The following is a 57,671-nucleotide window of genomic DNA, read 5'->3' on the forward strand; positions in this document are numbered from 1 at the left end:
GCCGGGTTGGTGATGGAGTCATCGTTGTTCAGTGTCCCGTTGCTATTGCTGAAGAACGTTGAGGCCATACTCAGGTGCGCTTTGGTGTTTTCGTTGGTTGTGCCACAGTCTACGGTAATATAGAACGGTTCTGGCTGAATACCGACGGCACTGCTCTGTACGCCAGGATCAGCTGCGATGGCTGACGTCTGGGCGGTGTTCAGTTGAACCTGCCCATCCTGGCTGCCGCCGTTAACATGTGGCGTACAGGTGTTGTCGCTCACCAGACCGGCAAAATCTACTTGCCCGCCATCAAGGGCGAATGCGGATGTTGAGAGTAGTACGGCAGAAAAAACGGTCGACAAGGCGATGATTTTTTTCTTCATGAGAATATCCTTATATCAAGTTACGGCAGTTAAATATGGGGTGAACCATATATTAATTCCGGGTTATTAGACCTTAAATATTCAGCTTTTGTAAAATTCATAGCGGATATGATTATTCGTTCATTTATTTTTATTATATATATTATATGATGGTTTTATTTGTGATGTTGAGGGCTTATTGATATATTATTTTATGAGGTTATTAATTTTTATCGCATCATGCTGTAAGTTGATGATTTGAAGGGGTGATAAATTGATGGTGTAAATTAAATAAAAAACAAAATAGAATGTTTGTATAATTGAGTCTTAGTAGAGAGCGAAATATAGAGGAAGTCTTTATCTTGATAATACATAATATTTATGAGTTGACTTAATTTAGATTTTTTAAATTTTGATTTTAAAAAATATAAGTCGGTAATAATTAAATGATAGCGCAAAATGTAAATTAAAAGCATCTAATATTATATAATATAGTTTTAAATTAAATCATTGTACTTCCAACATGTGCCTTAAGTGAGCGGGTATAAATCAATCTGTCCTGTTTATATTCCTGTAGATCTACCAGCGGTCAGGGCGGGGTGACATATAGCTCAGGCATTCTGCCAACGATTGATTGTCATCAGGAAAATGTAAATCAGGAGCGATCTCAAACAGCGGCCACAGCATAAAGCCCCGATTTTTCATGTCGTAGTGCGGTACGGTCAGACGCTCGGTGTTAATCACTTCATCGCCAAACAGCATAATGTCGAGATCCAGCGTTCGCGGACCCCAGCGTTCGGCCTTGCGCACACGCCCCTGTTGCAGCTCAATGCGCTGAGTATGGTTAAGCAATTCTTCTGGGGTGAGAGCGGTATCCAGCGCCACGGCGGCGTTCAGGTAATCGGGCTGATCCTGTGGGCCTAATGGCGGTGTGCGGTAAAATGAAGAGACGGCCATAATGCGGCTGTCGGGAATTTCACCGATCGCCTGTATGGCAGCATTCACCTGCTCCAGCGGGGAGGCGAGGTTGCTGCCAATAGCGATATAAACGACAGTCACGCACTTCCCTCGCGGCGTGGCGCGCGTTTACGTGGGCGACGATGACGACGACGTTCAGGCTCTTCATCCAGCTCGTTCAGCATGCCTTTTTGCTCCGGCGGCGCTGAAACCTGGAATTCACCCCACCATTGAGCCAGACGCTGCAGCTCGGCGTTGTTTTCCACTTCTGCACGCAGGGCCAGCAGGTCGTAGGCGGCGCGGAACTTCGGATGTTCCATCAGCTTCCAGGCGCGTTTGCCCTGACGACGGGACATGCGTAACTGCAACTGCCAGATATCACGGGTCAGCGAGGTTAATCGTTTCGGGATTGCCAGCGAGCGACAGGCTTCGTCGAGTACGTCATTCATTGCCAGTGCGAAAGCGTCGTAATAGGCCAGACCGCTTTCTTGCGCAATTTTCTGCGCGGCTTCCAGTAACGGATACCAGAACATGGCGGCGAACAAGAACGCCGGGTTAACGCGCATATCATTGTTAATGCGGTTATCGGTATTCTTCAGCACCTGGGCGATAATGCGCTCCATCGGGCTATCACCGTCTTCGGTGAAGTAGCGCGTAATGGTTGGGAACAGCGGCTGGAACAGGCTGTACTCACGCAGTTTTTTATAGGTTTCATATCCATAGCCCGCCTGTAATAGCTTAAGCGCTTCTTCAAACAGGCGTGCGGGAGGAATGTCGTTCAACAGCGTTGCCAGACGCGGGATCGGCTCCGCGGTTTCCGGGCTGATACGCATGTCGAGCTTGGCGGCAAAGCGCACGGCGCGGAGCATACGTACGGGATCTTCGCGATAGCGCGTTTCCGGATTACCAATCAGGCGAATGATGCCTTCTTCGAGATCCTGCATGCCACCGACGTAATCTCGCACGGTGAAATCAGCCACGCTGTAATACAGGCTGTTGATCGTGAAATCGCGACGCTGGGCATCTTCTTCAATGGAGCCAAAGATATTATCGCGCAGCAGCATACCGTTTTGCCCGCGCTGTGAGGTTGTGCGATCGGACTCGCTGCCTTCATGATGACCGCGGAACGTTGCCACTTCGATAATTTCCGGGCCAAACATGACATGGGCCAGACGGAAACGGCGACCGACCAGGCGGCAGTTACGAAACAGTTTTCGCACCTGATCCGGCGTTGCGTTAGTGGTGACATCAAAATCTTTTGGCTTTTTGCCCAGCAAAAGATCGCGCACGCCCCCGCCAACCAGCCATGCCTCGTATCCGGCCTTATTGAGCCTGTACATTACCTTCAGGGCATTTTCACTGATATCTTTGCGGGAGATAGAGTGCTGCTCACGCGGGATTACCGTCATATGTGGACGGGCGACGGCAAGCTCGGCCTCGCGCTCCTCGCGGCTTAGCACCTTGCGGCAAAAATTAGCGACTCGGGTAAAAATAGTGCACCTCGGTAGTGTCAAACTTCAATCAGAACAAGTGTTGCTGTGTAAAAATAGCGGCTAATCATAGCTCAGCATGGCGCATTTGAGAATGGCGTATTTACGATCGCTGATTCTGGCACCGTTGTCAGACTCCAGTTTTCCACTGCAAACTGAAGGATCTGATCGACCTGCATCTCCTGCCACGCGATATCCACACGCTGGCCGAGAAAGCGCAGCGCGGCAATAATCACCGGACGTGGATCGCCTTGCGGCAGGGCAGGTGCATGATTTTGTTTGGAAAGTTTAGCGCCTTGTTCGTTAAGCGCCAGCGGCAGATGAATATAGTCTGGCGCCTGCCAGCCAAACTGCTGATACAACGAAATTTGCCGCACCGTCGGTTCTATGAGATCGGCGCCGCGCACAATTTCCGTCACGCCCTGGAAGTGGTCATCTACCACTACCGCGAGGTTATAGGCAAACAGCCCGTCGCGGCGGTGAATAATAAAATCTTCACCAGCAAGTTGCGGGTCAGCCTGAATCACACCGCGTAGCCGGTCAGTAAACTGCATCACGGGGTGGCGTTGTTTAATGCGGACTGCCGCCTGCTCTGGCCCGAGGCGCAGCTCACGGCAGCGACCATCGTAAATGCCGCCGACGCTTTGAATACGCGCCCGCGTACAGGTGCAGTAATAGCTCAGATCCTGCTGATGCAGCCAGGCGAGCGCCTCGCGGTAGGCGTCATGGCGCTGGGATTGCCACAAAATGTCGCCATCCCAGTGCAGGCCGTAATGTTCCAGCTGACGCAGAATCGTATCTGCAGCACCGGGAACTTCACGAGGGGGGTCAATATCTTCAATGCGTACTCGCCAGATTCCACGCCGGGCACGAGCCTGCAGGTAACTGCCGAGGGCGGCAATCAGTGAACCGAAGTGCAGTTCGCCGGAAGGGGAGGGGGCGAAGCGGCCAATATAGTGTGAATCGCTCATTTTGCGGACTAACAAATAATAAGGCGGGAGAAACTCCCGCCTGTAGTAAACGTGGTAAAAATGACCGGAATTAACCTGCCATTTGTTTTTCGCGGATTTCTGCCAGCGTTTTGCAGTCGATACACAGATCGGCTGTCGGACGTGCTTCCAGACGGCGAATACCAATTTCTACGCCGCATGATTCGCAGTAGCCGAAATCTTCGTCTTCTACCTTCTTCAGCGTCTTCTCGATCTTTTTGATCAGTTTGCGCTCACGGTCACGGTTACGCAGCTCAAGGCTGAATTCTTCTTCCTGCGCGGCGCGGTCCACCGGATCAGGGAAGTTAGCCGCTTCGTCTTGCATATGAGATACGGTGCGATCGACTTCATCCCTAAGTTGATTACGCCATGCCTCAAGAATACGCCTGAAGTGCGACAGCTGGGCTTCGTTCATATACTCTTCGCCCGGTTTCTCCTGGTACGGCTCCACCCCAGCGATGGCGAGAATACTCAGGGACGATGTTTTACGGTTTTGCCCTTCTTGCATGTTGCTTCTCCTTAACACGCACTATCGATCCCCATGTTCGGGGGAAAAATCAGGTCGCTATAAATAGCAGATGCTTTTCCGGATAGCAATTATCTAAACGTAACACTTGACAACCCTGTGAGGAAAAGCGTATTTGCACACGCGCCCAGAATATTAATTAACCAGATGTTTACACCATTACAAGGTAATGGGCAACGGCTCTTTAAGAGTCATACCATGGGCAGAAAGTTCCGCTTTATAAACCAGAATTTCGACCCCCTTTTGCCGAGCTTCGACCAATAATTGCGCATATTTCGTATCAATATGGCGCGCGGGTGAAAACTGTGTAATGGCTGAATGTAGCACAGCGAAAAATATCACCGCCCGCTTACCTTCAGCCGCTACGCTCATCAATTCCCGAAGATGTTTCTGACCTCGTTCAGTGATGGCATCGGGAAAATAACCCTGATCTTTTTCCGCCAACGTGACTGATTTCACTTCAATATAGCAGTCAGGTCGGGAATCCGCCTGTAACAAAAAGTCTATACGACTCCCTTCGGCGCCGTATTTTACTTCACTTTTCAATATGCTATAGCCTGAAACTTCTGAAATTAGCGACTGCTGAATCGCCTCTTTCGCTAATCTGTTCGCCCACAGCGTGTTAACACAAATAAATGCCCCGGATTGCGTTTGCGTTAATTCCCAGGTATGCGGATATTTCCGTTTGGTATTTTCTGATGTCGAATACCAGACGGTATCACCTGGTGTTGCGCATCCGGTCATCGCGCCGGTATTTGGGCAGTGTAACGTTAACGTTGTGCCATCCGGTGTGATCACATCCGCTAAAAAGCGCTTGTAGCGCTGGATGAGCGTAGCCGGTTGTAAAGGTGGAGAAAATTGCATCAGCAGTCCCTTTGATTATTCAGTCAGCGTCCAGCGTTGCATCTGTGCGTAACGCGTGCGTCCTCGTGCAAATGAGGAGGAGTAAAGCGCAAATTCCGTGACCGGAAACGACCAGCCAAAGCCCGGTGGGGGGATGGGAACCGCGTGGCCGGCATCGCGCAGCAGCGTGATATGCGGGTGAAACGGCTGTGGGCTTTGGTAGCATCCGCTGCGCGCGGCCTGTGCCCGCAGCATATTCGCCAGTTGTAACAGTCCGCGCGGCGGCTGACGCATCCCCAGCCATACCACTCGCGAACGCAGCCATTGCCCGGCATCATCCAGTTTGAGCGTAAAACCTGGCTGGCGAATGCGTCCGGCTAGCTGCGACAACGCCTGTTGCTTCTCTGCGCTGACATCACCTAAAAAGGCCAACGTCAGATGCAGATTCTCGGCGGCGACGGGACGGCCTGCTTCAGGAGGGAACTGCGCGGCTCGCCAGTGGATTAACTGCTCCCGAACCCCGCCTGGCAATTCAATCGCAAAGAACAGCCTTTTTGGCTCAGACATGATGGATACTCGGTTATGAATTAACGCGATGCTACAATGCAGCGCGAAGAATGTTAACCCTCTGGAGCCATTTGTGACGTCGTTGCCCGTTGCCGCCGTAGTGCCTGAACTGCTTACCGCCCTTGATAACTCGTCGCAGGTGCTGCTGACCGCGCCGACCGGTGCCGGGAAATCGACCTGGCTGCCGTTGCGACTGCTTGAGCATGGTGGCATCAAGGGGCGGATTATTTTGCTGGAGCCGCGTCGTCTGGCGGCACGCAATGTGGCGCAGCGGTTGGCGGAGTTGCTGAACGAAAAGCCCGGTGAGACCGTGGGTTATCGCATGCGCGCACAGAGCTGCGTGGGGCCGCAGACCCGGCTTGACGTGGTGACGGAAGGCGTCCTGACGCGCATGATCCAGCGCGATCCCGAACTGGCGGGCGTCGGGTTAGTGATCCTCGACGAATTTCACGAGCGGAGCCTGCAGGCCGACCTGGCGCTGGCGCTGTTGCTGGATGTACAGCAGGGACTGCGTGACGATCTGAAACTGTTGATCATGTCCGCAACGCTCGATAACGGGCGCTTGCAGCAGTTATTGCCCGATGCGCCCATGATTATCTCTGAAGGCCGCACATTTCCAGTCGAGCGACGGTATCAACCGCTGGCGGCACATCTGCGTTTTGACGAAGCGGTGGCGATAGCCACGGCGGAGCTACTGCGCTATGAAAGCGGGTCGCTGCTGCTGTTTTTACCGGGCGTTGGGGAAATCCAGCGCGTGCAGGAGCAACTGGCAACGCGTGTGGGCAGCGATGTTGTGCTGTGCCCGCTGTATGGCGCGCTGACGCTTGCCGAGCAGCGTCAGGCGATTTTGCCCGCGCCGCAAGGTAAGCGCAAAGTGGTGCTGGCCACCAATATTGCCGAAACCAGCTTAACGATTGAAGGTATTCGGCTGGTGGTAGACTGCGCCCAAGAGCGCGTGGCGCGCTATGACGCGCGCACGGGACTGACGCGACTGATTACCCAGCGCATCAGCCAGGCCTCGATGACGCAGCGAGCGGGACGCGCAGGGCGTCTGGAACCCGGAATTTGTCTGCATCTGCTTGCCAAAGAGCAGGCGGAAAGAGCGGCTTCGCAAGGGGAGCCGGAGATATTACAGAGCGATCTGTCCGGGCTGCTAATGGAGTTGCTGCAATGGGGATGCACCAACCCTGAGCAACTAAACTGGCTGGATACGCCGCCCGCCATCAACCTGCAGGCGGCAAAACGACTGTTGCAGATGCTGGGCGCGCTTGAGGACGACAGGCTCAGCGCCACAGGGCAGAAAATGGCGGCGTTGGGTAACGACCCGCGATTAGCAGCTATGCTGGTTAGCGCCAACAATGACGATGAAGCGGCAACGGCGGCGAAACTGGCTGCGATTCTGGAAGAGCCGCCGCGCGGCGGCAGTACCGATCTGGCTGTGGCGTTTTCACGAAATCAGCCTGCCTGGCAGCAGCGCAGTCAACAGTTGCTGAAACGGCTTAACGTTCGCAGCGGACAGCCCGACAGCACACAACTCCCCCCGTTGCTGGCGCGGGCGTTTGCTGACCGGATCGCGCGTCGACGCGGGCAGGAAGGGCGTTATCAGTTGGCTAATGGTATGGGGGCAATGCTGGATGCCGATGATGCCTCAGGACGCCATGAATGGCTGATAGCCCCCCTGTTGCTACAGGGCAGCGCTTCGCCGGATGCACGTATTTTGCTGGCTCTGCCACTGGATATTGAGGCGCTAATGCAGGCATGTCCTGAGCTGCTGCAACAGTCCGACACCATCGAATGGGATGAGGCTCAGGGAACGTTAAAGGCATTGCGTCGCTCGCGCATTGGCCAGCTCACGGTAAAAGTCCAGCCGCTGGCTAAACCCTCGGAAGAGGAGTTGCACCAGGCGATGTTGAATGGCATTCGCGATAAAGGGCTAAGTGTGCTCAACTGGACGCCGGAAGCCGAGCAGTTTCGACTGCGTCTGCAATGTGCGGCAAACTGGTTGCCAGAGTATGACTGGCCCGCGGTAGATGAGGATTCTCTGCTGGCGTCGCTGGAGACCTGGCTGCTGCCGCACATGAGCGGTGTGCACTCGTTACGCGCATTAAAAGCACTCAATGTGGGACAGGCGTTGCGCGGTTTACTGGACTGGTCAATGTTGCAACGTCTGGATAGTGAGCTGCCTGCGCATTACACTGTGCCGACGGGAAGCCGGATTGCCATTCGCTATCATGAGGATAATCCTCCAGTATTGGCGGTTCGGATGCAGGAAATGTTTGGCGAAGCGAATACCCCAACCATCGCTCAGGGCCGCGTTCCACTGGTGCTGGAGCTGCTGTCTCCGGCCCAACGACCGCTACAGGTGACCAGCGATCTGAGCGCGTTCTGGCAGGGATCGTACCGCGAGGTGCAAAAAGAGATGAAAGGGCGTTATCCGAAACACGTCTGGCCGGACGATCCGGCGAATACCGCGCCAACGCGGCGTACAAAGAAGTATTCGTAATGCAACTGTAGGCCGGATAAGGCGTTTATGCCGCATCCGGCGAAAGAGCGGTAATAATTGAGAGATTTCTTCTTCTGTCGCAGGACGGAAGAACAGAGAATCGGGCCCTTGCGCCTGAATGTTGCGGAGAAAAAGCATGGCGGGGAATGACCGCGAGCCAATTGGACGTAAAGGGAAACCATCGCGTCCGGTAAAACAAAAGGTGAGCCGTCGTCAACTCAGAGATGAAGAGTATGACGACGATTATGATGATGATGACTATGAGGATGAAGAACCGATGCCGCGTAAGGGTAAGGGCAAAGGGCGTAAGCCTCGTGGTAAGCGCGGCTGGTTCTGGCTGCTGGTAAAACTGTCGATTGTCTTTTTGGTGCTGATCGCCATTTACGGCGTGTATCTGGACCAAAAAATTCGTAGCCGTATTGATGGCAAAGTCTGGCAACTTCCGGCGGCGGTGTATGGCCGCATGGTTAACCTTGAGCCAGAAATGCCCATCGGCAAGAACGAGATGGTGAAGCTGCTGGAGGCCACCCAGTATCGTCAGGTGACGAAGATGACGCGTCCGGGCGAATTCACCGTACAGGCGAAGAGCATTGAGATGATTCGTCGCCCGTTTGACTTCCCGGACAGCAAAGAAGGGCAGGTGCGCGCGCGTCTGACCTTTGACGGCGATCATCTGGACACCATCGAGAATATGGATAACAACCGCCAGTTCGGTTTCTTCCGTCTCGATCCGCGTCTGATTACCATGCTCTCTTCACCTAACGGCGAGCAGCGTCTGTTTGTCCCGCGTAGCGGCTTCCCGGATCTGCTGGTGGACACGCTTCTGGCGACCGAAGACCGTCACTTCTATGAACATGACGGGATCAGTCTCTATTCCATTGGTCGTGCAGTGCTGGCGAACCTGACGGCAGGTCGTACGGTACAAGGGGCCAGTACGCTGACCCAGCAGTTGGTGAAGAACCTGTTCCTCTCCAGCGAGCGCTCCTACTGGCGTAAAGCCAACGAAGCCTATATGGCGCTGATCATGGACGCGCGTTACAGTAAAGACCGTATTCTTGAGCTGTACATGAACGAAGTCTATCTCGGTCAAAGCGGTGACAATGAGATCCGTGGCTTCCCGCTGGCGAGCCTGTATTACTTCGGACGTCCGGTTGAAGAGTTAAGCCTTGACCAACAGGCCCTGCTGGTTGGGATGGTGAAAGGGGCGTCGATTTATAACCCGTGGCGTAACCCGAAGCTGGCGCTGGAGCGTCGTAACCTGGTGCTGCGTCTGCTGCAACAGCAGCAGATTATCGACCAGGATCTGTATGACATGCTGAGCGCGCGTCCGTTAGGCGTGCAACCGCGCGGCGGGGTGATTTCACCACAGCCAGCGTTTATGCAGATGGTGCGTCAGGAGCTACAGGCGAAGCTGGGCGATAAAGTTAAAGATCTCTCCGGTGTGAAAATTTTCACCACCTTTGATTCCGTGGCGCAGGACGCCGCAGAAAAAGCGGCGGTGGAAGGCATTCCGGTGCTGAAGAAACAACGTAAGCTGAGCGATCTGGAAACGGCGATTGTGGTGGTTGACCGCTTTAGCGGCGAAGTTCGCGCCATGGTCGGCGGGGCAGAGCCGCAGTTTGCGGGCTATAACCGTGCGATGCAGGCGCGTCGTTCAATTGGTTCTCTGGCGAAGCCGGCGACCTATCTGACGGCACTTAGCCAGCCGAAGCTGTACCGCCTGAATACCTGGATTGCCGATGCGCCAATTGCGCTGCGTCAGCCGAACGGCCAGGTGTGGTCACCGCAGAACGATGACCGTCGCTATAGCGAAAGCGGTAAAGTGATGCTGGTGGACGCGTTAACGCGCTCAATGAACGTTCCTACGGTAAATCTGGGGATGGCGCTGGGCCTGCCCGCTGTAACCGATACCTGGCTGAAGCTGGGTGCGCCGAAAGATCAGCTTAACCCGGTTCCGGCTATGCTGCTGGGGGCGCTGAACCTGACGCCAATCGAAGTGGCGCAGGCGTTCCAGACTATCGCCAGCGGCGGGAACCGCGCGCCGCTGTCGGCGCTGCGTTCGGTGATTGCCGAAGATGGCACGGTGTTGTACCAGAGCTTCCCGCAGGCTGAGCGTGCCGTTCCGGCGCAGGCGGCGTATATGACGCTGTGGACCATGCAGCAGGTGGTTCAGCGTGGTACGGGCCGCCAGCTTGGCGCGAAGTATCCTGGGCTGCATCTGGCAGGTAAAACCGGGACCACCAACAACAACGTCGATACCTGGTTCGCCGGGATCGACGGCAGCCAGGTGACCATCACCTGGGTGGGCCGCGATAACAACCAGCCAACCAAGCTGTACGGTGCCAGCGGCGCGATGTCGATTTACCAGCGTTACCTGGCCAACCAGACCCCGACACCGCTGGTGCTGACGCCGCCGGAGGATGTGGTGGATATGGGCGTAGACTACGACGGTAACTTCGTTTGCAGCGGCGGGATGCGTACGCTTCCGGTATGGACCACCGATCCGGATTCACTGTGTCAACAAGGTGAGATGTTGCAGCAGTCGGGTAATCCGTTCGATCAATCTTCTCAGCAGCCGCAGCAACAGCAGCCTCAACAGCAGCAACCGCCGCAGCAAGAGAAGAAGGACGGCGATGGCGTGGCCGGTTGGATTAAAGAGATGTTTGGCGGTAACTAACGCCTGCTTAAAAACCCGCTTCGGCGGGTTTTTCTTTATTCGCGCAAGATACTCACACTGCTATTCAACAATCCGCCATTGTTTTGCCTGATGGGGCTACGCTTATCAGGTATACAGTGCAAGGGCGTAACGCCACCTTTCAGCCTAATTTATTAACCCTTTCTTTTCATCTGGTTATTTCTTAACCCCTCAGTTTTAGTAGGGACGTGTATTGCTTGCTATCTCGCCAGAGTTTCGAATATTATGCTGCCGTTATAATAATAATTCTCGTTTACGTTATCATTTACTTTCATCAGAGAAATACCAATGGCGCGTCTTAAAACTGCTCAGCCAAGTTCATCACTGCGTAAAATCGCAGTAGTGGTAGCCACAGCGGTTAGCGGCATGTCTGTCTATGCACAGGCGGCGGTTGACCCGAAAGAAGAAACCATCACCGTAACTGCAGCGCCTGCTCCGCAGGAAAGTGCATGGGGGCCTGCGGCAACCATCGCCGCGAAACGCTCTGCCACTGCCACCAAGACTGATACGCCTATCGAAAAGACCCCGCAGTCTGTTTCGGTTGTGACGCGTGAAGAGATGGATATGCATCAGCCAGGGTCGGTAAAAGAGGCTTTAGCCTATACCCCTGGTGCTGCCGTTTCTACGCGTGGCGCTTCCAGCACTTATGATTTCGTTATTATTCGTGGCTTCTATACGCCTGGCCCAACACCAAACAATTACCTTGATGGCGTCAAGCTACAGGGGGATTACTACAGCTCTGCCGTTGTTGATCCTTACATGCTTGAACGCGTCGAGCTTATGCGCGGGCCAACGTCTGTACTTTACGGGAAAAGTAATCCGGGTGGCTTGATCTCCATGGTTAGCAAAAGCCCGACATCAGAGCCGCTAAAAGAAATTCAATTCAAAATGGGTTCGGATAATCTGTTCCAAACCGGTTTTGATTTCAGCGATTCCCTGGATGACGACGGCGTGTACTCATACCGCTTGACAGGGTTGGCACGTTCTAATGACGAACAACAAGATTTTGCGAAACAGAAACGTTATGCCATTGCTCCAGTATTTAGCTGGAAGCCTGATGACCGAACCAACCTGACTCTGCGAGCAAACATTCAGAATGAACCGTCAACTGGCTATTACGGCTGGTTGCCGAAACAAGGTACGGTCGATCCGTTACCCGATGGTTCCCGTTTGCCAGTGAGCTTTACGGATTATGCGCCGAACAATACCTATTCGCGTTATGAGCGAATGGTTGGCTACAGCTTTGAACACAGTTTTGATGATACCTTCACTGTGCGCCAAAATTTACGTTATAGCCAAATCAAAACCTCTCAACAGAGTGTGTACGGTTTCGGCGCAGTGGGTAATCAGCTGACCCGTCAGATTATCGTCGCCGATGAACGCTATAATGATTTTGGCGTAGATACTCAATTGGAAAGCAAGTTCGCGACGGGAGATGTTGGACACACTCTGCTCACCGGCGTCGACTATTCGCGTCTGCGAAACGATATTGATAACGCCTACGGAAGTGCACCGCCTTTAGATATGAATAATCCGGTGTATGAAGATGTTGATTTCCCTGACGCGAAACCGTTCCAGCTTAACACGCAGCACCAAACTGGCGTGTATGTACAGGACCAACTGGAATGGAATAAATGGGTTGCAACGCTTGGCGGGCGCTATGACTGGTCTCAGCAGGCAACCACTATTCGTTCCAGCAATCAAAAAGTTGAACGTAACGATGAGCAGTTCACCTGGCGCGGTGGGATTAACTATCTCTTCGACAATGGTATTACGCCATACTTTAGCTACAGCGAATCATTCGAGCCGAACCCTTCAAAAGCATGGGCGGCAACACCTGCTGATAACGTTGCGTATGCACCGTCAAAAGGTAAGCAATATGAAGCTGGCGTGAAATATGTTCCAAAAGATCTGCCCGTTGTTGTTACTGCCGCGGTATATGAGCTAACGAAAACGAATAACCTGACCACCGACCCGCTTAATCCGTTTGCGCAGGTTCCGGCGGGTGAAATACGTTCTCGTGGCGTTGAATTAGAAGCAAAAGCCGCAGTGAATGCGAACATTAACCTGACAGCGTCTTATACATATACCGATGCGGAATATACAGAAGACACGACGCTTAAAGGTAAAACACCTGTTCAGGTACCAAAAAACATGGCCTCTCTGTGGGGGGATTACACCTTCTACGAAGGCCCGCTATCTGGGTTAACGTTGGGTACAGGTGGTCGTTATGTTGGCTCTAGCTACGGCGATCCGAAGAATACCTTCAAAGTGGGTAGCTCAACCGTGATGGATGCCGTCGTTAAATACGATCTCGCTCGTCTCGGTATGGCAGGTTCCAGCGTTGCGGTTAACGTTACTAATCTGTTTGACCGTGAATACGTTGCCAGCTGCTTTGATACCTATGGCTGCTTCTGGGGCGCAGAACGTCAGGTCGTTGCAACCGCAACCTTCCGTTTCTAATTTCTCTTTGGGCACGCTTTGCGTGCCCGTTTTACAAGTTGGCTGCTATGCAGGAAAACAGATCCCATCCCGACACCACTTTTGCGTTGCGTAATGTCTCCTTTCGTGTGCCAGGGCGCACGCTTTTGCATCCCCTCTCGTTAACGTTTCCTGTGGGAAAAGTGACAGGACTTATCGGTCACAACGGTTCCGGAAAATCGACGTTACTGAAAATGCTGGGACGTCATCAGCCGCCGTCAGAAGGCGAAATCCTGCTAGACGACCAGCCGCTGGAGAGCTGGAGCAGTAAAGCGTTTGCCCGCAAGGTTGCTTACCTGCCGCAGCAACTGCCGCAGGCTGAAGGGATGACCGTCCGCGAGCTGGTAGCGATTGGCCGCTATCCGTGGCACGGCGCGCTGGGACGTTTTGGCGTGGCCGACAGAGAGAAAGTAGAAGAAGCCATTTCGTTGGTGGGCTTAAAACCCCTGGCGCATCGTCTGGTCGATAGCCTGTCCGGCGGCGAGCGTCAGCGTGCGTGGATCGCCATGCTGGTGGCGCAGGACAGCCGCTGTCTGCTACTTGACGAACCGACCTCCGCGCTGGATATCGCCCATCAGGTTGACGTGCTGGCGCTGGTGCATCGCTTAAGCCAGCAGCGCGGCTTGACGGTGATTGCCGTACTGCACGATATCAATATGGCGGCCCGCTACTGCGATTACTTAGTTGCGCTGCGCGGCGGTGAAATGATTGCGCAAGGAACGCCGGCTGAACTGATGCGCAGTGAAACTCTGGAACAAATTTACGGTATCCCGATGGGCATCTTGCCGCATCCGGCCGGTGCCGCACCCGTGAGTTTTGTCTATTAATGATCGGATTACCTCATATTACCCGTCGGCGGCTGCTGACGGCGATGGCGCTGTCGCCGCTGCTGTGGCGGATGAATACGGCGCACGCGGCGGCGATTGATCCACAGCGTATTGTGGCGCTGGAATGGTTACCGGTAGAGCTGTTGCTGGCGCTGGGTATTACGCCGTATGGCATTGCCGATATCCCTAACTACAAGCTGTGGGTCAATGAGCCTCCATTGCCGGAGTCGGTGATTGACGTCGGGCTACGTACGGAACCCAATCTCGAACTGCTGACCGAAATGAAGCCCTCGTTTCTGGTGTGGTCGGCTGGTTATGGCCCCGCCCCCGAAAAGCTCGCGCGGATTGCCCCCGGGCAGGGATTTAATTTCAGTGATGGCAAAAAGCCGCTGGCCGTTGCGCGAAAATCGCTGCAGGAAATGGCGCAATTGCTGAATCTGTCAGCCTCCGCTGAACGCCATCTGGCCGAGTACGATCGTTTTATCGCCAGCCTGAAACCGCGCTTTATGCAACGTGGCGCGCGCCCCGTGCTCCTGACATCCCTGCTTGATTCGCGGCATATGCTGGTGTTTGGGCCGAACAGCCTGTTTCAGGAGGTGCTGGACGAATATGGGATCCCCAACGCCTGGCAGGGAGAAACCAACTTCTGGGGCAGCACTGCTGTGAGTATTGACCGTCTGGCTGCTTATAAGGATGTTGATGTGCTGTGCTTTGATCACGGCAACGATAAAGAGATGGCTGCGCTGATGTCTACGCCATTATGGCAGGCGATGCCGTTTGTCCGTGACGGACGTTTTCAGCGCGTGCCTGCCGTCTGGTTTTATGGCGCAACGCTGTCCGCGATGCATTTTGCCCGCATTCTGGATAATGCGCTGGGAGGCAAAGCGTGATTAAACGAATTGCGCTGTTCCCAACGCTTCTTCTGGCGGTTCTGTTTGTCGCTGCCTGCTGGCTCACCTGGGTTAACTTCTCCGATGCGCTACCGCGCAGCCAGTGGCAACAGGCTATCTGGTCACCGGATATCAATGCTATTGAGCAGATGGTTTTCCACTACAGCTTGCTGCCGAGGTTGGCAATTTCGCTGTTGGTCGGTGCCGGGCTGGGCCTGGTCGGCGTGTTGTTCCAGCAGGTGCTGCGTAACCCACTGGCAGAACCCACTACGTTAGGTGTCGCAACCGGGGCGCAGTTAGGTATTACGGTCACGACGCTGTGGGCGATTCCGGGGGCGCTGACCGCGCAATTTGCGGCGCTGGCAGGGGCCTGTATCGTTGGCGCGCTGGTGTTTGGCGTTGCCTGGGGCAAACGTCTTTCCCCCGTGACGCTAATCCTTGCCGGTCTGGTGGTCAGCCTGTACTGCGGGGCGATTAACCAGTTACTGGTACTTTTCCATCACGATCAGCTGCAAAGCATGTTTTTATGGAGCAGTGGCTCGCTGACGCAAACCGACTGGAGTGGCGTTCAGCGTTTGTGGCCGCAACTGCTGGGCGGCGTGATGTTGACGCTGCTGTTATTACGCCCAATGACGCTGATGGGACTGGATGACGGCGTGGCGCGCAACCTTGGGCTGGCGCTATCGCTGGCGCGCCTGGCGGCACTGACGCTGGCGATTGCCATCAGCGCCTTGCTGGTTAACGCAGTCGGAATTATCGGTTTTATCGGTCTGTTTGCGCCGCTGCTGGCAAAAATGCTCGGTGCCCGGCGCTTACTGGCACGTCTGTTGCTGGCCCCGTTGATTGGCGCGCTGATCCTCTGGCTCTCCGATCAAATCATTCTGTGGCTAACCCGCGTCTGGATGGAAGTCTCCACCGGTTCGGTGACGGCGCTGGTTGGCGCGCCGCTGCTGCTGTGGCTGCTGCCGCGCCTTAAAAGCATGAGCGCACCGGATATGAATGCCAGCAACCGCATCGCCGCTGAGCGTCAGAATGTGCTGATGTTTACGCTGGCGGGTGGGGCGCTCTTGCTGTTGACCCTGGTGGTGGCGCTGTCGTTTGGCCGCGATGCGCACGGCTGGACATGGGCCAGCGGCGCGATGCTGGATGAGCTGATGCCCTGGCGCTGGCCACGTATTCTGGCGGCGCTGATTGCCGGGGTAATGTTGGCGGTAGCGGGCTGTATTATTCAACGTCTGACGGGCAACCCAATGGCCAGCCCGGAAGTGCTGGGTATTAGCTCCGGCGCGGCATTTGGCGTAGTGCTCATGCTGTTTCTGGTGCCCGGCAATGCCTTTGGCTGGCTGCTCCCCGCCGGGAGCCTCGGAGCGGCGGTCACTCTGCTTATCATCATGGTTGCCGCCGGGCGCGGCGGTTTTTCGCCGCACCGTATGCTGCTGGCAGGGATGGCGCTCAGCACGGCGTTTACAATGCTGCTGATGATGCTGCAGGCCAGCGGCGACCCGCGCATGGCGGGCGTGTTGACCTGGATCTCTGGCTCAACCTATAACGCGACAGGCGAGCAGGTATTGCGTACCGGGATAGTGATGGTTTTCTTGCTGGTGCTGACGCCGCTGTGCCGTCGTTGGTTGACGATTTTACCGCTCGGCGGCGATACGGCGCGGGCGGTCGGTATGGCGTTGACGCCGTCACGCGTGGGGTTACTGCTGTTGGCGGCGGGATTAACGGCGACAGCCACCATGACGATTGGGCCGTTGAGCTTTGTCGGGCTGATGGCGCCGCATATTGCTCGCATGATGGGTTTTCGCCGGGCGATGCCGCATATGCTGATTTCGGCGCTGGCGGGAGGCGTGCTGTTGGTCTTTGCCGACTGGTGCGGCAGAATGGTGCTGTTTCCGTATCAGATCCCGGCGGGATTACTGTCGACGTTTATCGGCGCTCCGTACTTTATCTATCTGCTGAGAAAGCAGAGCCGCTGAGGCTGATTCTTTTCATGTAGGCCGGATAAGACGCTCGCGTCGCCATCCGGCAATAAAAAAGCCGGGTGGCGGCTTCGCCTTACCCGGCCTACTTTGTTTCTGTACGTTCTCTTTTACAGTTTCGCAAACACCCGACGCGCGGCGTCGATGGTGTTATTGATATCTTCTTCGCTGTGCGCCACAGACATAAAGCCCGCTTCGAAGGCAGAAGGCGCCAGGTAAACCCCTTCATCCAGCATCATGTGGAAGAAACGCTTAAAGCGTTCAACGTCGCATGCCATCACATCCTGATAGCAGGTCACGGTTTCTGCATCGGTGAAGAAAATCCCGAACATCCCGCCCACATGGTTAACCACCAGCGGAATATTAGCGTCTTTGGCCGCTTCCAGCAGACCTTCCGCCAGACGCGTTGTCAGTTCGTTCAGCGTTTCATGAATACCCGGTTGGGCCACTTCGGTCAGACAAGCAAAGCCCGCCGCCATTGCAATCGGGTTACCGGACAGTGTACCCGCCTGGTAAACCGGACCGGTCGGCGCCAGCGCGTCCATCACATCACGACGGCCACCGAATGCGCCAACGGGCATCCCGCCACCGATGATTTTACCCAGGCAGGTCAGGTCCGGAACAACGCCGTAATAATCCTGTGCACCGGCCAGTGCCACGCGGAAACCGGTCATCACTTCATCGATAATCAACAGCGCACCAAACTCATCGCACAATGCACGCAGGCCTGGCAGGAATTCTGGCAGCGGCGGGATGCAGTTCATGTTGCCGGCGACCGGCTCAACAATGATACAGGCGATCTCCTGCGGGTACTGTTCAAACGCTGCACGCACTGAAGAGAGATCGTTATAGGTGCAGGTCAGGGTGTGTTTCGCGAAATCAGCTGGAACGCCAGGGGAGTTCGGCTGGCCCAGCGTTAACGCGCCTGAACCGGCTTTGACCAGCAGGCAGTCAGCATGGCCGTGGTAGCAGCCTTCAAATTTGATGATCTTATCGCGACCGGTAAAACCGCGCGCCAGACGGATGGCGCTCATTGTCGCTTCCGTACCGGAGTTCACCATGCGCACCATGTCCATGGTCGGCACGAGTTCAGTGACCAGCTCCGCCATTTTTACTTCCATCTCGGTTGGCGCGCCGAAGCTTAAACCGCGTTCTGCGGCTTCAATCACCGCATTACGGATTGCCGGATGGTTGTGACCCAGTACCATCGGTCCCCAGGAACCGACGTAGTCGACATAGGCTTTACCATCGACATCGTACAGATACGCGCCGTCCGCTTTTTCGATAAACAGCGGAGTACCACCCACGCCAGTAAAGGCGCGAACGGGGGAGTTAACGCCGCCAGGGATAAGTTCGCGTGCTGCGCTGTAGAGATTTTCAGACTTACTCATGGATGGGGTCCTGGTTCGTAGAAAAAGTAAATGCCCGCTATTCTAGTTATTCAGAGAAGGTTATGAAAGTTTTACGCAATTGAAACAATGCGATTTGCAGGGGATTTTCGTGAAATGTGCGAGTAGAATGCCGATTCCGTATTTGTATTACCAATTAATGATCATCTGATGAAGACAGACACTCCCTCTTTTGAAGCACAGCAAATTGTGCGTTTACGCCGCAGGGATCAAATCCGTCGACTCCTGGAACGAGATAAAACGCCGTTGGCGATCCTCTTAATGGCCGCGGTAGTGGGTACCGTGACGGGACTTGTGGGCGTAGCCTTTGAGAAAGCGGTGACCTGGGTGCAGAATCAGCGCATAGGCGCGCTGGCTCAGGTTGCGGACCATGCCATTCTGCTGTGGCCGCTGGCGTTTATCCTCTCTGCATTGCTGGCGATGGTCGGCTATTTTCTGGTGCGTAAATTTGCACCGGAAGCGGGCGGTTCGGGGATCCCAGAGATTGAAGGCGCTTTGGAAGAGTTACGACCCGTGCGCTGGTGGCGCGTTCTGCCGGTGAAATTTATCGGCGGTATGGGCACACTGGGCGCTGGGATGGTGCTCGGGCGAGAAGGGCCGACCGTGCAGATTGGCGGCAACATTGGACGCATGGTGCTGGATATTTTCCGTATGCGCAGCGCCGAAGCGCGGCATACCCTGCTGGCTACCGGTGCCGCAGCGGGCTTGTCGGCGGCGTTTAATGCTCCTCTGGCGGGGATCCTGTTCATTATTGAAGAGATGCGTCCACAGTTTCGCTATAACCTCGTGTCGATCAAAGCCGTGTTTACCGGCGTCATCATGTCGAGCATTGTGTTTCGCGTTTTCAACGGTGAAGCCCCGATTATTGAAGTTGGCAAGCTCTCCAATGCGCCGGTGAATACGCTGTGGCTGTATCTGGTGCTGGGGATTATTTTTGGCTGCGTCGGACCATTGTTTAATACCATGGTGTTGCGTACCCAGGACATGTTCCAGCGTTTCCATGGTGGCGAGATTAAAAAATGGGTGCTCATGGGCGGTGCGATTGGCGGCCTGTGCGGGATCCTTGGATTAATTAAACCTGAAGCGGCAGGTGGCGGGTTTAACCTGATCCCGATTGCTGCGGCAGGCAATTTTAGCGTCGGTCTGCTGCTGTTTATCTTTATTACCCGGGTTATTACCACGCTGCTGTGCTTCTCGTCCGGTGCGCCTGGTGGGATTTTTGCCCCGATGCTGGCGTTGGGCACGCTGCTTGGTACCGCGTTCGGTATGGCCGCAGCGGCCTCCTTTCCGCATTATCACCTCGAGGCCGGGACCTTCGCCATCGCCGGAATGGGGGCTTTGTTGGCGGCGTCGGTAAGGGCGCCGCTCACCGGTATTGTGCTGGTGCTGGAGATGACCGATAACTATCAGCTCATTTTGCCAATGATTATTACCTGTCTTGGCGCAACACTATTAGCCCAATTTATGGGCGGAAAGCCGCTATACTCGACTATCCTTGCCCGCACGCTGGCAAAACAGGAAGCGGAGCAGGCGGCAAAAAGCCAGGGTACCGCCGCTGGCGAGAATACTTGAACGAAATACCAGGGTATTAGATAATGGCTTTAACCATTGGGTTATAATTTGCCCAATTGCCAATGTCGTTTGGAGCAAAATATGAGTGATGACGTAGCGCTGCCACTGCAATTTACTGAAGCAGCAGCCAATAAAGTAAAAAGCCTGATCGCTGACGAAGATAACCCGAACCTGAAATTACGCGTGTATATCACCGGCGGTGGTTGCAGTGGTTTTCAGTATGGTTTTACCTTTGATGATCAGGTGAACGATGGTGACATGACCATTGAGAAACAAGGTGTTGGTCTGGTGGTTGATCCGATGAGCCTGCAATATCTGGTGGGTGGTTCGGTTGACTATACCGAAGGTCTGGAAGGTTCCCGCTTCGTTGTGACTAACCCGAATGCTAAAAGCACCTGCGGGTGTGGTTCTTCTTTCAGCATCTGATTGCTGTTCGTTATGCCGGATGGCGACGCGAGCGTGTTATCCGGCCTACAGGAAAGATGTCCCGGCCCGATAAGCGTAGCGCCATCGGGCAAAACAATATCAACGCCCGTTATCATCCAGCGCAAACGTTGGCAATTTCAAATGCCAGCGAATGGCGGCCAGCCGAATCAGCAGGGTGACAATCATCCCCATCATACTGGCGTTTTCCAGTGAAACATCAAAGGTATAAAACGCGGTCGCATGTACGATCCCGCCGATAATACAGGCTGTCGCGTAGATTTCGGTGCGCAAAATCATCGGTACTTCACGGGCTAATACGTCACGAATGATCCCACCGCCAACGCCGGTGATCACTCCCATACAAATCGCCACCAGAGGCCCTGTTCCGGCTATAAAAGCTTTGTTGACGCCAATGCCCACGAATACCGCCAGACCAACGGCATCCAGCACCGGCAGGATCCACTTCGGCAACCGTCGGGGCTGACGCACCAGCAGGATCGTCAGCATGCTGGTGATCATCGCCACCACCAGATCGGTAGGATCCTTAACCCAAAAAACCGGTCCGTTATCCAGCGCCATATCGCGGATCGTCCCGCCACCGACGGCTGTTACCACGCCTAAGACCAGAACGCCGAAGGGATCCATACGCAGTTTACCGGCAAGCAATACGCCAGAGATAGCAAATACCGCGGTACCGACAATATCCAGCCAATAGACGAGCATGTTTAAATCCTCACAACAAACCTGGTGGGGGCAGGCGCTAATTTACCTGTGAAAGCGCATTGCAGAGTTGTTTTGCGGCGAGGATAATACGCGGGCTCGCGCGTTCGAACCAGTCACTATTAAGTGTAATAATGGGTATTTTTAGCTGGTTTCCCCAGTATTGCTCAATTTTCAGCGTTTCGCCCGAACCACCGGTGGCAACGATAGCCTGCGGCGCTCTTGCCAGGACCTGTTCACGGCTAACCTGCGGCCATGGAACCCGACTGCCGGCAAAGATGTTTTCTCCACCGCATACCTCAAGAACCTCATGCTGAATGGAGCCTTTTCCACTGGTAAACAGAGGATTCGCCCCAAACTGCAGAAACACGCGTTTTTTCGGTTTGTTGGCATACTGAGATTTTAGTAAAGCATATTCATCAAGCAACGTTTTTGCTGCCTGTTTGGCCTGCTCTGGTCTGGGGCTCCATGGCGCCAACTGGCGTAGCGCATCGGCGACCTGCTCAATGGTAACAGCATCCACCCAGATAACCTTAACACCCAGCGCGGTCAGTTGATTTACCTGCCGCTCAGCATTTCCCCCGCGCCAGGCGACGACCAAATCCGGTTTCAGCGCCACAATGCGCTCCAGATTCATGCCTTGCCAGGTTGAGACCTCTTCAATATTTTTGGCCTCGGGCGGGTAATTTGAGTAGCTACTGACGCCAACGGGGGTAATGCCGGCGGCAAAGGCGAGTTCAGTATTGGCGGGAGAAAGCGTAACAACACGCGGTGCGGCGTAAAGGAACGCCGGGAGAGTGAAAAGCAGGGCGACCAGCGCCCTGGAGAGTAATTTAGCCATGCGCCAGTTTCTGTACCAGCGTTTCAACCATCAGGCTTGACTGCTTCGCGGCGACCACCAGGAACTCGTCAAAGCTGAGATGGGACTGCTGATCGGCGACGTCAGAGATGGCGCGAACCACGACGAACGGCACGTTAAAATTGTGGCAAACATGCGCAATCGCGGTTGCTTCCATCTCAACGGCAATCGCCTGCGGGAAGTTATGCTTAATTTTAGCCAGGCCGACAGAGCCATTAATGAAGGCATCTCCGCTGACGATAAGCCCACGGACGGCATTCAGATTCAGTTCAGCAATGCAGGTTTCTGCTGCAGCAATCAGCGCAGGATCGGCTTTGAAACCCGCCGGGCAACCCGGTAGCTGACCAAATTCATAGCCAAATGCCGTGACGTCGGCATCGTGATAGCGCGCTTCATCAGAAACCACGATATCGCCGACTTTCAGCGTAGAGGCCAGGCCGCCCGCTGAACCGGTATTAATGATGGCGTCCGGCTTGCAGCGTTCAAGCAGCAACGTAGCGCCCAGTGCAGCAGCGACTTTACCGATGCCTGATTTCAGTAGCGCAACCTCAGTACCGTTCAGTTGGCCGGTGTAAATTTCACAACCGCCGAGAGCGATGGTCTGACGGTTTTCGATTTTGTCACGCAGTAGCGTAACTTCTTCTTCCATTGCACCAATGATGCCGATTTTCATAGATTTACTCGCGATAAGCCAGATTTGAGGGCATAGTCTATCATGCGCTTAAGGGGTAGCGCATTTCTCAGGCGGGAGAGGACATGGCACAGATCGATTTCCGAAAAAAAATAAACTGGCATCGTCGTTACCGTTCGCCGCAGGGCGTGAAGACTGAGCATGAGATCCTGCGTATTTTCGAAAGCGATCGTGGACGTATTATCAATTCTCCGGCAATTCGCCGACTGCAACAAAAGACCCAGGTCTTTCCGCTGGAACGTAATGCGGCGGTGCGCACGCGTTTAACGCACTCAATGGAAGTTCAGCAGGTTGGCCGCTATATCGCGAAAGAGATCCTCAGCCGACTAAAAGAGCAAAAGTTGCTGGAGCAGTATGGCCTGGATGAACTGACGGGACCGTTTGAAAGTATTGTCGAAATGTCCTGCCTGATGCACGACATTGGCAATCCGCCGTTTGGTCACTTTGGTGAAGCGGCAATTAATGACTGGTTCCGCCAGCGACTGTATCCCGCAGATGCGGAAAGTCAGCCACTCAGCGATGACCGCTGTCTGGTGGCGGCATTACGTTTGCGCGAAGGCGAAGAGTCGCTGAATGATATTCGCCGTAAGGTGCGACAAGATTTGTGTCATTTTGAAGGTAATGCGCAAGGGATTCGTCTGGTACATACCCTGATGCGCATGAATCTTACCTGGGCGCAGGTTGGCGGTATTTTGAAATATACCCGTCCGGCGTGGTGGCGTGGTAATGCGCCCGCAACACACAACTATTTAATGAAGAAACCAGGCTATTATCTTTCTGAAGAACTGTATATTGAGAGGTTACGTAAAGAATTATCATTAGCGCCTTACAGTCGCTTTCCATTAACCTGGATTATGGAAGCTGCCGATGATATCTCTTATTGCGTGGCCGATCTGGAAGATGCCGTTGAGAAAAGAATCTTTAGCGTCGAGCAACTTTATCACCATCTGCATGAGGCGTGGGGACACCACGAAAAAGGTTCCCTGTTCAGTCTGGTGGTAGAGAACGCCTGGGAGAAATCACGTTCAAATACATTAAGCCGGAGTACCGAAGATCAGTTCTTTATGTATTTACGCGTTAATACATTGAATAAACTGGTGCCGTACGCTGCTCAGCGATTTATCGATAACTTGCCGCAGATTTTTGAGGGATGTTTTAATCACGCGCTGTTAGAAGATGCCAGTAGCTTCAGCCAGTTGCTGGGGGTCTATAAAAATGTGGCGATAAAACATGTGTTTAGTCACCCAGACGTTGAGCAACTGGAGTTACAGGGCTATCGGGTGATCAGCGGGCTGCTGGAAATCTATCAACCGTTATTAAAAATGACTCAGTCAGATTTTACTGAACTGGTCGAAAATGAAAGAGTAAAACGTTTTCCTATCGAGTCCCGGTTATTTCAGAAGCTGTCCACTCGCCATCGCCTTGCTTATGTTGAGGCGGTCAGTAAAATATCGGTTGGCTGCGCTGAGTTTTCTGTTCTGGAATATTATTATCGCTGTCGTTTGATTCAGGATTATATCAGCGGGATGACAGATTTATACGCCTGGGATGAATATCGCCGGTTGATGGCAGTAGAACAATAAATAATCATTTGTAAAGACCGACAATAAAATTTTACTTTTTCCTTAAACTTAAATCTGGAACTTAGCGCTATAAAACGACTCTGACGTATACAGCAATTTTGCGTTACCTGTTAATCGAGAACGAAACACATGAAAAAAACCACATTAGCAATGAGTGCACTGGCTCTGAGTTTAGGTTTGGCGTTGTCCCCCTTGTCTGCAACAGCGGCTGAAACGGCGTCTTCAGCAACGACTGCCCAACAGATGCCAAGCCTGGCCCCGATGCTTGAAAAAGTGATGCCATCGGTGGTGAGTATTAACGTCGAGGGGAGCACGACGGTGAATACGCCGCGCATGCCGCGTAATTTCCAGCAGTTCTTCGGTGATAATTCCCCATTCTGCCAGGACGGTTCTCCGTTCCAGAGTTCCCCGTTCTGCCAGGGCGGCGCACCGGGCGCTGACAACGGCGGTGGCCAGCAGCAAAAATTTATGGCGCTGGGCTCCGGCGTAATTATTGATGCCGCGAAAGGGTATGTTGTGACCAACAACCACGTGGTGGATAACGCCACGGTGATTAAAGTTCAACTGAGCGATGGACGTAAATTTGACGCGAAGATCGTGGGTAAAGATCCGCGCTCCGATATCGCGCTGATCCAGATTCAGGATCCGAAAAACCTGACGGCTATTAAGCTGGCGGATTCCGACGCGCTGCGCGTGGGTGATTACACCGTAGCAATTGGTAACCCGTTTGGCCTCGGCGAGACCGTTACCTCCGGTATCGTTTCTGCGCTGGGCCGTAGCGGCCTGAATGCGGAAAACTACGAGAACTTTATCCAGACCGATGCTGCGATCAACCGGGGTAACTCCGGTGGCGCCCTGGTCAACCTGAACGGTGAGCTGATCGGGATTAATACCGCGATCCTCGCACCGGACGGCGGTAATATCGGGATCGGTTTTGCAATCCCAAGCAACATGGTGAAAAACCTGACCTCGCAGATGGTTGAGTTCGGCCAGGTTAAACGTGGCGAGCTGGGCATTATGGGTACCGAGCTGAGCTCTGAGCTGGCGAAAGCGATGAAAGTTGACGCCCAGCGTGGCGCATTCGTCAGCCAGGTCATGCCGAACTCTTCCGCAGCGAAAGCGGGTATTAAAGCCGGGGATGTGATTACCTCCCTGAACGGTAAACCTATCAGCAGCTTTGCCGCCCTGCGTGCGCAGGTGGGAACTATGCCGGTAGGCAGCAAAATTAACCTTGGCCTGCTGCGCGACGGTAAGCCTGTTACTGTGAATCTGGAACTGCAGCAGAGCAGCCAGACCCAGGTTGATTCCAGCTCTATCTTCAAAGGCATTGAAGGTGCTGATATGAGCAACAAGGGCCAGGACAAAGGGGTCGTGGTAAGCGACGTGAAACCGAATTCTCCGGCGGCACAGATTGGCCTGAAGAAAGGGGATGTGATTATCGGAGCTAACCAGCAACCGGTGAAAAATATCGCCGAACTGCGCAAAATTCTCGACAGCAAACCCGCTGTACTGGCGCTGAACATTCAGCGTGGCGACAGCTCCATCTATCTGTTGATGCAGTAATCTCCCTCAACCCCTTCCTGCACAGGAAGGGGTTTCTTTTTGTGATACCTCCCACAACTCCATACTTCTCTCTTGCGCTTTGTGCATTTGCACAATGTTGTCGTTTGTTATCTTCCTTATGCTTGAGCTCTGCTCACAGGAGGGTTTATGGCTGGCTGGCATCTTGATACCAAAATGGCGCAGGATATCGTGTCGCGTACCATGCGCATCATTGATACCAATATCAACGTAATGGATGCCCGTGGGCGGATAATCGGCAGCGGCGATCGCGAACGAATTGGTGAATTGCACGAAGGCGCGCTGCTGGTGCTTTCTCAGGGGCGGGTGGTCGATATTGACGATGCGGTCGCACGGCATTTACACGGTGTGCGACAGGGGATCAACCTGCCGCTGCGTCTTGAAGGCGAAATCGTTGGCGTTATCGGTCTTACCGGCGAACCGGAACATCTGCGTAAATACGGTGAATTGGTGTGTATGACCGCCGAAATGATGCTGGAACAGTCTCGTCTGATGCATCTTTTAGCCCAGGACAGCCGTCTGCGCGAAGAGCTGGTGATGAACCTGATTCAGGCGGAAGAAAATACCCCGGCGCTAATGGAATGGGCGCAGCGTTTAGGCATCGATTTGAACCAGCCGCGCGTGGCAGCGGTAGTTGAAGTCGACAGCGGTCAGCTTGGCGTTGACAGCGCGATGGCTGAGCTACAGCAATTACAGAATGCGTTGACCACGCCAGAGCGTAATAATCTGATTGCGATTGTTTCCCTGACTGAGATGGTGGTGCTGAAACCCGCGCTCAATCAGTTTGGCCGCTGGGATGCCGAAGATCATCGCAAGCGCGTTGAACAGCTTATTACCCGGATGAAAGAGAACGGACAGCTGCGTTTTCGCGTCTCGCTCGGCAACTATTTTACCGGGCCTGGCAGCATTGCCCGTTCGTATCGTACGGCGCGTACCACCATGATGGTCGGTAAGCAGCGGATGCCGGAAAGCCGAAGCTATTTCTATCAGGATCTGATGCTGCCGGTACTGCTGGACAGCCTGCGCGGCGGCTGGCAGGCCAATGAGCTGGCACGTCCGTTGGTACGGTTAAAAGCAATGGATAACAACGGCTTGCTGCGTCGGACATTGGCGGCATGGTTTCGGCATAACGTTCAGCCGCTGGCGACCTCAAAGGCATTGTTTATTCATCGTAATACGCTGGAATATCGCCTGAATCGTATTTCAGAACTGACCGGGCTGGATTTGGGGAATTTTGACGACAGGCTGCTGCTGTATGTGGCGTTGCAGTTAGATGAGCAGCATTGATTGCCTGATGGCGCTATGCTTATCAGGCAAAATGCCGGGTGGCGGCTTCGCCTTACCCGGCCTACGAATACATCCACTCGCGGTTATTTACGCGTCAGTTTTTCCAGATCGGCTTCAATTTCGCTGATCTTGTTGGTCACGACGCTTTCCAGATGACGTAAATCATCGAGGATCTTACGTTTAAGATCGACTTCGCTGCGATCGCGCTGGCAGATCTGATCCAGTTCATCGATCACATAGCGCAGGTTGGGGCTGATCTCCTGCACTTCTTTATAACCCTGGCCGACGCCATCGGCGACAACCGTTTTACGCTGGCGGGGATATTTGAACTTCACGCTCTTGGCAAAAAACTCGCCTTTATCCTTCTGGAAATAGATTTTCAGGATATCGTTGTTGGCTTCTTGCCGCAGGCTGTAACGATCGATCTCTTCAGGATTAGTAATGCCCAGACTTTTCAGATTGTCATACATAGCGGTACCCTTAAGCTCACTATAACCATTGAATAATTAACGAAAAGCCTTGTTTACGCCACTCGCAGATGTAAAAAAAGCGGGCTAAGCCCGCTTTTTCAAATTGCTGTTAGTCGATGGTGCGTAACAGTTCGTTGATTCCCACTTTGCCACGCGTTTTGGCATCAACCTTTTTCACTATCACCGCGCAGTACAGGCTGTATTTGCCATCTTTCGACGGCAGGTTGCCGGAAACGACAACGGAGCCCGCCGGAACGCGGCCATAATGCACTTCGCCAGTTTCGCGATCATAAATACGGGTGCTCTGACCGATGTATACGCCCATGGAGATAACGGAGCCTTCTTCGACGATCACGCCTTCTACTACTTCAGAACGCGCACCGATGAAGCAGTTATCTTCAATGATGGTCGGGTTAGCCTGTAACGGCTCCAGTACGCCGCCAATGCCAACGCCGCCGGACAGGTGTACGTTTTTACCGATTTGCGCACAGGACCCGACAGTCGCCCAGGTATCAACCATCGTACCTTCATCAACATAAGCGCCGATGTTTACGTAAGATGGCATCAGCACGGTGTTACGGGCGATAAACGCGCCCTGACGCACGGCCGCAGGCGGAACCACGCGGAAACCTTCCTTCTGGAAGCGCGCTTCGTCATAGTCGGCGAATTTCATCGGCACTTTATCGAAGTAACGGCTTTCCGCACCATCGATAACCTGATTATCGTTAATACGAAAAGAGAGCAGGACCGCTTTTTTCAGCCACTGATGCGTGACCCACTGACCCTCAATCTTTTCTGCGACGCGCAGAGCACCGGAATCCAGTAAAGAAATAACCTGATTCACCGCTTCGCGGGTTACGGTATCCACATTTGCCGGAGTAATGTCGGCACGGCGCTCGAAAGCGGATTCAATAACGTTCTGTAACTGCTGCATTGTTAAACTCTTTCCATAATAAATAAAAACATCACCCTTTATCGTTTGGATTGAGGGCCTCTGTCAACCGTTGATGCACTTCCTGCTGCAGCTCATTATTAAGGGCGCGCCGGTCGGCGGTGGCGATTATGAATAAATCTTCTACTCGCTCGCCAATAGTTGTAATTCGGGCGCCATGCAGCGAAATTCCCAGATCGGCAAAAATCTGCCCGACCCGCGCCAGCAGTCCTGGCTGGTCGAGAGCGATAAGCTCGAGGAATGATTTTCGATCGGTATGAGTTGGTAGAAAAGTCACTTCGGTATCGACGGTGAAATGACGTAATTTTGCCGGCTGGCGACGCGGTTGCGGCGGCTGCCAGCTACGCTGAGTGATCGCCTGTTCCAGCCCAAAACGGATCGCTTCGTGTCGGTCTGACGACAGCGGGCTGCCGTCCGGCTCCAGCACAATGAACGTATCCATCGCCATCCCATCACGGGTGGTGAAAATCTGCGCATCGTGGACGCTCAGATTACGCCGGTCCAGTTCGGCGCAAACGGCGGCAAACAGATACGGGCGATCCGGACTCCAGATAAAGATTTCCGTTCCTCCACGCGTTGCCTGCGGGCTAAGCAGAATGAGCGGCTCTTTGAGGTCATGTTGTAAGAGATGACGCGCATGCCAGGCCAGTTGATTTGGACTGTGGCGCACGAAATAGTTCGCCCGACAGCGTGACCAGATATGGTGCAGCGCTTCTTCATCAATGTTATCCATCCGCAATAACGCCAACGCCTGAAGCTGATGGTGACGCACGCGCTCGCGCATATCCGGCGTGTTTTGCATCCCACGCCGTAGCTGTTTTTCCGTGGCAAAGTACAGCTCGCGCAGCAGGCTTTGCTTCCAGCTATTCCACAGCGTTTCGTTGGTGGCGCAAATATCCGCGACGGTCAGGCACACCAAAAAGCGCAGGCGGTGTTCCGTTTGCACTTCTTCGGCGAATTGCTTAATCACTTCGGGATCCTGAATATCGCGACGTTGAGCGGTGACTGACATCAGTAAATGCTGGCGCACCAGCCACACGATCAGCTGTGTTTCGCGGGAGTTCAGGCCGTGCAGCTCGGCGAATTTGAGTACGTCCTGAGCACCGAGAACCGAATGATCGCCACCGCGGCCTTTGGCGATATCATGGAACAAAGCGGCAATCAGAATTAGCTCCGGCTGCCGCAGGCGCGGCCACAGATCCACACACAGCGGATGGCGCTGGCGGGTATCTTCATTGGCAAAACTTTCCAGCTTGAGCATTACGCGAATGGTGTGTTCATCCACCGTATAGGCATGAAACAGGTCAAACTGCATTTGGCCGACTATATGCGACCATTGCGGCATATAGGCCCACAATACGCTGTGGCGATGCATCGGCAGCAGACCGCGGCTCACCGCGCCCGGATGGCGTAACATGCTGAGAAACAGCGAGCGCGCTTCCGGGATATAGCATAACGGCTGCGTTAAATGACGGCGGGCATGGCGCAGATGGCGCAGCGTGGTGGAGTAAATCCCGCTGATTGCGCTGTTACGCACCATGATGTAAAACATCCGCAATATCGCTTCGGGTTTGCGGATAAACAGGTCATCGCTGCGCAGATCAATCAAGGAGCCGCGCAGTTGAAAGTCGTCATCAATCGGACGCGGCTTTTCGTCGGCGGGCATAGCGAGGATCGCCTCGTCGAACAGCTGCAACAGCATGTGGTTCAGTTCGCTGACCCGTCGTGTGACGCGGAAGTAGTCTTTCATCATCCGCTCGATAGGCTCATTGCCCTCGCCGCCGTAGTTTAGCCGTTGGGCTACGCTGAGCTGACGATCAAACAGCAGTCGGTTATCGTAACGACTCACGATCAGGTGCAGAGCAAAGCGTATGCGCCACAGGATATGCAAGCATTCATTCAGCTCGGCACGCTCCGCCAGCGTCAAAAAGCCGAAACCAACCATCTCATCCAGTGAGGTTGCGCCAAAATGGCGGCGGGCGACCCATTGTAGAGTGTGGATGTCGCGCAGGCCGCCGGGGCTGCTTTTGATATCGGGTTCCAGATTGTAGCTGGTGCCGTGATAACGCTGGTGGCGTTGGTTTTGCTCTTCCACTTTGGCGGCGTAAAACTTATCGGACGGCCAGAAACCTTCGCTAAAAATATGCTTTTGTAGCTCAAGAAACAGCGCCACGTCGCCAATCAGCAGGCGTGTTTCTATCAGATTAGTGGCGACGGTTAAATCTGATAAACCTTCCAGCAGACACTCTTCCAGCGTACGCACGCTGTGGCCCACTTCCAGCCTCACGTCCCACAACAGCGTTAACAGCTCACCGACTTTTTCGGCCTGCGCGTCAGGGAGCTTTTTACGGCTGAGGATCAACAGGTCAATGTCGGAAAGCGGGTGCAGTTCGCCGCGCCCGTAACCCCCAACGGCAACCAGCGCCAGGTCGGCAATTTGGCCAAAACCGGCTTCAATCCACAGGCGTTGTAGCAACTGGTCAATAAATTCGGTACGGGCCTCAATGAGCTGTTCAGCGGAAATTCCGCTGTCAAACGCTTCGCCTAACCAGCGCTGGAACGTGTCGATATGCGCTTTAATGCCGGCGCAGTTGAGATCATTCTGTGGCCAGGTTCCGGGGTTTTGCGGTTGGCCAGGCAGGGTGGGGAGGGCTGTATTTGCGTGCTGTTCAGGAAGAGTATTCATTATGCGCCACCCATTAAAAAGCCGGATGATGGCGTGAACGCCTTATCCGGCCTACGAAGTAGTACAATTTGTAGGCCTGATAAGATGCGGAGGCATCGCCATCAGGCAAAACATTATTCGTCGTGTGTGATGATCGCCGGGATGGTGTCATCCTTGCGTAACGTCAGGATCTCACAGCCGTTTTCTGTCACCACAATAGTATGCTCGTACTGAGCAGACAAGCTGCGGTCTTTGGTTTTCACCGTCCAGCCGTCTTTCATGGTGCGGATGCGGTAATCACCGGCATTCAGCATCGGTTCTACGGTGAAGGTCATGCCCGGCTGCAGTACCACGCCGCCGTCGTCCGCATCGTAGTGCAGAACCTGAGGCTCCTCGTGGAAGCCGCGACCGATACCGTGACCGCAGTATTCACGTACTACAGAGAAGCCTTCACCTTCCGCGTATTTCTGAATCGCTGCACCCAACGTGCGCAGGCGAATGCCCGGTTTAACCATCCGCAGCGCCAGATACAGGCTTTCCTGCGTTACACGGCACAGACGTTCGCCCAGAATGGTGGGCTTGCCGACGATAAACATTTTAGAGGTATCGCCGTGGAATTCGTCTTTAATCACGGTCACGTCGATGTTAACGATATCACCATCTTTCAGGTGCTTCGCGTCGTCCGGGATCCCGTGGCACACCACTTCGTTAATCGAGATACACACGGATTTAGGGTAACCGTGGTAGCCCAGGCACGCGGAAATGGCCTGCTGCTCATTAACGATGTAGTCATTACAGATGCGATCCAGTTCGCCGGTGCTGACGCCCGGTTTAATGAACGGTTCGATCATCTCCAGTACTTCCGCCGCCAGACGGCCAGCGACGCGCATTTTTTCGATTTCTTCAGGGGTCTTGATTGAGATAGCCATGAATTCTGTCCATCAGTGCCGATTATTTTCGGCAATAATTGTGTAAGTGCTGACAATGGTATCAGTCAGGGGTGTACCCTGCCAAATTGAGAATCATTCTGAACTTCGCCTTTCGTGCCACAGGTGCGTTGGCTACATTTTTTCACCCCGGTCACTTACTGGCCGTAAGCTCCCGGGGATTCAAAAATTTGCCGTCTGCCTGTAACACGAAATTCATCGTTCAATTCAGCACTGAGTGCCAACAATTATTGGTGTCGGTGGCGTATTTGTGGTATAAAGCGCGCCGGACTTCCGATCCATTCGAAGACTACACACGATGGACGGGAGCGACAAATCTCACTTTGTGTAACAACACACACGTATCGGCACATATTCCGGGGTGCCCTTTGGGGTCGGTAATATGGGATGCGTGGAGGCTTAACCCCAACTTTTATATATAGAGGTTTTAATCATGGCAACTGTTTCCATGCGCGACATGCTCAAGGCTGGTGTTCACTTTGGTCACCAGACCCGTTACTGGAACCCGAAAATGAAGCCGTTCATCTTCGGTGCGCGTAACAAAGTTCACATCATCAACCTTGAGAAAACTGTACCGATGTTCAACGAAGCTCTGGCTGAACTGAACAAGATCTCTGCTCGTAAAGGTAAAATCCTTTTCGTTGGTACTAAACGCGCTGCAAGCGAAGCGGTGAAAGAAGCTGCTAACAGCTGCGACCAGTTCTTCGTGAACCATCGCTGGCTGGGCGGTATGCTGACTAACTGGAAAACCGTTCGTCAGTCCATCAAACGTCTGAAAGATCTGGAAACTCAGTCTCAGGACGGTACTTTCGAAAAGCTGACCAAGAAAGAAGCGCTGATGCGTACTCGTGAGCTTGAGAAACTGGAAAACAGCCTGGGCGGTATCAAAGACATGGGCGGTCTGCCGGACGCTCTGTTCGTAATCGATGCTGACCACGAGCACATTGCTATCAAAGAAGCAAACAACCTGGGTATCCCGGTATTTGCTATCGTTGATACCAACTCTGATCCGGACGGTGTTGACTTCGTTATCCCGGGTAACGACGACGCAATCCGTGCTGTGACCCTGTACCTGGGCGCTGTAGCTACTACCGTTCGTGAAGGCCGTTCTCAGGATCTGGCTTCCCAGGCGGAAGAAAGCTTCGTAGAAGCTGAATAATAAGGCACGCTCGTTAGAGCCCTTATAGACCAGGTAGTATCACGTTTGGTTAGGGGGCCTGTATATGGCCCCCTTTTTCACTTTTAAATCTGTGCGGTTTCATGCCGGGCAGATCAAATCTTCCGAGGATTTTAGAATGGCTGAAATTACCGCATTCCTGGTAAAAGAGCTGCGTGAGCGTACTGGCGCAGGCATGATGGATTGCAAAAAAGCACTGACTGAAGCTAATGGCGACATCGAGCTGGCAATCGAAAACATGCGTAAGTCCGGCGCAATCAAAGCGGCGAAAAAAGCAGGCAACGTTGCTGCTGACGGCGTAATCAAAACCAAAATCGACGGCAACATCGCTTTCATTCTGGAAGTTAACTGCCAGACTGACTTCGTTGCTAAAGATGCTGGTTTCCAGGCATTTGCTGACAAAGTACTGGACGCTGCCGTTGCTGGCAAAATCACTGACGTTGAAGTTCTGAAAGCACAGTTCGAAGAAGAACGTGTTGCGTTGGTTGCTAAAATCGGTGAGAACATCAACATTCGTCGCGTGGCTTCCCTGGAAGGCGAAGTTCTGGGTAACTACCAGCACGGTGCGCGTATCGGTGTTCTGGTTGCTGCAACTGGCGCTGACGAAGAACTGGTTAAACAGCTGGCAATGCACGTTGCTGCAAGCAAACCAGAATTCGTTAAGCCGGAAGACGTTTCTGCTGAAGTGGTAGAGAAAGAATACCAGGTTCAGCTGGACATCGCCATGCAGTCTGGCAAGCCGAAAGAAATCGCAGAGAAAATGGTTGAAGGCCGCATGAAGAAATTCACCGGCGAAGTTTCTCTGACTGGCCAGCCTTTCGTTATGGAACCGAGCAAATCTGTTGGTCAGCTGCTGAAAGAGCACAATGCTGACGTAACTGGTTTCATCCGCTTCGAAGTGGGTGAAGGCATCGAGAAAGTTGAGACTGACTTTGCAGCAGAAGTTGCTGCGATGTCCAAGCAGTCTTAATTTTTAATGGAGCCGCCTGAGGGCGGCTTCTTTTTGTGTCTGGCTTGTAAATTCAGCGAACCGCTATAGTGGTCATGCTGAAAAGCGACATACAATGTCGCCGGAATTAACTCATCTCATTCGTTGACAGTCTCAGGAAAGAAACATGGCTACCAATGCAAAACCCGTCTACAAACGTATTCTGCTTAAGTTAAGTGGCGAAGCTCTGCAAGGTTCAGAAGGCTTCGGTATTGATGCAAGCATACTTGACCGTATGGCTCAGGAAATCAAAGAGCTGGTTGAGCTGGGTATTCAGGTTGGCGTAGTGATTGGTGGCGGTAACCTGTTCCGTGGCGCTGGTCTGGCGAAAGCAGGGATGAACCGCGTTGTGGGCGACCACATGGGCATGTTAGCCACCGTAATGAACGGTCTGGCGATGCGCGATGCGCTTCACCGCGCCTATGTGAACGCTCGCTTGATGTCCGCCATTCCTCTGAACGGCGTGTGTGATAACTACAGCTGGGCGGAAGCTATCAGCCTGCTGCGTAACAACCGCGTTGTTATTTTGTCTGCAGGTACCGGCAATCCGTTCTTCACTACCGATTCAGCAGCCTGTCTGCGCGGTATTGAAATTGAAGCGGATGTAGTACTGAAAGCCACCAAAGTGGACGGCGTATTTACTGCCGACCCGGCTAAAGATCCTACGGCGACCATGTACGAACAGTTGACCTACACTGAAGTACTGGATAAAGAGCTGAAAGTGATGGATCTGGCAGCGTTCACGCTGGCTCGTGACCACAAATTGCCGATTCGTGTCTTTAACATGAACAAACCGGGTGCGCTGCGCCGTGTTGTTATGGGTGAAAAAGAAGGCACGTTAATCACGGAATAATTCCCGTTGCGGCTAAATGCAGGTAATATTCCGCTTTAATGTCGCGGGATACGTCCCTCAAAATTAATCAAGACTATACTTGTCACACCTTGCGTGGTGGGTATGGTCTGACTGAAACGAGCTTTCAAGGATTCGTAACGTGATCAACGATATCAGAAAAGATGCTGAAGTACGCATGGACAAATGCGTCGAAGCGTTCAAAAATCAAATCAGCAAAATTCGTACGGGCCGTGCTTCTCCTAGCCTGCTGGATGGTATTGTCGTGGAATATTACGGCACGCCGACTCCGCTGCGCCAACTGGCAAGCGTAACGGTTGAAGATTCCCGTACCCTGAAAATCAACGTGTTTGACCGCTCCATGGGACCTGCCGTTGAAAAAGCAATTATGGCTTCCGACCTTGGTCTGAATCCAAGTTCAGCGGGTTCCGACATCCGCGTTCCGCTGCCTCCGCTGACCGAAGAACGTCGTAAAGATCTGACCAAGATCGTGCGTGGCGAAGCGGAAGGCGCGCGTGTTGCGGTACGTAACGTACGCCGCGATGCAAACGACAAAGTGAAAGCGCTGTTGAAAGATAAAGAGATCAGCGAAGATGACGATCGCCGTTCTCAGGACGAAGTACAGAAACTGACTGACGCAGCGATCAAGAAAGTTGATGCGGCGCTGGCAGAGAAAGAAACGGAACTGATGCAGTTCTGATTCATCTGTACGCTAAAAACGCCGCTTAGAAGGCCTGCAAGGGCTGGATGGCGGCGTTTTGCTTTTTCTGCCTATACCCTATTTTTCTGGATGTCTCATGAAGCAATTAACCATCCTGGGATCAACCGGTTCCATTGGTTGCAGTACGCTGGATGTAGTACGCCATAACCCGGAAAAATTTCGTGTTGCTGCGTTGGTTGCGGGTAAGAATGTTGCCCGTATGGTGGAGCAATGCCTGGAATTTTCTCCTCGCTATGCGGTAATGGACGATGAAAAAAGCGCGGCATTGCTAAAATCGGCTCTGCTGGAGCAGGGTAGCCGCACTGAAGTTATGAGTGGACAGCAGGCTGCCTGTGATATGGCCGCGCTGGATGATGTTGATCAGGTTATGGCGGCGATTGTCGGCGCAGCGGGCTTGCTGCCGACGCTTTCGGCGATCCGCGCGGGCAAAAGCATTTTGCTGGCGAACAAAGAGTCTCTGGTAACCTGCGGACGTCTGTTTATGGACGACGTGAAACGCCACAAAGCGCAGCTATTGCCGGTTGATAGCGAGCATAACGCGATTTTTCAGAGTTTACCGCAACCGATCCAACTCAATCTGGGATACGCTGACCTTGAGCAAAACGGCGTCGTGTCCGTGCTGCTTACCGGGTCTGGTGGCCCTTTCCGTGAAACGCCATTGCGCGATCTGGTTGCTATGACCCCCGATCAGGCATGTCGTCATCCGAATTGGTCGATGGGACGAAAAATTTCTGTCGATTCAGCCACCATGATGAATAAAGGTCTGGAATACATTGAAGCGCGTTGGTTATTTAATGCCAGCGCAAGCCAGATGGAAGTGCTGATTCATCCGCAGTCGGTTATTCATTCGATGGTTCGTTATCAGGATGGCAGCGTTCTGGCGCAGTTAGGGGAACCTGACATGCGTACACCTATTGCCCATACGATGGCATGGCCGGAACGTGTGAAGTCTGGCGTTAAGCCTGTCAACTTTTGCCAACTCAGTGCGTTGACGTTTTCCGCACCTGACTACCAGCGCTATCCGTGCCTGAAACTGGCGATGGACGCGTTTGAGCAAGGGCAGGCGGCGACGACCGCCCTGAACGCCGCGAATGAAATTACCGTTGCCGCATTTCTGGCGCAGCAGATTCGATTTACCGATATTGCCGATCTTAATTTATCCGTACTGGATAAGATGGATTTGCAGGAGCCGCAGAGCGTTGATGACGTACTGAAGGTTGATGCCATCGCGCGGGAAGTTGCCAGAAAAGCAGTGATGCGACTCTCAAGCTGATGATAATCCCTCTACGGAAGATCGTGCTATTTGTTAGCGTTGGGCTTCAGTGATATAGTCTGCGCCACTCGATCGCGGGTAGTTGCTTTTTGTCGGTCGGGTAAGCCGTGGTTTGACACGGCTTTTTTGTGTGAGGGCTTCAGTATTCCTGAGTACCGTAAATCCTTTCAGGGACTAAAAACGCGTTATGTTGTCTGCAACTAAACCATTAAGCGAAAATTTGCCAGCACATGGTTGCCGCCATGTAGCAATCATCATGGATGGCAATGGCCGCTGGGCGAAAAAGCAAGGGAAGATTCGCGCCTTTGGGCATAAGGCCGGAGCAAAATCCGTCCGCCGGGCTGTCTCTTTTGCTGCCAATAACGGTATTGATGCGTTAACGCTGTATGCCTTTAGCAGTGAGAACTGGAACCGACCTGCGCAGGAAGTGAGCGCGTTAATGGAACTGTTTGTGTGGGCGCTTGATAGCGAAGTGAAAAACCTGCATCGCCATAACGTACGTCTGCGTATTATCGGGGATATCAGTCGATTTAACTCACGTTTGCAAGAACGGATTCGCAAATCAGAAGCGCTTACCGCCCAGAATACCGGGTTGACGCTGAATATTGCAGCGAATTACGGTGGACGGTGGGATATTGTCCAGGGAGTCAGGCAACTGGCACAACAGGTGCAGGAAGGTCTGCTGCGTCCAGAGCAAATCGATGAAGAGATGCTTGGGCAGCAAATTTGTATGCATGAACTGGCCCCTGTGGATTTAGTGATAAGGACTGGGGGAGAGCATCGAATTAGTAATTTTCTGTTATGGCAAATTGCCTATGCCGAACTTTACTTTACGGATGTTCTCTGGCCCGATTTCGATGAACAAGACTTTGAAGGTGCGCTGCATGCCTTTGCTAATCGTGAGCGTCGTTTCGGCGGCACCGAGCCCGGTGATGAAAAAGCTTGATGGGGGTCGCTTTTGCTGAAGTATCGCCTGATTTCTGCTTTTGTTTTAATACCCGTTGTCATCGCGGCGCTGTTTTTGCTGCCGCCGGTGGGGTTCGCCATTGTTACGCTGGTCGTCTGTATGCTGGCCGCCTGGGAATGGGGACAGTTAAGCGGTTTTACCACGCGTACACAGCGAGTCTGGCTGGCGGTTTTGTGCGGGCTATTGCTGGCGCTAATGCTATTTTTACTGCCAGAATACCATCGCAATATTCATCAGCCGCTGGTTGAAGTATCGCTATGGGCGTCGCTGGGCTGGTGGATCGTCGCGCTGTTACTGGTACTGTTTTACCCAGGTTCGGCGTCGGTCTGGCGTAATTCCAAAACATTACGCATAATTTTCGGCGTACTAACCATTGTTCCTTTCTTTTGGGGAATGCTGGCGCTACGGGCATGGCACTATGATGAGAATCATTATAGTGGCGCGCTATGGCTGCTGTATGTCATGATCCTCGTCTGGGGAGCGGACTCTGGCGCGTATATGTTTGGTAAGCTGTTTGGCAAACACAAACTGGCGCCGAAGGTTTCTCCTGGTAAAACCTGGCAGGGTTTTATTGGCGGACTCGCTACTGCGGCCGTGATCTCATGGGGTTATGGCATGTGGGCGAATCTTGAAGTTGCGCCTGTCACCTTGCTTATTTGCTCCATCGTTGCAGCCCTGGCCTCCGTGCTGGGTGACCTGACTGAGAGTATGTTTAAGCGTGAAGCAGGTATTAAGGACAGTGGTCACTTAATTCCAGGACACGGCGGTATTCTGGATCGTATTGATAGCCTGACGGCTGCGGTACCGGTCTTTGCTTGCCTGTTGTTACTGGTATTCAGGACGCTCTAACGGATGGTCTTATGCTGAGTATTCTCTGGAATCTGGCTGCATTCATCGTCGCACTCGGTGTGCTTATCACCGTGCATGAATTTGGTCATTTCTGGGTTGCACGGCGCTGCGGAGTCCGCGTTGAGCGCTTTTCCATTGGCTTTGGAAAAGCGCTTTGGCGTCGTACCGATAAATTGGGTACAGAATACGTCATCGCTCTAATCCCCCTCGGCGGTTACGTCAAAATGCTGGATGAGCGCGCTGAACCGGTGGTACCGGAGCAGCGCCATTACGCTTTCAACAATAAAACGGTTGGGCAACGCGCAGCCATTATTGCCGCAGGTCCGATTGCAAACTTCCTTTTTGCTATTTTCGCTTACTGGCTGGTGTTTATCATCGGTGTCCCTGGCGTTCGTCCGGTTGTTGGTGAAATAACGCCCAACTCGATTGCTGCGCAGGCGCAAATTCAACCAGGTACGGAACTAAAAGCGGTTGATGGTATCGAAACCCCTGATTGGGATGCCGTGAGACTGCAGTTGGTTGCCAAAATTGGCGATGAGCATACGACGCTCAGCGTGGCGCAGTTTGGCAGTGACCAGCGGCAGGACAAAACGCTGGATTTACGCCATTGGGCATTTGAGCCAGACAAACAGGATCCCGTCTCCAGTTTAGGGATTCGCCCACGCGGTCCACAGATTGAACCAGTGCTGTCAGAAGTGCAGGTTAACTCGGCTGCAAGTAAGGCGGGTTTGCAAGCTGGCGACAGGATCGTTAAAGTCAATGGTCAGCCGCTGACGCAATGGATGACGTTCGTGACGCTGGTGCGCGATAATCCGGATGAGCCGTTAGCGCTAGATATTGAAAGACAAGGAAGTTCCTTGTCTTTAACGTTAACCCCAGATTCAAAACAGGTTAACGGGAAGGCAGAAGGTTTTGCGGGCGTGGTGCCTAAAATTATTCCTCTGCCTGATGAGTATAAGACTGTACGCCAGTATGGGCCCTTCAGCGCCATCCTCGAAGCCTCGGATAAAACGTGGCAGTTGATGAAGCTGACGGTCAGTATGCTGGGAAAATTGATTACCGGTGATGTAAAACTGAACAACCTCAGTGGGCCGATTTCTATCGCCCAGGGGGCTGGGATGTCAGCGGAGTTCGGGGTGATTTATTACCTGATGTTCCTTGCGCTTATCAGCGTGAACTTAGGGATAATTAACCTGTTTCCGTTGCCCGTTCTTGACGGGGGGCATCTGCTGTTCCTGGCGATTGAAAAGCTGAAGGGCGGTCCGGTATCCGAGCGGGTTCAAGACTTTAGTTATCGCATTGGCTCTATCTTGCTGGTGTTGTTAATGGGGCTTGCACTTTTCAATGATTTCTCTCGGTTGTAAGAGAGTGTTAGGAAGAACGCATAATAACGATGGCGATGAAAAAGTTGCTCATAGCGTCGCTGCTGTTTAGCAGCGCCACCGTATACGGTGCTGAAGGGTTCGTAGTGAAGGACATTCATTTCGAAGGCCTACAGCGAGTCGCCGTTGGTGCGGCTCTCCTCAGTATGCCGGTGCGCACAGGCGACACGGTTAATGATGAAGACATCAGTAATACCATTCGTGCTCTGTTCGCCACCGGTAACTTTGAGGATGTCCGCGTCCTGCGCGATGGTGATACCCTTCTGGTTCAGGTAAAAGAACGTCCGACGATTGCCAGCATCACTTTCTCCGGTAACAAATCGGTGAAAGACGACATGCTGAAGCAAAACCTCGAGGCGTCTGGCGTACGTGTTGGCGAGTCTCTGGATCGCACCACGCTTGCCGATATCGAAAAAGGCCTGGAAGATTTCTACTATAGCGTCGGTAAGTACAGCGCCAGTGTGAAAGCGGTGGTAACGCCGTTGCCGCGTAACCGCGTTGACCTCAAACTGGTCTTCCAGGAAGGTGTTTCGGCGAAGATCCAACAGATCAATATCGTCGGCAACCATGCTTTCTCGACTGACGAACTTATCTCTCACTTCCAACTGCGTGATGAAGTGCCGTGGTGGAACGTGGTGGGCGATCGTAAATACCAGAAACAGAAACTCGCGGGCGATCTTGAAACCCTGCGCAGCTACTATCTGGATCGCGGTTATGCTCGTTTCAATATCGATTCTACCCAGGTCAGCCTGACGCCGGATAAAAAAGGTATCTACATCACCGTTAACATCACTGAAGGCGATCAGTACAAGCTTTCTGGAGTCGAGGTGAGCGGTAACCTGGCCGGACACTCCGCCGAAATTGAGAGCCTGACCAAAATCGAGCCAGGCGAACTCTATAACGGCACCAAAGTGACCAAAATGGAAGATGATATCAAGAAGCTTCTGGGGCGCTATGGCTATGCCTATCCGCGCGTTCAGTCGCAGCCTGAAATCAACGATGCCGACAAAACCGTTAAATTACGCGTAAATGTGGATGCGGGTAACCGTTTCTATGTGCGTAAGATTCGCTTTGAAGGTAACGACACGTCTAAAGATTCCGTTTTGCGTCGCGAAATGCGTCAGATGGAAGGCGCATGGTTGGGCAGCGATCTGGTCGACCAGGGTAAAGAACGTCTGAACCGTCTGGGTTACTTTGAAACCGTCGATACTGATACTCAGCGTGTTCCGGGCCGTCCGGATCAGGTTGATGTGGTCTATAAGGTGAAAGAGCGTAACACCGGTAGCTTTAACTTCGGCGTCGGTTACGGTACCGAGAGCGGCGTGAGCTTCCAGGCTGGCGTTCAGCAGGATAACTGGTTAGGTACCGGTTATTCCGTCGGTATTAACGGCACCAAAAACGACTACCAGACCTATACTGAGCTATCTGTCACCAACCCGTACTTCACCGTTGACGGTGTGAGCCTTGGCGGCCGCGTCTTCTATAACGACTTTGAAGCGGATGATGCAGATCTGTCCGACTATACCAACAAAAGTTATGGTACTGACGTAACGCTCGGCTTCCCGGTTAACGAATACAATACGCTGCGTGCTGGTCTGGGTTATGTACATAACAAACTGTCCAACATGCAGCCGCAGATTGCGATGGATCGTTATCTTGAGTCGATGGGACAACCTGCTGATACCAGCAGTTTTGCCGCTGATGACTTCACCTTTAACTACGGTTGGACATATAACAAGCTTGACCGTGGCTACTTCCCGACAGACGGTACGCGCGTCAACCTGAATGGTAAAGTGACCATTCCGGGTTCTGATAACGAATACTACAAATTGTCGATGGATACCGCGACCTACGTGCCGATTGATGACGATCACAAATGGGTTGTCCTGGGCCGTACCAAGTGGGGTTATGGTGATGGCATCGGTAGCAAAGAGATGCCGTTCTACGAGAACTTCTATGCTGGTGGTTCCAGTACCGTGCGTGGTTTCCAGTCGAATACTATCGGCCCGAAAGCGGTTTATAAAAATGGCGCCCACACTAGCTGGGACGATAATAATGATTACGAAGACTGTACCAAGGAAGCTGGCTGTAAATCTGATGATGCGGTAGGTGGTAACGCCATGGCTGTAGCCAGCCTGGAATTTATTACCCCAACGCCGTTCATCAGCGACAAGTATGCCAACTCGGTTCGTACCTCCTTCTTCTGGGATATGGGTACCGTTTGGGATACAAACTGGGATCCGTCATCTGCGCCGTCGGATGTACCGGACTATAGCGATCCGAGCAATATCCGTATGTCAGCAGGTATCGCTTTACAATGGATGTCCCCATTGGGGCCGTTGGTTTTCTCCTACGCCCAGCCGTTCAAGAAGTACGATGGAGACAAAGCGGAACAGTTCCAGTTTAACATTGGTAAAACCTGGTAATTGTTCTTCGCAAAGGAATGTAGTGGTAGTGTAGCGCTGACTTTAGGCGATCTTGCATGGGATCGCCTGGCCACGCAAAGAACTGTACCTACGGGTGCAAATGGGATGGTAAGGAGTTAATTGTGAAAAAGTGGTTATTAGCTGCAGGTCTCGGTTTAGCGATGGCAACGTCCGCACAGGCCGCTGACAAAATTGCAATCGTCAACATGGGTAGCCTGTTCCAACAGGTTGCACAGAAGACAGGTGTTTCCGCTACGCTGGAAAACGAGTTCAAAGGCCGTGCCAGCGAACTGCAGCGCATGGAATCCGATCTGCAATCTAAAATGCAGCGTCTGCAATCTATGAAAGCGGGTAGCGATCGTACCAAGCTGGAAAAAGACGTTATGGCTCAGCGCCAGACTTTCTCTCAGAAAGCTCAGGCTTTTGAGCAGGATCGTGCGCGTCGTTCCAACGAAGAACGTGGCAAACTGGTTACTCGTATCCAGACAGCTGTGAAATCTGTTGCTAACAGCCAGAGCATCGATCTGGTCGTTGACGCAAACACCGTTGCATACAATAGCAGCGATGTAAAAGACATCACCGCTGACGTACTGAAACAGGTTAAATAAGTAATGCCTTCAATTCGACTGGCTGATTTAGCAGAGCAGTTGGATGCAGAATTACACGGTGATGGCGATATCGTCATCACCGGCGTAGCGTCCATGCAATCTGCACAAACTGGCAATATCACATTTATGGTGAATCCTAAGTACCGTGAACACTTAGGCGTATGCCAGGCTTCTGCCGTTGTGATGACGCAGGACGATCTTCCTTTTGCTAAGAGTGCGGCGCTGGTAGTGAAGAATCCCTACCTGACCTATGCTCGTATGGCGCAAATTTTAGATACCACGCCGCAGCCCGCACAGAACATTGCACCGAGTGCAGCGATCGATGCGACGGCGAAGCTGGGTAAAAATGTCTCTGTGGGCGCAAATGCGGTCATTGAGTCTGGCGTAGAGCTGGGCGATAACGTTGTTATCGGCGCAGGCTGCTTCGTCGGAAAAAATACAAAAATCGGTGCAGGTTCGCGTTTGTGGGCGAATGTGACGATTTACCACGACATTCAGATCGGTGAGAACTGCCTGATCCAGTCCAGCACTGTCGTCGGATCGGATGGATTTGGTTACGCGAACGATCGTGGTAACTGGGTGAAGATCCCGCAGCTTGGTCGGGTGATTATCGGCGATCGCGTCGAGATCGGTGCTTGTACCACCATTGACCGTGGTGCTCTGGACGATACTGTGATCGGTAATGGTGTTATCATTGATAATCAATGCCAGATTGCACATAACGTTGTGATTGGCGACAATACGGCGGTAGCCGGTGGCGTCATTATGGCGGGTAGCCTGAAGATTGGCCGTTACTGCATGATTGGCGGCGCCAGCGTGATCAATGGGCATATGGAAATATGCGACAAAGTCACGGTAACTGGCATGGGTATGGTGATGCGTCCTATCACTGAACCTGGCGTCTACTCCTCAGGCATTCCGCTACAACCCAATAAGGTATGGCGTAAAACAGCTGCACTGGTGATGAATATTGATGATATGAGCAAGCGCCTCAAAGCGATTGAGCGCAAGGTTAATCAACAAGACTAAAGCACCTTTTTTGCATGTCTGACTTTTCGGCCTGTCCCATTCATACGATTGCGACAGGCCGTGTTATTATTGCCTTTTAGTATATTTTGACAGGAAGAGTATTTTGACTACTAACACTCATACTCTGCATATTGAAGAGATTTTAGAACTTCTGCCGCACCGTTTTCCGTTTCTGCTGGTTGACCGTGTGCTGGATTTTGAAGAAGGTCGTTTTCTGCGCGCAGTGAAAAATGTATCCGTTAATGAGCCTTTCTTCCAGGGCCACTTCCCGGGCAAACCTATTTTCCCTGGCGTACTGATTCTGGAAGCGATGGCGCAGGCCACTGGTATCCTTGCGTTTAAAAGCGTAGGAAAACTGGAACCAGGCGAACTGTACTATTTCGCGGGTATTGACGAAGCACGCTTTAAGCGTCCTGTCGTGCCGGGCGATCAGATGATCATGGAAGTGACTTTCGAGAAAACGCGCCGTGGCCTGACCCGTTTTAAAGGGGTTGCGCTGGTCGACGGTAAAGTTGTGTGCGAAGCAACGATGATGTGTGCCCGTAGCCGGGAGGCCTGATACGTGATTGATAAATCCGCCTTTATTCACCCTACCGCCATTGTGGAAGAGGGCGCCAGTATTGGCGCTAACGCTCACATTGGCCCATTTTGTATTGTTGGACCCCATGTTGAAATTGGTGAGGGTACCGTACTGAAGTCTCATGTTGTCGTGAATGGCCATACAAAAATTGGTCGCGATAACGAGATCTATCAGTTTGCCTCCATCGGCGAAGTTAACCAGGATCTTAAATATGCTGGCGAACCGACCCGCGTGGAAATTGGCGATCGCAACCGCATCCGCGAAAGCGTCACCATTCATCGTGGCACAGTGCAGGGCGGTGGAGTGACGAAGGTGGGCAGCGATAACTTACTGATGATTAATGCGCACGTCGCGCATGATTGTACGGTAGGCAACCGCTGTATTCTGGCGAATAACGCCACGCTTGCCGGACATGTTTCGCTGGATGATTTTGTTATCATCGGCGGTATGACTGCGGTGCATCAATTCTGCATCATCGGCGCGCATGTGATGGTTGGCGGCTGTTCTGGCGTTGCTCAGGATGTGCCACCGTACGTTATCGCCCAGGGCAACCACGCGACGCCGTTTGGCGTCAACATCGAAGGCCTGAAGCGTCGTGGGTTCACCCGCGAAGCGATTACCGCGATTCGTAATGCCTACAAAGCGTTGTACCGTAGCGGTAAAACGCTGGAAGAAGTGAAGCCGGAAATCGCCGAACTGGCGAAACAGTACCCCGATGTCCAGGCTTTCAGCGACTTCTTTGAGCGCTCAACGCGTGGTCTGATTCGTTAATGACTGAGCAGCGTCCTTTAACGATTGCCCTCGTCGCCGGAGAAACCTCCGGCGATATTCTTGGTGCAGGGCTAATTCGTGCACTCAAAGCTCGTGTTCCCAATGCGCGTTTTGTTGGCGTGGCGGGGCCGCTAATGCAGGCCGAAGGCTGTGAAGCCTGGTACGAAATGGAAGAACTGGCGGTGATGGGCATTGTTGAAGTGCTCGGACGTCTGCGCCGTTTACTGCATATTCGTGCCGATCTCACTCGTCGATTCACCGATCTCAAGCCGGATGTTTTCGTTGGTATTGATGCGCCTGATTTCAATATTACCCTTGAAGGGAACTTGAAAAAGCAGGGCATAAAAACCATTCATTATGTCAGTCCGTCCGTCTGGGCGTGGCGACAGAAACGCGTTTTCAAAATAGGCAGATCCACCAATATGGTGCTGGCCTTTCTGCCTTTCGAAAAAGCGTTTTATGACAAATTTAACGTCCCGTGCCGCTTTATCGGCCACACCATGGCGGATGCCATGCCGTTGGATCCGGATAAAAACGCGGCACGTGATATTCTGGGTATTCCCCACGATGCTCACTGCCTGGCGCTGCTGCCTGGAAGCCGTGGCGCTGAAGTGGAGATGCTCAGCGCCGATTTTCTGAAAACGGCGCAGCTGTTACGTCAGCATTACCCGGATCTCGAAGTGGTGGTGCCGCTGGTCAATGCCAAACGCCGGGAGCAGTTTGAGCGTATCAAGGCTGAGGTTGCGCCGGAGCTTTCCGTGCATCTGCTTAATGGCATGGGACGTGAAGCGATGGTGGCCAGCGACGCCGCACTGCTGGCTTCAGGCACCGCTGCGCTGGAGTGTATGCTGGCAAAGTGTCCGATGGTGGTCGGCTACCGCATGAAACCCTTCACCTTCTGGCTGGCGAAGCGTCTGGTGAAAACGGATTACGTTTCGCTACCTAACCTGTTAGCGGGAAGAGAACTGGTTAAAGAGCTGTTGCAGGAAGAGTGTGAGCCGCATGCGCTGGCGCAAGCGCTGTTGCCGTTACTGGCGAATGGCAAAACCAGCCATGCGATGCACGACACATTCCGTGAACTGCACCAGCAGATCCGTTGCAATGCCGATGAGCAGGCAGCGGATGCAGTCCTGGAGTTAGCGCAATGATTGAATTTGTTTATCCGCATACGCATTTAGTGGCGGGTGTGGATGAAGTCGGGCGTGGTCCTTTGGTCGGTGCGGTTGTTACTGCTGCCGTTATTCTGGATCCGGCTCGCCCGATTATCGGTCTTAACGACTCAAAAAAACTGTCAGAAAAACGTCGCCTGGCGCTGTTTGATGAAATCAAAGAAAAAGCGTTAAGCTGGAGCGTAGGCCGTGCAGAACCGCATGAAATCGACGATCTGAATATTTTGCATGCCACCATGCTGGCGATGCAGCGTGCGGTCGCGGGTCTGCATATTGCGCCAGAATACGTACTGATTGACGGCAATCGTTGCCCGGCATTACCGGTACCGTCGATGGCGGTAGTCAAAGGTGATAGCCGCGTTGCGGAGATTAGCGCAGCGTCAATACTGGCAAAAGTGACCCGCGATGCTGAAATGGCTGCGCTGGATACGGTTTTTCCGCAGTATGGTTTTGCACAGCACAAAGGCTATCCAACTGCTTTTCATCTGGAAAAATTGGCACTGTATGGCGCGACAGAGCACCATCGCCGCAGTTTTGGCCCCGTCAAACGCGCACTGGGACTCACGTCCTGATTCTTGTGTCGAAGGAATCTGAAGATGTCTGAACCACGTTTCGTCCACCTCCGGGTGCACAGCGACTACTCCATGATCGATGGGCTGGCGAAAACCGGGCCGCTGGTGAAGAAGGCGGCCGCGTTAGGCATGCCCGCGCTGGCGATTACCGATTTTACCAACCTCTGTGGTCTGGTGAAGTTTTACGGAGCGGGTCACTGCGCCGGTATTAAACCGATTGTTGGTGCAGATTTTCATGTCCGCAGTGAGCTATTGGGTGATGAACTCACGCAACTCACCGTGCTGGCCGCTAACAATACCGGCTATCAGAATCTGACGTTGTTGATATCAAAAGCCTATCAGCGCGGTTATGGCGCAGAAGGGCCGGTCATCGACAGGGACTGGCTGGTCGAGCTAAAAGAAGGTTTGATTTTGCTCTCCGGCGGTCGCATGGGCGACGTCGGACGTAGCTTGTTGCGCGGTAATAGCGCCCTGGTTGACGAATGCGTGGCGTTTTACGAAGCGCATTTTCCGGATAGCTACTTCCTTGAGCTGATCCGTACCGGCAGACAAGATGAAGAAAACTATCTGCATGCCGCGGTAGAACTGGCCGAAAGGCGTGGTTTGCCGGTGGTGGCGACCAACGATGTTCGCTTCCTGGAAACCGGTGATTTCGACGCGCATGAAATCCGTGTGGCGATCCACGACGGATTCACCCTTGACGATCCCAAACGTCCGCGTAACTACTCCGCGCAGCAGTATATGCGCAGCGAAGACGAGATGTGCGAACTGTTCTCCGATATCCCGGAGGCGCTGCAAAACACCGTCGAAATCGCCAAACGCTGTAACGTCACGGTGCGCCTTGGCGAATATTTCCTGCCGCAGTTCCCGACCGGCGATATGACCACCGAGGACTTCCTCGTGGCCAAGTCGAAAGAGGGTCTGGAAGAGCGTCTTGAATTCCTGTTCCCGGATCCGGAAGTGCGCGCCAAGCGTCGTCCGGAGTATGACGAGCGTCTGGATGTGGAACTACAGGTTATCAACCAGATGGGATTCCCTGGCTACTTCCTGATCGTTATGGAATTTATCCAGTGGTCGAAGGATAACGGTGTACCAGTCGGTCCGGGACGTGGTTCCGGCGCAGGTTCGCTGGTGGCCTATGCGCTAAAAATTACCGACTTGGATCCGCTGGAATTTGACCTGCTGTTCGAACGTTTCCTCAACCCGGAACGTGTCTCAATGCCCGACTTCGACGTTGACTTCTGTATGGAGAAACGCGACCAGGTTATTGAACACGTGGCGGAAATGTACGGTCGTGATGCGGTTTCACAGATTATTACTTTCGGTACGATGGCGGCAAAAGCGGTTATCCGTGACGTGGGCCGCGTGCTGGGGCACCCGTACGGCTTCGTGGATCGTATTTCGAAACTGGTGCCGCCCGATCCGGGCATGACGTTGGCGAAAGCCTTCGAAGCTGAACCCCAACTGCCGGAAATCTATGAGGCGGATGAAGAGGTTAAAGCGCTGATCGATATGGCGCGTAAGCTGGAAGGCGTCACGCGTAACGCCGGTAAGCACGCCGGTGGTGTGGTTATCGCCCCGACCAAAATTACCGATTTTGCGCCGCTATACTGCGATGAACAGGGGCTACACCCGGTTACTCAGTTTGATAAGAACGACGTGGAATACGCCGGCCTGGTGAAGTTCGACTTCCTGGGTCTGCGCACGCTGACCATCATCAACTGGGCGCTGGAGATGATCAACGCCCGCCGTGAAAAGAACGGCGAGCCGCCGCTGGATATCGCAGCCATTCCGCTTGACGATAAGAAAAGCTTCGACATGCTGCAACGCTCGGAGACCACCGCGGTATTCCAGCTTGAATCCCGCGGCATGAAGGATCTGATCAAACGTCTGCAGCCTGACTGCTTCGAAGATATGATCGCACTGGTGGCCCTGTTCCGCCCAGGCCCGCTACAGTCGGGGATGGTAGATAACTTTATCGACCGTAAGCATGGGCGCGAAGAGATTTCCTACCCGGACGTACAATGGCAGCATGAGTGTCTGAAGCCGGTACTGGAGCCAACCTACGGCATTATCCTGTATCAGGAACAGGTTATGCAGATTGCCCAGGAGCTGTCCGGTTATACGCTTGGCGGCGCGGATATGTTGCGTCGTGCGATGGGTAAGAAAAAGCCGGAAGAGATGGCCAAGCAGCGCGGCACCTTTGAAGAAGGGGCGAAAAAGCGCGGCGTCGACGGCGAACTGGCGATGAAAATCTTTGACCTGGTGGAGAAATTCGCCGGTTACGGATTTAACAAATCACACTCCGCTGCCTATGCGCTGGTCTCTTACCAGACGCTGTGGCTGAAGGCACATTACCCTGCCGAGTTTATGGCGGCGGTAATGACGGCCGATATGGATAACACCGAGAAAGTGGTCGGGCTGGTGGATGAATGCTGGCGCATGGGGCTAAAAATCCTGCCGCCGGACATTAACTCCGGGCTTTACCATTTCCACGTTAACGATGATGGCGAGATTGTTTACGGCATCGGCGCGATAAAAGGCGTGGGTGAAGGGCCAATTGAAGCTATTATTGAGGCGCGCAACGAAGGCGGTTACTTCCGCGAGCTGTTTGATCTCTGTGCGCGTACGGATATCAAAAAACTTAATCGCCGGGTGCTGGAAAAACTGATTATGTCCGGGGCGTTTGACCGCCTTGGCCCACACCGCGCGGCGTTGATGAATTCGCTGAATGATGCGCTAAAAGCCGCCGATCAGCATGCGAAAGCCGAGGCTATTGGCCAGGCTGATATGTTTGGCGTGCTGGCGGAAGAGCCGGAACAAATTGAACAGTCTTATGCCAACTGTACACCGTGGCCTGAGCAGGTAGTATTAGACGGTGAGCGTGAAACGTTAGGGCTTTACCTGACGGGACACCCCATCAACCAGTATTTAAAAGAAATTGAGCGCTATGTTGGAGGCCACAGGCTGAAAGACATGCATCCGACAGAACGTGGTAAAGTCACCACGGCTGCGGGGCTCGTCATTGCCGCGCGGGTAATGGTCACCAAGCGCGGTAATCGTATCGGCATCTGTACACTGGATGACCGTTCCGGGCGTCTGGAAGTTATGTTGTTTACCGATGCCCTGGATAAATACCAGCAATTGCTGGAAAAAGACCGCATACTTATCGTCAGCGGACAGGTCAGCTTTGATGACTTCAGCGGCGGGCTTAAAATGATGGCCCGTGAAGTCATGGATATTGACGAAGCCCGGGAAAAATATGCTCGCGGGCTTGCTATCTCGCTGACGGACAGGCAAATTGATGACCAGCTTTTAAACCGACTCCGTCAGTCTCTGGAACCCCACCGCTCGGGGACAATTCCAGTACATCTCTACTATCAGAGGGCGGATGCACGTGCGCGGTTGCGTTTTGGCGCGACGTGGCGTGTCTCTCCGAGCGATCGTTTGCTAAACGATCTCCGCGGCCTTATTGGTTCGGAGCAGGTGGAACTGGAGTTTGACTAATACAGGAATACTATGAGTCTGAATTTCCTTGATTTTGAACAGCCGATTGCAGAGCTGGAAGCAAAAATCGATTCTCTGACTGCGGTTAGCCGTCAGGATGAGAAACTGGATATTAACATCGATGAAGAAGTGCATCGTCTGCGTGAAAAAAGCGTAGAACTGACGCGTAAAATCTTCGCCGATCTTGGCGCATGGCAGGTAGCCCAACTGGCGCGCCATCCACAGCGTCCGTACACCCTGGATTATGTCCGCCTGGCGTTTGATGAATTTGATGAGCTGGCGGGCGATCGTGCCTATGCGGATGACAAAGCTATCGTCGGCGGTATCGCGCGTCTGGATGGCCGTCCGGTGATGATCATTGGTCATCAGAAAGGCCGTGAGACCAAAGAAAAAATTCGTCGTAATTTCGGCATGCCAGCGCCGGAAGGCTATCGCAAAGCGCTGCGTCTGATGGAAATGGCTGAACGTTTCAACATGCCGATCATTACCTTCATCGACACCCCTGGGGCTTACCCGGGCGTGGGCGCTGAAGAACGTGGTCAGTCTGAAGCCATCGCGCGTAACCTGCGTGAAATGTCGCGTCTGAGCGTCCCTGTCATCTGCACCGTTATCGGTGAAGGTGGTTCCGGCGGCGCGCTGGCGATCGGCGTAGGCGATAAAGTGAATATGCTGCAATACAGCACCTATTCCGTTATCTCCCCGGAAGGCTGCGCGTCTATTCTGTGGAAAAGCGCGGATAAAGCGCCGCTGGCCGCTGAAGCGATGGGCATTATCGCGCCGCGTCTGAAAGAGCTGAAGCTTATCGACTCTATCATTCCTGAACCGCTGGGTGGCGCGCACCGCAACCCGGAAGCCATGGCGGCGTCACTGAAAGCGCAACTGCTGACCGATCTCGCCGATCTTGATGTGTTAGGTAAAGAAGATCTGAAAAACCGTCGTTACCAGCGTCTGATGAGCTACGGCTACGCGTAAACTGCATTCATTCTGAAAAGGGCCACAATGCTGTGGCCCTTTTTTTTACCTGTTGTTTGACCAGGCTATGCTTAACTAAGGTTTTTCCAGGAGGAACGCATGAATATCATTGCCATCATGGGACCGCATGGCGTCTTTTATAAAGATGAGCCCATCAAGGAACTTGAGCGTGCGCTACAACAGCAGGGGTTTCAGATTATCTGGCCGCAGAATAGCGTTGACCTGCTGAAGTTTATCGAACATAACCCGCGAATTTGCGGCGTCATTTTTGACTGGGATGAATATAGTCTGGATCTGTGCAGTGACATCAACCAGCTAAACGAATATCTTCCGCTCTACGCCTTTATTAACACCCATTCGACGATGGATGTCAGCGCCCATGATCTGCGCATGGCGCTGTGGTTTTTTGAGTATGCGCTGGGCCAGTCTGAAGACATTGCCACCCGCATCCGCCAGTACACCAGTGAATATCTGGATAACATCACGCCGCCTTTTACCAAAGCGCTATTTACCTATGTGAAGGAAGGAAAGTATACCTTCTGCACGCCCGGTCATATGGCGGGAACGGCGTACCAGAAAAGCCCGGTCGGCTGCTTGTTCTATGATTTCTTTGGCGGCAATACGCTGAAAGCCGATGTGTCCATTTCTGTGACCGAGCTGGGTTCGCTGCTGGATCATACCGGCCCGCACCTGGAAGCGGAGGAGTATATCGCGCGCACTTTTGGCGCCGAGCAGAGCTATATGGTGACCAACGGCACGTCCACCTCCAATAAAATTGTTGGTATGTATGCCGCCCCAACGGGCAGTACGCTGTTGATTGACCGCAACTGTCATAAGTCGTTGGCGCATTTGCTGATGATGAGCGATGTGGTGCCAATCTGGTTGAAGCCGACGCGTAATGCGTTGGGTATTCTGGGTGGTATCCCCCGAAGGGAATTTACCCGTGCAAGCATTGAAAGCAAGATAGAGGAGACCCCCCAGGCGCAATGGCCGGTGCATGCGGTGATCACCAACTCTACCTATGACGGCCTGCTGTATAACACCAACTGGATCAAGCAAACGCTGGATGTGCCCTCTATCCATTTTGATTCAGCCTGGGTGCCATATACCCATTTTCATCCGATCTATCAGGGGAAAAGCGGGATGAGCGGTGAGCGCGTGCCGGGGAAGGTGATTTTTGAAACCCAGTCTACCCACAAGATGCTGGCGGCGTTGTCACAGGCTTCTCTGATCCACATTAAGGGTGACTACGACGAAGACACCTTCAACGAAGCCTTTATGATGCACACATCCACTTCGCCGAGTTACCCGATTGTTGCCTCGATAGAAACCGCAGCGGCCATGCTGCGAGGCAATTCAGGCAAGCGGTTAATCAATCGTTCGGTGGAGCGGGCGCTGCATTTTCGTAAAGAAGTGCAGCGGTTGCGTGAAGAGTCGGATGGCTGGTTTTTTGATATCTGGCAGCCGGAAAGGGTGGATGAAGCAGAATGCTGGCCGGTAGCGCCTGGTGAAGACTGGCACGGATTTGTCGATGCTGATGCCGACCACATGTTCCTCGACCCGGTGAAAGTCACTATTCTGACGCCGGGGATGGATGAACAAGGAAATATGAGTGAAGAGGGGATCCCCGCCGCGTTGGTGGCGAAATTCCTTGATGAACGCGGCGTGGTTGTCGAGAAAACGGGACCGTATAATCTGTTGTTCCTGTTCAGCATCGGCATTGATAAAACCCGGGCGATGGGCCTGCTGCGCGGCCTGACGGAATTTAAGCGTTCGTACGATCTGAATTTACGCGTGAAAAACATGCTGCCGGATCTGTATGCCGAGGATCCCGACTTTTATCGCAATATGCGTATTCAGGATCTGGCTCAGGGGATCCATAGGCTTATTCGCCAGCACGATCTCTCCGGGCTGATGCTGCGGGCATTTGATACCTTGCCGGAAATGAAAATGACGCCGCATCAGGCCTGGCAGCGGCAGATCAAAGGTGAGGTTGAAACGGTGGCGCTTGATCAACTGGTGGGGCGCGTTTCCGCCAATATGATCCTGCCTTATCCGCCTGGAGTACCGCTCTTGATGCCTGGTGAAATGATCACGGAAAAAAGCCGGGCTGTACTCGATTTCCTGTTGATGCTGTGTTCAGTGGGCCATCATTATCCTGGATTTGAAACCGATATCCATGGCGCTAAACTGGGTGAGGATGGCGTGTATCGTGTGAGAGTCTTAAAAATGGCATAACGACTTGCCTGAACCCATTACGCACGAGTAACGTGCTGAAAGAACAAACGAAAGAGGCGATGACGCTATGCTGGGATTAAAACAGGTTCACCATATTGCCATTATTGCGACGGACTACGCGGTGAGTAAGGCATTTTACTGCGATGTGCTGGGCTTCACCCTGATGAGCGAAGCCTACCGGGAAGAGCGTGACTCCTGGAAAGGCGATCTGGCATTGAACGGTCAGTATGTGATTGAGCTCTTTTCTTTCCCATTTCCACCTTGCCGCCCGAGTCGACCGGAAGCCTGTGGTTTACGTCATCTGGCGTTCAGTGTGGATGATGTAGAGAAAGCGATCGCGCATCTGGAGGCTCGCGATGTGAAGTGTGAGGCGGTACGCATCGATCCTTTTACCGGCAAACGCTTTACGTTTTTTAACGATCCCGACGGATTACCGCTCGAACTGTATGAGCTGTAAGGCTTGTTATTGTGGCGTTAGCCCGGTAACGTGCCGGGCAATGCCATTGTAAGTAACCATCATGACAACACTCACGCTGAACACTTCACTGCTGAATTCTCAATCGATTCTGGTCGCCTTTAGCGGCGGGCTGGACTCCACCGTGCTGCTGCATCAGTTAGTGCTGTGGCGAGCACAGCACCCTGACGTTACGTTGCGCGCAATCCATATTCATCATGGACTAAGTCCCCATGCGGACAGCTGGGTGCAGCACTGTGAATCGATATGCGCGCAGTGGCAGGTGCCGTTGGTGGTTGAACGGGTCCGTCTGGAGGATGATGGCCTGGGTATAGAAGCTCAGGCGCGGCGGGCGCGCTATCACGCATTTGCACAGACGCTACTGCCGGGCGAGGTACTGATGACCGCCCAGCATTTGGATGACCAGTGCGAAACCTTTCTGCTGGCACTTAAGCGCGGCAGTGGTCCTGCCGGGCTTTCCGCCATGGGAGAACGCTCGCCGTTCGCCGGAACCCAACTGATCCGACCGCTGCTGGCGCAAACACGAGAGGCGCTGGAAGGGTGGGCGCGACAGCACCAATTATGCTGGATCGAAGATGAAAGTAATCAGGATGATACCTACGATCGCAATTTCCTCAGATTGCGCGTTACTCCCTTGCTGCAACAGCGTTGGCCACACTTCGCGCAAGCTACAGCCCGCAGCGCAGCGCTGTGCGCCGAGCAGGAGAGCTTGCTGGATGAATTGCTTGCCAGCGATCTAGCCGACTGTGTCACGGCCCAGGGTACACTGTTGCTGGCGCCGCTTATGATGATGAGCGATGTGCGGCGTGCTGCGCTGCTTCGCCGCTGGCTGGCGGGATTACATGCGCCAATGCCTTCCCGTGACGCTCTGGAACGTATCTGGCAGGAAGTCGCGCTGGCACGAGAGGATGCTTCCCCCTGTTTTCGCCTTGGAGGGTTCGACATTCGTCGCTACCAGTCGCAACTGTGGTGGGTGAAACCGGTCGACGGGCACAGCGAAATCTTCATTCCTTGGCCATGCTGGCAAACGCCGCTGACGCTGCCCGTTGGGCTGGGAGCGGTGCAGTTAATCTCCGCAGGCGAATTGCGCGTGCCTAAAGCGGACGAGCTGGTCAGTATTCGTTTTAAAGCGCCAGGCGTATTACATATTGTCGGGCGTAACGGTGGACGTAAATTAAAGAAAATCTGGCAGGAGCAGGGGATTCCACCCTGGCGACGAGATACCACGCCGCTGCTTTTTTATGGTGAAACGTTGATTGCGGCTGCGGGTGTTTTTGTGACGCGTGAGGGAATAGCAGAAGATGAAGAAGGTGTGAGTCTGATTTGGCATGCCTGATGGCGCTGCGCTTATCCGGCCTACGTATCTCATGGACCGTAGGCCGGATAAGGTGCTTGCACCGCCATCCGGCAACAAAATAATCAGGATTCGCTGACTACCACGGTACCGATTTGTGGGTGGCTGAAGCTGGCAATTTTGTCGAGGCGAAGCTCACGGGTTTCACCTGCGACCTCTGCGACCAGATATTCCACGTTTTTGCGGGAAACCAGATCGTTTGCCTTCGCTTGCAAAACTTCGCCATCTTTTAACGCCAACGTCAGTAACAAATGGTGCTGGCAGGCGAGTTCAAGATTGTCGTAATCATCACAGTTGATGGGTTGATACGTTTCATTCATTGACATAATCGCTCACCAGTAAGTTCGCGGCAGCATAGGCCGCTTTTTCCCTGACCGACTCTGAAAGGGCGCTGTCTGCCGCCACTTCATTAAGCACCTTCAATACGCAGCCCAGCGCATCCGGGACATACCCTAAGTCTCCGCTGGCGATTTCCGCGTACCGCTTGCGTATTAACTCACAATATTTTTCCACATGCCCTCCTGTCAGCACTCTGACTTAACCGTGGATGCAAGTCTAAGCCTACGAAGATAAACTCTGTTTAGCAAGGTGACTATACCATACTCATTCAGGCAATATCAGCGCCTTGATAGAGGCGCTGTTAGCAGCCTTTTGCCGTGGTTTTCGCTACAATGTGCGCCTGATTCGAAAGGAGTTCTCAAATGGCGCTTAAAGCGACAATCTACAAAGCTGTCGTCAATGTGGCGGATCTTGACCGCAACCAATTCCTTGACGCAGCCTTGACGCTGGCGCGTCACCCTTCAGAAACCCAGGAGCGCATGATGCTGCGTCTGCTGGCGTGGATTAAATATGCCGATGAGCGCCTGCAGTTTACGCGGGGCTTGAGTGCGGAAGATGAACCGGAAGCATGGCTGCGAAACGACCATCTGGGCATTGATTTATGGATTGAACTCGGCCTGCCGGATGAGCGCCGTATTAAGAAAGCCTGCACTCAGTCTGCTGAGGTGGCCCTGTTTACCTACAACAGCCGTGCGGCCCAGATCTGGTGGCAACAAAACCAGAGTAAGTGCGCGCAGTTTAAAAATCTTACCGTGTGGTATCTGGATGACGAACAGCTGGCACAACTGAGTGAATTTGCTGGTCGCACCATGGCGCTGCAGGCGACGATCCAGGATGGCGCGATCTGGTTGTCCGATTCTCAGAACAATCTGGAAATTCATCTGACCGCGTGGCAGCCGCGTTCATGATTGTTATCTCCCGAAACGTCTCTATCCCTGATAATGAGCTGGAAATCACGGCGATTCGGGCGCAGGGCGCGGGCGGTCAGCACGTTAACAAGACCTCGACGGCTATCCATTTGCGCTTTGACATTCGGGCCTCTGGCCTGCCAGAGTATTATAAGGAACGACTGCTTGCCGCCAGCCATCATCTGATTAGCAGCGATGGCATTATTATCATTAAGGCGCAGGAATACCGTAGCCAGGAGCTTAATCGGGAAGCGGCAATC

The 57,671-nt window shown here is 53.3% G+C and carries 49 protein-coding genes and 2 pseudogenes (1 of these 51 running past the window's edge); 34 read left to right on the forward strand and 17 right to left on the reverse strand.

Features of this window, described 5'->3' with window-relative positions:
- The 7 genes and pseudogenes from FDX11_RS19865 to thpR all read right to left on the reverse strand — a co-directional run.
- Positions 1-365 (reverse strand): annotated as a pseudogene (locus FDX11_RS19865) (fimbrial protein); the annotation flags it as partial.
- Positions 366-923: 558 nt separating this feature from the next.
- Positions 924-1,403, reverse strand: coding sequence for a 2-amino-4-hydroxy-6-hydroxymethyldihydropteridine diphosphokinase (gene folK / locus FDX11_RS19870; RefSeq protein ID WP_042312222.1), 480 nt, complete (start codon positions 1,401-1,403; stop codon positions 924-926).
- A complete protein-coding gene (gene pcnB / locus FDX11_RS19875) occupies positions 1,400-2,794 on the reverse strand; it encodes a polynucleotide adenylyltransferase PcnB (protein ID WP_208616126.1) in 1,395 nt (464 codons plus the stop codon). The genes folK and pcnB overlap by 4 nt, the downstream gene beginning before the upstream one ends.
- 71 nt (positions 2,795-2,865) lie before the next feature.
- Positions 2,866-3,762 (reverse strand): tRNA glutamyl-Q(34) synthetase GluQRS, encoded by an 897-nt coding sequence (gene gluQRS / locus FDX11_RS19880; protein ID WP_137350405.1) that lies wholly within the window; start codon positions 3,760-3,762, stop codon positions 2,866-2,868.
- Between the two features lie 70 nt (positions 3,763-3,832).
- Positions 3,833-4,288 (reverse strand): RNA polymerase-binding protein DksA, encoded by a 456-nt coding sequence (gene dksA / locus FDX11_RS19885; protein WP_003018625.1) that lies wholly within the window; start codon positions 4,286-4,288, stop codon positions 3,833-3,835.
- 177 nt (positions 4,289-4,465) lie between these two features.
- Positions 4,466-5,170: a DNA/RNA nuclease SfsA gene (sfsA, locus tag FDX11_RS19890; RefSeq protein WP_137398426.1), complete on the reverse strand. Its 705-nt coding sequence runs from the start codon at positions 5,168-5,170 to the stop codon at positions 4,466-4,468.
- Positions 5,171-5,185: 15 nt separating this feature from the next.
- The gene (gene thpR / locus FDX11_RS19895; protein ID WP_137370447.1) at positions 5,186-5,716 is read right to left on the reverse strand and encodes an RNA 2',3'-cyclic phosphodiesterase; all 531 of its coding nucleotides are present in this window, start codon (positions 5,714-5,716) and stop codon (positions 5,186-5,188) included.
- A 73-nt stretch (positions 5,717-5,789) separates the two neighbouring features.
- Between thpR and hrpB the strand changes: the two genes are divergently transcribed.
- The 6 genes from hrpB to fhuB all read left to right on the forward strand — a co-directional run bounded on the left by hrpB (position 5,790) and on the right by fhuB (position 17,091).
- Positions 5,790-8,219 carry an ATP-dependent helicase HrpB gene (gene hrpB / locus FDX11_RS19900; protein WP_170975622.1) on the forward strand — a complete coding sequence of 810 codons (2,430 nt, stop codon included), beginning with the start codon at positions 5,790-5,792 and terminating at the stop codon, positions 8,217-8,219.
- A 136-nt stretch (positions 8,220-8,355) separates the two neighbouring features.
- Positions 8,356-10,896 carry a bifunctional glycosyl transferase/transpeptidase gene (mrcB, locus tag FDX11_RS19905; RefSeq protein WP_048214900.1) on the forward strand — a complete coding sequence of 847 codons (2,541 nt, stop codon included), beginning with the start codon at positions 8,356-8,358 and terminating at the stop codon, positions 10,894-10,896.
- Positions 10,897-11,202: 306 nt separating this feature from the next.
- Positions 11,203-13,377: a ferrichrome porin FhuA gene (gene fhuA, locus FDX11_RS19910; protein WP_137398428.1), complete on the forward strand. Its 2,175-nt coding sequence runs from the start codon at positions 11,203-11,205 to the stop codon at positions 13,375-13,377.
- Positions 13,378-13,424: 47 nt separating this feature from the next.
- A complete protein-coding gene (gene fhuC / locus FDX11_RS19915; protein WP_042312203.1) occupies positions 13,425-14,222 on the forward strand; it encodes a Fe3+-hydroxamate ABC transporter ATP-binding protein FhuC in 798 nt (265 codons plus the stop codon).
- Positions 14,222-15,112: a Fe(3+)-hydroxamate ABC transporter substrate-binding protein FhuD gene (gene fhuD, locus FDX11_RS19920; RefSeq protein ID WP_137398429.1), complete on the forward strand. Its 891-nt coding sequence runs from the start codon at positions 14,222-14,224 to the stop codon at positions 15,110-15,112. The genes fhuC and fhuD overlap by 1 nt, the downstream gene beginning before the upstream one ends.
- Positions 15,109-17,091, forward strand: a complete 1,983-nt coding sequence (gene fhuB, locus FDX11_RS19925; RefSeq protein WP_137398430.1) for a Fe(3+)-hydroxamate ABC transporter permease FhuB — start codon at positions 15,109-15,111, stop codon at positions 17,089-17,091. The genes fhuD and fhuB overlap by 4 nt, the downstream gene beginning before the upstream one ends.
- Before the next feature lie 113 nt (positions 17,092-17,204).
- Here the strand turns inward: fhuB and hemL are convergent, their stop codons facing one another.
- On the reverse strand, positions 17,205-18,485 hold the full coding sequence (hemL, locus tag FDX11_RS19930) for a glutamate-1-semialdehyde 2,1-aminomutase (protein ID WP_042312195.1): 1,281 nt from the start codon (positions 18,483-18,485) through the stop codon (positions 17,205-17,207).
- A gap of 168 nt (positions 18,486-18,653) precedes the next feature.
- On the opposite strand from hemL, the gene clcA reads away from it, so the two are divergent.
- From clcA to erpA, 3 genes and pseudogenes are all read left to right on the forward strand, one after another.
- Positions 18,654-20,075, forward strand: coding sequence for a H(+)/Cl(-) exchange transporter ClcA (clcA, locus tag FDX11_RS19935; protein WP_042312194.1), 1,422 nt, complete (start codon positions 18,654-18,656; stop codon positions 20,073-20,075).
- 23 nt (positions 20,076-20,098) lie between these two features.
- A pseudogene (yadW, locus tag FDX11_RS25285) lies at positions 20,099-20,164 on the forward strand (small protein YadW).
- Positions 20,157-20,501 carry an iron-sulfur cluster insertion protein ErpA gene (gene erpA / locus FDX11_RS19940; protein ID WP_006686771.1) on the forward strand — a complete coding sequence of 115 codons (345 nt, stop codon included), beginning with the start codon at positions 20,157-20,159 and terminating at the stop codon, positions 20,499-20,501. The pseudogene yadW and the gene erpA overlap by 8 nt, the downstream one beginning before the upstream one ends.
- 99 nt (positions 20,502-20,600) lie before the next feature.
- Here erpA and FDX11_RS19945 read toward each other — a convergent pair whose 3' ends face one another.
- From FDX11_RS19945 to mtnN, 3 genes are read right to left on the reverse strand one after another with little or no spacing between them, the layout of a single operon-like run.
- Complete coding sequence (locus tag FDX11_RS19945; RefSeq protein ID WP_038637378.1) at positions 20,601-21,224, reverse strand: TRIC cation channel family protein; 624 nt, start codon at positions 21,222-21,224, stop codon at positions 20,601-20,603.
- A 37-nt stretch (positions 21,225-21,261) separates the two neighbouring features.
- The gene (gene btuF, locus FDX11_RS19950; protein WP_042312193.1) at positions 21,262-22,062 is read right to left on the reverse strand and encodes a vitamin B12 ABC transporter substrate-binding protein BtuF; all 801 of its coding nucleotides are present in this window, start codon (positions 22,060-22,062) and stop codon (positions 21,262-21,264) included.
- Positions 22,055-22,753: a 5'-methylthioadenosine/S-adenosylhomocysteine nucleosidase gene (gene mtnN / locus FDX11_RS19955; protein ID WP_137398431.1), complete on the reverse strand. Its 699-nt coding sequence runs from the start codon at positions 22,751-22,753 to the stop codon at positions 22,055-22,057. The genes btuF and mtnN overlap by 8 nt, the downstream gene beginning before the upstream one ends.
- Positions 22,754-22,836: 83 nt before the next feature.
- Between mtnN and dgt the strand changes: the two genes are divergently transcribed.
- From dgt to cdaR, 3 genes are all read left to right on the forward strand, one after another.
- The gene (gene dgt, locus FDX11_RS19960; protein ID WP_042312189.1) at positions 22,837-24,354 is read left to right on the forward strand and encodes a dGTPase; all 1,518 of its coding nucleotides are present in this window, start codon (positions 22,837-22,839) and stop codon (positions 24,352-24,354) included.
- Positions 24,355-24,483: 129 nt separating this feature from the next.
- Positions 24,484-25,917, forward strand: coding sequence for a serine endoprotease DegP (degP, locus tag FDX11_RS19965; protein ID WP_005132129.1), 1,434 nt, complete (start codon positions 24,484-24,486; stop codon positions 25,915-25,917).
- Positions 25,918-26,064: 147 nt separating this feature from the next.
- Positions 26,065-27,222 carry a DNA-binding transcriptional regulator CdaR gene (gene cdaR, locus FDX11_RS19970; protein WP_137398432.1) on the forward strand — a complete coding sequence of 386 codons (1,158 nt, stop codon included), beginning with the start codon at positions 26,065-26,067 and terminating at the stop codon, positions 27,220-27,222.
- An 83-nt stretch (positions 27,223-27,305) separates the two neighbouring features.
- Here cdaR and FDX11_RS19975 read toward each other — a convergent pair whose 3' ends face one another.
- From FDX11_RS19975 to map, 4 genes are all read right to left on the reverse strand, one after another.
- Complete coding sequence (locus tag FDX11_RS19975; RefSeq protein ID WP_003018562.1) at positions 27,306-27,692, reverse strand: DUF3461 family protein; 387 nt, start codon at positions 27,690-27,692, stop codon at positions 27,306-27,308.
- 109 nt (positions 27,693-27,801) lie between these two features.
- Entirely contained in the window at positions 27,802-28,626 is an 825-nt protein-coding gene (dapD, locus tag FDX11_RS19980) for a 2,3,4,5-tetrahydropyridine-2,6-dicarboxylate N-succinyltransferase (protein ID WP_006686779.1), read from the reverse strand.
- A gap of 31 nt (positions 28,627-28,657) precedes the next feature.
- The gene (gene glnD / locus FDX11_RS19985; RefSeq protein ID WP_042312181.1) at positions 28,658-31,330 is read right to left on the reverse strand and encodes a bifunctional uridylyltransferase/uridylyl-removing protein GlnD; all 2,673 of its coding nucleotides are present in this window, start codon (positions 31,328-31,330) and stop codon (positions 28,658-28,660) included.
- 113 nt (positions 31,331-31,443) lie between these two features.
- Positions 31,444-32,238 (reverse strand): type I methionyl aminopeptidase, encoded by a 795-nt coding sequence (gene map, locus FDX11_RS19990; protein ID WP_038637400.1) that lies wholly within the window; start codon positions 32,236-32,238, stop codon positions 31,444-31,446.
- A 451-nt stretch (positions 32,239-32,689) separates the two neighbouring features.
- Here map and rpsB point away from each other — a divergent pair, with 451 nt between their 5' ends.
- The 20 genes from rpsB to tilS all read left to right on the forward strand — a co-directional run bounded on the left by rpsB (position 32,690) and on the right by tilS (position 56,146).
- Positions 32,690-33,415, forward strand: coding sequence for a 30S ribosomal protein S2 (gene rpsB, locus FDX11_RS19995; RefSeq protein WP_003018553.1), 726 nt, complete (start codon positions 32,690-32,692; stop codon positions 33,413-33,415).
- Positions 33,416-33,551: 136 nt separating this feature from the next.
- Entirely contained in the window at positions 33,552-34,403 is an 852-nt protein-coding gene (tsf, locus tag FDX11_RS20000; protein WP_137398433.1) for a translation elongation factor Ts, read from the forward strand.
- A 145-nt stretch (positions 34,404-34,548) separates the two neighbouring features.
- The gene (gene pyrH, locus FDX11_RS20005) at positions 34,549-35,274 is read left to right on the forward strand and encodes a UMP kinase (protein ID WP_003018549.1); all 726 of its coding nucleotides are present in this window, start codon (positions 34,549-34,551) and stop codon (positions 35,272-35,274) included.
- A gap of 139 nt (positions 35,275-35,413) precedes the next feature.
- Complete coding sequence (frr, locus tag FDX11_RS20010; protein WP_006686783.1) at positions 35,414-35,971, forward strand: ribosome recycling factor; 558 nt, start codon at positions 35,414-35,416, stop codon at positions 35,969-35,971.
- A gap of 97 nt (positions 35,972-36,068) precedes the next feature.
- Positions 36,069-37,265 (forward strand): 1-deoxy-D-xylulose-5-phosphate reductoisomerase, encoded by a 1,197-nt coding sequence (gene ispC / locus FDX11_RS20015; RefSeq protein WP_042312180.1) that lies wholly within the window; start codon positions 36,069-36,071, stop codon positions 37,263-37,265.
- Positions 37,266-37,452: 187 nt separating this feature from the next.
- The gene (gene ispU / locus FDX11_RS20020; RefSeq protein WP_032940405.1) at positions 37,453-38,211 is read left to right on the forward strand and encodes a (2E,6E)-farnesyl-diphosphate-specific ditrans,polycis-undecaprenyl-diphosphate synthase; all 759 of its coding nucleotides are present in this window, start codon (positions 37,453-37,455) and stop codon (positions 38,209-38,211) included.
- Positions 38,212-38,223: 12 nt separating this feature from the next.
- A complete protein-coding gene (gene cdsA / locus FDX11_RS20025; protein ID WP_038637406.1) occupies positions 38,224-39,081 on the forward strand; it encodes a phosphatidate cytidylyltransferase in 858 nt (285 codons plus the stop codon).
- A gap of 11 nt (positions 39,082-39,092) precedes the next feature.
- On the forward strand, positions 39,093-40,445 hold the full coding sequence (gene rseP / locus FDX11_RS20030) for a sigma E protease regulator RseP (RefSeq protein ID WP_042312175.1): 1,353 nt from the start codon (positions 39,093-39,095) through the stop codon (positions 40,443-40,445).
- 29 nt (positions 40,446-40,474) lie between these two features.
- On the forward strand, positions 40,475-42,889 hold the full coding sequence (gene bamA / locus FDX11_RS20035) for an outer membrane protein assembly factor BamA (protein WP_042312173.1): 2,415 nt from the start codon (positions 40,475-40,477) through the stop codon (positions 42,887-42,889).
- A 122-nt stretch (positions 42,890-43,011) separates the two neighbouring features.
- Complete coding sequence (gene skp, locus FDX11_RS20040; RefSeq protein WP_016151765.1) at positions 43,012-43,497, forward strand: molecular chaperone Skp; 486 nt, start codon at positions 43,012-43,014, stop codon at positions 43,495-43,497.
- Positions 43,498-43,500: 3 nt separating this feature from the next.
- Entirely contained in the window at positions 43,501-44,526 is a 1,026-nt protein-coding gene (lpxD, locus tag FDX11_RS20045; RefSeq protein WP_042312169.1) for a UDP-3-O-(3-hydroxymyristoyl)glucosamine N-acyltransferase, read from the forward strand.
- A gap of 103 nt (positions 44,527-44,629) precedes the next feature.
- Complete coding sequence (gene fabZ / locus FDX11_RS20050; protein ID WP_003018528.1) at positions 44,630-45,085, forward strand: 3-hydroxyacyl-ACP dehydratase FabZ; 456 nt, start codon at positions 44,630-44,632, stop codon at positions 45,083-45,085.
- 3 nt (positions 45,086-45,088) lie between these two features.
- The gene (lpxA, locus tag FDX11_RS20055) at positions 45,089-45,877 is read left to right on the forward strand and encodes an acyl-ACP--UDP-N-acetylglucosamine O-acyltransferase (protein WP_042312166.1); all 789 of its coding nucleotides are present in this window, start codon (positions 45,089-45,091) and stop codon (positions 45,875-45,877) included.
- Positions 45,877-47,025, forward strand: coding sequence for a lipid-A-disaccharide synthase (lpxB, locus tag FDX11_RS20060; protein ID WP_042312164.1), 1,149 nt, complete (start codon positions 45,877-45,879; stop codon positions 47,023-47,025). Before lpxA ends, lpxB begins: the two co-directional genes overlap by 1 nt.
- Entirely contained in the window at positions 47,022-47,618 is a 597-nt protein-coding gene (gene rnhB, locus FDX11_RS20065) for a ribonuclease HII (protein ID WP_038637421.1), read from the forward strand. Before lpxB ends, rnhB begins: the two co-directional genes overlap by 4 nt.
- 24 nt (positions 47,619-47,642) lie before the next feature.
- Positions 47,643-51,125 carry a DNA polymerase III subunit alpha gene (gene dnaE / locus FDX11_RS20070; protein WP_137398434.1) on the forward strand — a complete coding sequence of 1,161 codons (3,483 nt, stop codon included), beginning with the start codon at positions 47,643-47,645 and terminating at the stop codon, positions 51,123-51,125.
- Between the two features lie 12 nt (positions 51,126-51,137).
- A complete protein-coding gene (gene accA, locus FDX11_RS20075) occupies positions 51,138-52,097 on the forward strand; it encodes an acetyl-CoA carboxylase carboxyl transferase subunit alpha (RefSeq protein WP_042312159.1) in 960 nt (319 codons plus the stop codon).
- Positions 52,098-52,196: 99 nt separating this feature from the next.
- Complete coding sequence (gene ldcC, locus FDX11_RS20080; protein ID WP_137398435.1) at positions 52,197-54,335, forward strand: lysine decarboxylase LdcC; 2,139 nt, start codon at positions 52,197-52,199, stop codon at positions 54,333-54,335.
- 67 nt (positions 54,336-54,402) lie between these two features.
- Entirely contained in the window at positions 54,403-54,792 is a 390-nt protein-coding gene (locus tag FDX11_RS20085) for a VOC family protein (protein WP_061380838.1), read from the forward strand.
- A gap of 61 nt (positions 54,793-54,853) precedes the next feature.
- Positions 54,854-56,146, forward strand: a complete 1,293-nt coding sequence (tilS, locus tag FDX11_RS20090) for a tRNA lysidine(34) synthetase TilS (RefSeq protein WP_137398436.1) — start codon at positions 54,854-54,856, stop codon at positions 56,144-56,146.
- An 83-nt stretch (positions 56,147-56,229) separates the two neighbouring features.
- Here tilS and rof read toward each other — a convergent pair whose 3' ends face one another.
- Together rof and FDX11_RS20100 are read right to left on the reverse strand one after the other, a co-directional pair.
- The gene (gene rof / locus FDX11_RS20095; protein ID WP_032940409.1) at positions 56,230-56,490 is read right to left on the reverse strand and encodes a Rho-binding antiterminator; all 261 of its coding nucleotides are present in this window, start codon (positions 56,488-56,490) and stop codon (positions 56,230-56,232) included.
- Complete coding sequence (locus FDX11_RS20100) at positions 56,477-56,677, reverse strand: YaeP family protein (RefSeq protein ID WP_005132083.1); 201 nt, start codon at positions 56,675-56,677, stop codon at positions 56,477-56,479. The genes rof and FDX11_RS20100 overlap by 14 nt, the downstream gene beginning before the upstream one ends.
- Positions 56,678-56,865: 188 nt before the next feature.
- Here FDX11_RS20100 and FDX11_RS20105 point away from each other — a divergent pair, with 188 nt between their 5' ends.
- Positions 56,866-57,411, forward strand: coding sequence for a YaeQ family protein (locus FDX11_RS20105; RefSeq protein ID WP_042312149.1), 546 nt, complete (start codon positions 56,866-56,868; stop codon positions 57,409-57,411).
- Positions 57,408-57,671: the 5' portion of an alternative ribosome rescue aminoacyl-tRNA hydrolase ArfB gene (arfB, locus tag FDX11_RS20110; protein ID WP_137398437.1), read on the forward strand. 159 nt of this gene lie beyond the right edge of the window; the window shows 264 of its 423 coding nt (coding positions 1-264); its start codon is at positions 57,408-57,410; its stop codon lies off the right edge, out of view. The genes FDX11_RS20105 and arfB overlap by 4 nt, the downstream gene beginning before the upstream one ends.

The sequence above is a fragment of the Citrobacter sp. wls714 genome (assembly GCF_005281025.1).
Taxonomy (GTDB): domain Bacteria; phylum Pseudomonadota; class Gammaproteobacteria; order Enterobacterales; family Enterobacteriaceae; genus Citrobacter; species Citrobacter werkmanii.

Bases quoted from the DNA above. Each gene is read 5' to 3' on its own strand.
- sfsA (WP_137398426.1), bottom strand. From the start codon at position 5,170: ATGCAATTTTCTCCACCTTTACAACCGGCTACGCTCATCCAGCGCTAC.
- dnaE (WP_137398434.1), top strand. From the start codon at position 47,643: ATGTCTGAACCACGTTTCGTCCACCTCCGGGTGCACAGCGACTACTCC.
- mtnN (WP_137398431.1), bottom strand. From the start codon at position 22,753: ATGAAAATCGGCATCATTGGTGCAATGGAAGAAGAAGTTACGCTACTG.
- glnD (WP_042312181.1), bottom strand. From the start codon at position 31,330: ATGAATACTCTTCCTGAACAGCACGCAAATACAGCCCTCCCCACCCTG.
- FDX11_RS20085 (WP_061380838.1), top strand. From the start codon at position 54,403: ATGCTGGGATTAAAACAGGTTCACCATATTGCCATTATTGCGACGGAC.
- btuF (WP_042312193.1), bottom strand. From the start codon at position 22,062: ATGGCTAAATTACTCTCCAGGGCGCTGGTCGCCCTGCTTTTCACTCTC.
- thpR (WP_137370447.1), bottom strand. From the start codon at position 5,716: ATGTCTGAGCCAAAAAGGCTGTTCTTTGCGATTGAATTGCCAGGCGGG.
- dgt (WP_042312189.1), top strand. From the start codon at position 22,837: ATGGCACAGATCGATTTCCGAAAAAAAATAAACTGGCATCGTCGTTAC.
- ldcC (WP_137398435.1), top strand. From the start codon at position 52,197: ATGAATATCATTGCCATCATGGGACCGCATGGCGTCTTTTATAAAGAT.
- rseP (WP_042312175.1), top strand. From the start codon at position 39,093: ATGCTGAGTATTCTCTGGAATCTGGCTGCATTCATCGTCGCACTCGGT.
- rpsB (WP_003018553.1), top strand. From the start codon at position 32,690: ATGGCAACTGTTTCCATGCGCGACATGCTCAAGGCTGGTGTTCACTTT.
- gluQRS (WP_137350405.1), bottom strand. From the start codon at position 3,762: ATGAGCGATTCACACTATATTGGCCGCTTCGCCCCCTCCCCTTCCGGC.
- bamA (WP_042312173.1), top strand. From the start codon at position 40,475: ATGGCGATGAAAAAGTTGCTCATAGCGTCGCTGCTGTTTAGCAGCGCC.
- rnhB (WP_038637421.1), top strand. From the start codon at position 47,022: ATGATTGAATTTGTTTATCCGCATACGCATTTAGTGGCGGGTGTGGAT.
- rof (WP_032940409.1), bottom strand. From the start codon at position 56,490: ATGTCAATGAATGAAACGTATCAACCCATCAACTGTGATGATTACGAC.
- map (WP_038637400.1), bottom strand. From the start codon at position 32,238: ATGGCTATCTCAATCAAGACCCCTGAAGAAATCGAAAAAATGCGCGTC.
- erpA (WP_006686771.1), top strand. From the start codon at position 20,157: ATGAGTGATGACGTAGCGCTGCCACTGCAATTTACTGAAGCAGCAGCC.
- hemL (WP_042312195.1), bottom strand. From the start codon at position 18,485: ATGAGTAAGTCTGAAAATCTCTACAGCGCAGCACGCGAACTTATCCCT.
- lpxB (WP_042312164.1), top strand. From the start codon at position 45,877: ATGACTGAGCAGCGTCCTTTAACGATTGCCCTCGTCGCCGGAGAAACC.
- dksA (WP_003018625.1), bottom strand. From the start codon at position 4,288: ATGCAAGAAGGGCAAAACCGTAAAACATCGTCCCTGAGTATTCTCGCC.
- ispC (WP_042312180.1), top strand. From the start codon at position 36,069: ATGAAGCAATTAACCATCCTGGGATCAACCGGTTCCATTGGTTGCAGT.
- fhuC (WP_042312203.1), top strand. From the start codon at position 13,425: ATGCAGGAAAACAGATCCCATCCCGACACCACTTTTGCGTTGCGTAAT.
- ispU (WP_032940405.1), top strand. From the start codon at position 37,453: ATGTTGTCTGCAACTAAACCATTAAGCGAAAATTTGCCAGCACATGGT.
- fhuD (WP_137398429.1), top strand. From the start codon at position 14,222: ATGATCGGATTACCTCATATTACCCGTCGGCGGCTGCTGACGGCGATG.
- pyrH (WP_003018549.1), top strand. From the start codon at position 34,549: ATGGCTACCAATGCAAAACCCGTCTACAAACGTATTCTGCTTAAGTTA.
- tsf (WP_137398433.1), top strand. From the start codon at position 33,552: ATGGCTGAAATTACCGCATTCCTGGTAAAAGAGCTGCGTGAGCGTACT.
- tilS (WP_137398436.1), top strand. From the start codon at position 54,854: ATGACAACACTCACGCTGAACACTTCACTGCTGAATTCTCAATCGATT.
- degP (WP_005132129.1), top strand. From the start codon at position 24,484: ATGAAAAAAACCACATTAGCAATGAGTGCACTGGCTCTGAGTTTAGGT.
- lpxD (WP_042312169.1), top strand. From the start codon at position 43,501: ATGCCTTCAATTCGACTGGCTGATTTAGCAGAGCAGTTGGATGCAGAA.
- fhuA (WP_137398428.1), top strand. From the start codon at position 11,203: ATGGCGCGTCTTAAAACTGCTCAGCCAAGTTCATCACTGCGTAAAATC.
- FDX11_RS19945 (WP_038637378.1), bottom strand. From the start codon at position 21,224: ATGCTCGTCTATTGGCTGGATATTGTCGGTACCGCGGTATTTGCTATC.
- dapD (WP_006686779.1), bottom strand. From the start codon at position 28,626: ATGCAGCAGTTACAGAACGTTATTGAATCCGCTTTCGAGCGCCGTGCC.
- clcA (WP_042312194.1), top strand. From the start codon at position 18,654: ATGAAGACAGACACTCCCTCTTTTGAAGCACAGCAAATTGTGCGTTTA.
- cdaR (WP_137398432.1), top strand. From the start codon at position 26,065: ATGGCTGGCTGGCATCTTGATACCAAAATGGCGCAGGATATCGTGTCG.
- accA (WP_042312159.1), top strand. From the start codon at position 51,138: ATGAGTCTGAATTTCCTTGATTTTGAACAGCCGATTGCAGAGCTGGAA.
- FDX11_RS19975 (WP_003018562.1), bottom strand. From the start codon at position 27,692: ATGTATGACAATCTGAAAAGTCTGGGCATTACTAATCCTGAAGAGATC.
- FDX11_RS20105 (WP_042312149.1), top strand. From the start codon at position 56,866: ATGGCGCTTAAAGCGACAATCTACAAAGCTGTCGTCAATGTGGCGGAT.
- mrcB (WP_048214900.1), top strand. From the start codon at position 8,356: ATGGCGGGGAATGACCGCGAGCCAATTGGACGTAAAGGGAAACCATCG.